General features: G+C 71.1%; 52 protein-coding genes, 1 tRNA gene and 1 pseudogene (1 of these 54 only partly in view). 24 read left to right on the top strand and 30 right to left on the bottom strand.

Annotated features, from left to right (window positions below; all coding sequences use genetic code 11):
- The 5 genes from F5972_RS32100 to galK form a co-directional block, all read left to right on the top strand.
- A protein-coding gene (locus F5972_RS32100) for a zinc-dependent dehydrogenase (RefSeq protein WP_150939064.1) crosses the window boundary here: on the top strand, positions 1-518 show its final stretch. The gene continues 523 nt to the left of window position 1, outside the view; only the last 518 of its 1,041 coding nucleotides appear in the window; its start codon lies off the left edge, out of view; the stop codon is at positions 516-518.
- Positions 519-581: 63 nt separating this feature from the next.
- Positions 582-1,499, top strand: coding sequence for a helix-turn-helix domain-containing protein (locus F5972_RS32095; RefSeq protein ID WP_150939062.1), 918 nt, complete (start codon positions 582-584; stop codon positions 1,497-1,499).
- A complete protein-coding gene (locus F5972_RS32090; protein ID WP_150939060.1) occupies positions 1,496-1,909 on the top strand; it encodes a VOC family protein in 414 nt (137 codons plus the stop codon). The genes F5972_RS32095 and F5972_RS32090 overlap by 4 nt, the downstream gene beginning before the upstream one ends.
- A gap of 138 nt (positions 1,910-2,047) precedes the next feature.
- Positions 2,048-3,709: a catalase gene (locus tag F5972_RS32085; RefSeq protein WP_150939058.1), complete on the top strand. Its 1,662-nt coding sequence runs from the start codon at positions 2,048-2,050 to the stop codon at positions 3,707-3,709.
- Positions 3,710-3,821: 112 nt separating this feature from the next.
- A complete protein-coding gene (galK, locus tag F5972_RS32080) occupies positions 3,822-4,943 on the top strand; it encodes a galactokinase (protein WP_150939056.1) in 1,122 nt (373 codons plus the stop codon).
- A gap of 237 nt (positions 4,944-5,180) precedes the next feature.
- Here the strand turns inward: galK and F5972_RS32075 are convergent, their stop codons facing one another.
- Positions 5,181-5,816 carry a DUF3800 domain-containing protein gene (locus F5972_RS32075; RefSeq protein WP_150939054.1) on the bottom strand — a complete coding sequence of 212 codons (636 nt, stop codon included), beginning with the start codon at positions 5,814-5,816 and terminating at the stop codon, positions 5,181-5,183.
- 260 nt (positions 5,817-6,076) lie between these two features.
- Between F5972_RS32075 and F5972_RS32070 the strand changes: the two genes are divergently transcribed.
- Complete coding sequence (locus tag F5972_RS32070; RefSeq protein WP_150939052.1) at positions 6,077-6,691, top strand: dihydrofolate reductase family protein; 615 nt, start codon at positions 6,077-6,079, stop codon at positions 6,689-6,691.
- Positions 6,692-6,733: 42 nt separating this feature from the next.
- Here the strand turns inward: F5972_RS32070 and F5972_RS37600 are convergent, their stop codons facing one another.
- Positions 6,734-6,892 (bottom strand): hypothetical protein, encoded by a 159-nt coding sequence (locus tag F5972_RS37600; RefSeq protein WP_191910416.1) that lies wholly within the window; start codon positions 6,890-6,892, stop codon positions 6,734-6,736.
- A 118-nt stretch (positions 6,893-7,010) separates the two neighbouring features.
- Entirely contained in the window at positions 7,011-7,736 is a 726-nt protein-coding gene (locus tag F5972_RS32065) for an SDR family oxidoreductase (protein WP_150939050.1), read from the bottom strand.
- A gap of 83 nt (positions 7,737-7,819) precedes the next feature.
- On the opposite strand from F5972_RS32065, the gene F5972_RS32060 reads away from it, so the two are divergent.
- Positions 7,820-8,698, top strand: coding sequence for a LysR family transcriptional regulator (locus tag F5972_RS32060; RefSeq protein WP_150939048.1), 879 nt, complete (start codon positions 7,820-7,822; stop codon positions 8,696-8,698).
- Positions 8,699-8,715: 17 nt separating this feature from the next.
- Here the strand turns inward: F5972_RS32060 and F5972_RS32055 are convergent, their stop codons facing one another.
- From F5972_RS32055 to F5972_RS32045, 3 genes are all read right to left on the bottom strand, one after another.
- Positions 8,716-9,189 (bottom strand): SRPBCC family protein, encoded by a 474-nt coding sequence (locus F5972_RS32055; protein WP_225312082.1) that lies wholly within the window; start codon positions 9,187-9,189, stop codon positions 8,716-8,718.
- Entirely contained in the window at positions 9,186-9,521 is a 336-nt protein-coding gene (locus tag F5972_RS32050; RefSeq protein ID WP_150939045.1) for an ArsR/SmtB family transcription factor, read from the bottom strand. Before F5972_RS32050 ends, F5972_RS32055 begins: the two co-directional genes overlap by 4 nt.
- Before the next feature lie 201 nt (positions 9,522-9,722).
- On the bottom strand, positions 9,723-10,355 hold the full coding sequence (locus F5972_RS32045; protein ID WP_150939043.1) for a TetR/AcrR family transcriptional regulator: 633 nt from the start codon (positions 10,353-10,355) through the stop codon (positions 9,723-9,725).
- 97 nt (positions 10,356-10,452) lie between these two features.
- On the opposite strand from F5972_RS32045, the gene F5972_RS32040 reads away from it, so the two are divergent.
- A complete protein-coding gene (locus tag F5972_RS32040) occupies positions 10,453-11,475 on the top strand; it encodes a dipeptidase (RefSeq protein ID WP_150939041.1) in 1,023 nt (340 codons plus the stop codon).
- Between the two features lie 384 nt (positions 11,476-11,859).
- On the opposite strand, the gene F5972_RS32030 is transcribed toward F5972_RS32040, so the two are convergent.
- A tRNA-Asn gene (locus F5972_RS32030) sits at positions 11,860-11,932 on the bottom strand.
- Positions 11,933-12,198: 266 nt separating this feature from the next.
- Here F5972_RS32030 and F5972_RS32025 point away from each other — a divergent pair.
- On the top strand, positions 12,199-12,501 hold the full coding sequence (locus tag F5972_RS32025; protein ID WP_150939040.1) for a YtxH domain-containing protein: 303 nt from the start codon (positions 12,199-12,201) through the stop codon (positions 12,499-12,501).
- Between the two features lie 145 nt (positions 12,502-12,646).
- Here F5972_RS32025 and F5972_RS32020 read toward each other — a convergent pair whose 3' ends face one another.
- The 3 genes from F5972_RS32020 to dnaG all read right to left on the bottom strand — a co-directional run bounded on the left by F5972_RS32020 (position 12,647) and on the right by dnaG (position 16,564).
- Positions 12,647-13,150 carry a hypothetical protein gene (locus tag F5972_RS32020; protein ID WP_225312081.1) on the bottom strand — a complete coding sequence of 168 codons (504 nt, stop codon included), beginning with the start codon at positions 13,148-13,150 and terminating at the stop codon, positions 12,647-12,649.
- Positions 13,151-13,310: 160 nt separating this feature from the next.
- Positions 13,311-14,450 carry an RNA polymerase sigma factor RpoD gene (gene rpoD, locus F5972_RS32015; RefSeq protein WP_204283337.1) on the bottom strand — a complete coding sequence of 380 codons (1,140 nt, stop codon included), beginning with the start codon at positions 14,448-14,450 and terminating at the stop codon, positions 13,311-13,313.
- A 146-nt stretch (positions 14,451-14,596) separates the two neighbouring features.
- Positions 14,597-16,564: a DNA primase gene (dnaG, locus tag F5972_RS32010; protein WP_225312080.1), complete on the bottom strand. Its 1,968-nt coding sequence runs from the start codon at positions 16,562-16,564 to the stop codon at positions 14,597-14,599.
- Between the two features lie 147 nt (positions 16,565-16,711).
- Between dnaG and F5972_RS32005 the strand changes: the two genes are divergently transcribed.
- Positions 16,712-17,548: a M23 family metallopeptidase gene (locus F5972_RS32005; protein ID WP_150939036.1), complete on the top strand. Its 837-nt coding sequence runs from the start codon at positions 16,712-16,714 to the stop codon at positions 17,546-17,548.
- Between the two features lie 33 nt (positions 17,549-17,581).
- On the opposite strand, the gene F5972_RS32000 is transcribed toward F5972_RS32005, so the two are convergent.
- Positions 17,582-18,880 carry a deoxyguanosinetriphosphate triphosphohydrolase gene (locus F5972_RS32000; RefSeq protein ID WP_150939034.1) on the bottom strand — a complete coding sequence of 433 codons (1,299 nt, stop codon included), beginning with the start codon at positions 18,878-18,880 and terminating at the stop codon, positions 17,582-17,584.
- A gap of 204 nt (positions 18,881-19,084) precedes the next feature.
- Here F5972_RS32000 and F5972_RS31995 point away from each other — a divergent pair, with 204 nt between their 5' ends.
- Positions 19,085-19,882, top strand: a complete 798-nt coding sequence (locus tag F5972_RS31995) for a hypothetical protein (RefSeq protein WP_150939032.1) — start codon at positions 19,085-19,087, stop codon at positions 19,880-19,882.
- Here F5972_RS31995 and F5972_RS31990 read toward each other — a convergent pair.
- Together F5972_RS31990 and ppdK are read right to left on the bottom strand one after the other, a co-directional pair.
- Positions 19,879-21,774: a M14 family zinc carboxypeptidase gene (locus F5972_RS31990; protein ID WP_225312079.1), complete on the bottom strand. Its 1,896-nt coding sequence runs from the start codon at positions 21,772-21,774 to the stop codon at positions 19,879-19,881. The genes F5972_RS31995 and F5972_RS31990 overlap by 4 nt on opposite strands.
- A gap of 150 nt (positions 21,775-21,924) precedes the next feature.
- Positions 21,925-24,564, bottom strand: coding sequence for a pyruvate, phosphate dikinase (gene ppdK, locus F5972_RS31985; RefSeq protein ID WP_150939029.1), 2,640 nt, complete (start codon positions 24,562-24,564; stop codon positions 21,925-21,927).
- Between the two features lie 337 nt (positions 24,565-24,901).
- Between ppdK and F5972_RS31980 the strand changes: the two genes are divergently transcribed.
- Positions 24,902-26,404, top strand: a complete 1,503-nt coding sequence (locus F5972_RS31980; protein ID WP_225312078.1) for an alpha/beta hydrolase — start codon at positions 24,902-24,904, stop codon at positions 26,402-26,404.
- An 81-nt stretch (positions 26,405-26,485) separates the two neighbouring features.
- On the opposite strand, the gene F5972_RS31975 is transcribed toward F5972_RS31980, so the two are convergent.
- Both F5972_RS31975 and F5972_RS31970 read right to left on the bottom strand, forming a co-directional pair.
- The gene (locus F5972_RS31975) at positions 26,486-27,871 is read right to left on the bottom strand and encodes a glycine--tRNA ligase (RefSeq protein ID WP_150939028.1); all 1,386 of its coding nucleotides are present in this window, start codon (positions 27,869-27,871) and stop codon (positions 26,486-26,488) included.
- A 183-nt stretch (positions 27,872-28,054) separates the two neighbouring features.
- Positions 28,055-28,414, bottom strand: a complete 360-nt coding sequence (locus F5972_RS31970; RefSeq protein WP_318527649.1) for an antibiotic biosynthesis monooxygenase family protein — start codon at positions 28,412-28,414, stop codon at positions 28,055-28,057.
- Positions 28,415-28,506: 92 nt separating this feature from the next.
- Between F5972_RS31970 and F5972_RS31965 the strand changes: the two genes are divergently transcribed.
- The 3 genes from F5972_RS31965 to F5972_RS31955 all read left to right on the top strand — a co-directional run bounded on the left by F5972_RS31965 (position 28,507) and on the right by F5972_RS31955 (position 30,155).
- Positions 28,507-28,962 carry a DUF6703 family protein gene (locus tag F5972_RS31965; RefSeq protein WP_225312077.1) on the top strand — a complete coding sequence of 152 codons (456 nt, stop codon included), beginning with the start codon at positions 28,507-28,509 and terminating at the stop codon, positions 28,960-28,962.
- Positions 28,963-29,087: 125 nt separating this feature from the next.
- The gene (locus F5972_RS31960; RefSeq protein WP_150939027.1) at positions 29,088-29,525 is read left to right on the top strand and encodes a Fur family transcriptional regulator; all 438 of its coding nucleotides are present in this window, start codon (positions 29,088-29,090) and stop codon (positions 29,523-29,525) included.
- Positions 29,526-29,600: 75 nt separating this feature from the next.
- Positions 29,601-30,155 (top strand): CGNR zinc finger domain-containing protein, encoded by a 555-nt coding sequence (locus F5972_RS31955; RefSeq protein WP_225312076.1) that lies wholly within the window; start codon positions 29,601-29,603, stop codon positions 30,153-30,155.
- Positions 30,156-30,211: 56 nt separating this feature from the next.
- Here the strand turns inward: F5972_RS31955 and F5972_RS31950 are convergent, their stop codons facing one another.
- Positions 30,212-31,006, bottom strand: a complete 795-nt coding sequence (locus F5972_RS31950; RefSeq protein ID WP_150939026.1) for an isoprenyl transferase — start codon at positions 31,004-31,006, stop codon at positions 30,212-30,214.
- Between the two features lie 172 nt (positions 31,007-31,178).
- A pseudogene (recO, locus tag F5972_RS31945) lies at positions 31,179-31,901 on the bottom strand (DNA repair protein RecO); the annotation flags it as partial.
- Between the two features lie 275 nt (positions 31,902-32,176).
- Here recO and F5972_RS39055 point away from each other — a divergent pair.
- Both F5972_RS39055 and F5972_RS39050 read left to right on the top strand, forming a co-directional pair.
- Positions 32,177-33,772 (top strand): CDP-alcohol phosphatidyltransferase family protein, encoded by a 1,596-nt coding sequence (locus F5972_RS39055; RefSeq protein WP_150939024.1) that lies wholly within the window; start codon positions 32,177-32,179, stop codon positions 33,770-33,772.
- Entirely contained in the window at positions 33,769-34,479 is a 711-nt protein-coding gene (locus tag F5972_RS39050; protein WP_150939023.1) for a DUF5941 domain-containing protein, read from the top strand. The genes F5972_RS39055 and F5972_RS39050 overlap by 4 nt, the downstream gene beginning before the upstream one ends.
- Positions 34,480-34,507: 28 nt before the next feature.
- Here F5972_RS39050 and F5972_RS31930 read toward each other — a convergent pair whose 3' ends face one another.
- Positions 34,508-35,002 carry an ATP-binding protein gene (locus tag F5972_RS31930; protein ID WP_191910415.1) on the bottom strand — a complete coding sequence of 165 codons (495 nt, stop codon included), beginning with the start codon at positions 35,000-35,002 and terminating at the stop codon, positions 34,508-34,510.
- 261 nt (positions 35,003-35,263) lie between these two features.
- On the opposite strand from F5972_RS31930, the gene F5972_RS31925 reads away from it, so the two are divergent.
- The gene (locus tag F5972_RS31925; RefSeq protein ID WP_150939020.1) at positions 35,264-36,163 is read left to right on the top strand and encodes a helix-turn-helix domain-containing protein; all 900 of its coding nucleotides are present in this window, start codon (positions 35,264-35,266) and stop codon (positions 36,161-36,163) included.
- 31 nt (positions 36,164-36,194) lie between these two features.
- On the opposite strand, the gene F5972_RS31920 is transcribed toward F5972_RS31925, so the two are convergent.
- The 4 genes from F5972_RS31920 to F5972_RS31905 all read right to left on the bottom strand — a co-directional run bounded on the left by F5972_RS31920 (position 36,195) and on the right by F5972_RS31905 (position 40,078).
- The gene (locus F5972_RS31920; protein WP_150939019.1) at positions 36,195-37,127 is read right to left on the bottom strand and encodes a LysR substrate-binding domain-containing protein; all 933 of its coding nucleotides are present in this window, start codon (positions 37,125-37,127) and stop codon (positions 36,195-36,197) included.
- Between the two features lie 156 nt (positions 37,128-37,283).
- The gene (locus F5972_RS31915) at positions 37,284-38,495 is read right to left on the bottom strand and encodes a cytochrome P450 (protein ID WP_150939016.1); all 1,212 of its coding nucleotides are present in this window, start codon (positions 38,493-38,495) and stop codon (positions 37,284-37,286) included.
- A 114-nt stretch (positions 38,496-38,609) separates the two neighbouring features.
- Positions 38,610-39,338 carry an ABC transporter permease gene (locus F5972_RS31910; RefSeq protein ID WP_150939014.1) on the bottom strand — a complete coding sequence of 243 codons (729 nt, stop codon included), beginning with the start codon at positions 39,336-39,338 and terminating at the stop codon, positions 38,610-38,612.
- Positions 39,335-40,078 carry an ABC transporter ATP-binding protein gene (locus F5972_RS31905; protein WP_150939011.1) on the bottom strand — a complete coding sequence of 248 codons (744 nt, stop codon included), beginning with the start codon at positions 40,076-40,078 and terminating at the stop codon, positions 39,335-39,337. Before F5972_RS31905 ends, F5972_RS31910 begins: the two co-directional genes overlap by 4 nt.
- A gap of 64 nt (positions 40,079-40,142) precedes the next feature.
- On the opposite strand from F5972_RS31905, the gene F5972_RS31900 reads away from it, so the two are divergent.
- On the top strand, positions 40,143-40,835 hold the full coding sequence (locus F5972_RS31900; protein ID WP_150939009.1) for a TetR/AcrR family transcriptional regulator: 693 nt from the start codon (positions 40,143-40,145) through the stop codon (positions 40,833-40,835).
- Here the strand turns inward: F5972_RS31900 and F5972_RS31895 are convergent.
- Positions 40,789-41,469: a TetR/AcrR family transcriptional regulator gene (locus F5972_RS31895; RefSeq protein ID WP_150939007.1), complete on the bottom strand. Its 681-nt coding sequence runs from the start codon at positions 41,467-41,469 to the stop codon at positions 40,789-40,791. The two genes, F5972_RS31900 and F5972_RS31895, sit on opposite strands and share 47 nt — an antisense overlap.
- A 116-nt stretch (positions 41,470-41,585) precedes the next feature.
- On the opposite strand from F5972_RS31895, the gene F5972_RS31890 reads away from it, so the two are divergent.
- The 4 genes from F5972_RS31890 (at position 41,586) to rocD (ending at position 45,384) form a co-directional block, all read left to right on the top strand.
- Entirely contained in the window at positions 41,586-42,623 is a 1,038-nt protein-coding gene (locus F5972_RS31890) for a DMT family transporter (RefSeq protein WP_150939005.1), read from the top strand.
- A gap of 133 nt (positions 42,624-42,756) precedes the next feature.
- Positions 42,757-43,206 carry an Lrp/AsnC family transcriptional regulator gene (locus F5972_RS31885; protein WP_150939003.1) on the top strand — a complete coding sequence of 150 codons (450 nt, stop codon included), beginning with the start codon at positions 42,757-42,759 and terminating at the stop codon, positions 43,204-43,206.
- 106 nt (positions 43,207-43,312) lie between these two features.
- Complete coding sequence (gene ddaH, locus F5972_RS31880; RefSeq protein ID WP_225312075.1) at positions 43,313-44,182, top strand: dimethylargininase; 870 nt, start codon at positions 43,313-43,315, stop codon at positions 44,180-44,182.
- Positions 44,179-45,384, top strand: a complete 1,206-nt coding sequence (gene rocD, locus F5972_RS31875; RefSeq protein WP_150939001.1) for an ornithine--oxo-acid transaminase — start codon at positions 44,179-44,181, stop codon at positions 45,382-45,384. Before ddaH ends, rocD begins: the two co-directional genes overlap by 4 nt.
- Here the strand turns inward: rocD and F5972_RS31870 are convergent.
- From F5972_RS31870 to F5972_RS31845, 6 genes are all read right to left on the bottom strand, one after another.
- Positions 45,353-46,939: an alkaline phosphatase D family protein gene (locus F5972_RS31870; RefSeq protein ID WP_225312074.1), complete on the bottom strand. Its 1,587-nt coding sequence runs from the start codon at positions 46,937-46,939 to the stop codon at positions 45,353-45,355. The two genes, rocD and F5972_RS31870, sit on opposite strands and share 32 nt — an antisense overlap.
- Before the next feature lie 10 nt (positions 46,940-46,949).
- Positions 46,950-47,870 (bottom strand): Gfo/Idh/MocA family protein, encoded by a 921-nt coding sequence (locus F5972_RS31865; protein ID WP_150938999.1) that lies wholly within the window; start codon positions 47,868-47,870, stop codon positions 46,950-46,952.
- 117 nt (positions 47,871-47,987) lie between these two features.
- Entirely contained in the window at positions 47,988-49,592 is a 1,605-nt protein-coding gene (locus F5972_RS31860) for an FG-GAP repeat domain-containing protein (protein ID WP_150938997.1), read from the bottom strand.
- A 117-nt stretch (positions 49,593-49,709) separates the two neighbouring features.
- Positions 49,710-52,715, bottom strand: coding sequence for an AfsR/SARP family transcriptional regulator (locus tag F5972_RS31855; RefSeq protein WP_225312073.1), 3,006 nt, complete (start codon positions 52,713-52,715; stop codon positions 49,710-49,712).
- A gap of 148 nt (positions 52,716-52,863) precedes the next feature.
- Positions 52,864-53,796 (bottom strand): NAD-dependent epimerase/dehydratase family protein, encoded by a 933-nt coding sequence (locus F5972_RS31850; RefSeq protein ID WP_150938993.1) that lies wholly within the window; start codon positions 53,794-53,796, stop codon positions 52,864-52,866.
- 10 nt (positions 53,797-53,806) lie between these two features.
- The gene (locus tag F5972_RS31845; protein ID WP_150938991.1) at positions 53,807-54,154 is read right to left on the bottom strand and encodes a YrdB family protein; all 348 of its coding nucleotides are present in this window, start codon (positions 54,152-54,154) and stop codon (positions 53,807-53,809) included.
- A gap of 107 nt (positions 54,155-54,261) precedes the next feature.
- Between F5972_RS31845 and F5972_RS31840 the strand changes: the two genes are divergently transcribed.
- Positions 54,262-54,960: a TetR/AcrR family transcriptional regulator gene (locus tag F5972_RS31840; protein WP_150938989.1), complete on the top strand. Its 699-nt coding sequence runs from the start codon at positions 54,262-54,264 to the stop codon at positions 54,958-54,960.
- 114 nt (positions 54,961-55,074) lie between these two features.
- Here the strand turns inward: F5972_RS31840 and F5972_RS31835 are convergent, their stop codons facing one another.
- Positions 55,075-55,797 (bottom strand): hypothetical protein, encoded by a 723-nt coding sequence (locus F5972_RS31835; protein WP_150938987.1) that lies wholly within the window; start codon positions 55,795-55,797, stop codon positions 55,075-55,077.
- Positions 55,798-56,181 lie beyond the last annotated feature (384 nt).

The following is a 56,181-nucleotide window of genomic DNA, read 5'->3' as shown; positions in this document are numbered from 1 at the left end:
GTCCGATCGGCTGCCTGCACGTGCGGCTCGCCCGCGCCCGCGGCGCGGCCCGGGTGTTCCTCGCCGACCTGAACGCCGAGCGCCTCGCCATGGCCGCCGGCCTCGTACGGCCGGACGCGGCGATCTGCTCGGGTGAGACCGACGTCGTGGACGAGGTGCTCAAGCTGACCGGAGGCCGGGGCGCCGATGTGGTGATCACCGCGGCGGCCTCCGGGGCGGCCCAGCAGCAGGCGCTGCAGATGGCCGCGCGGCAGGGCCGGATCAGCTTCTTCGGCGGGCTGCCGAAGGACGATCCGATCATCGCCTGTGACTCCAACCTCGTGCACTACCGGGAGCTGACCATCGTCGGCGCGAACGGGTCGAGCCCGGCGCACAACGCCCGCGCCCTGCGGCTCATCGCCGAGGGCGCGGTGCCGGTCGCCGACCTGATCACCCGTCGCCTCGGCCTCGACGAGGTCATGGACGCCATCGACGTCGTCGCCCGCGGCGCCGCCATCAAGGTCACGATCGAACCCTGATGCGCCGGTGACCGACGCGCTCCCCGTCGGGGAGACTGGGGACGCGGAGGGGAGGAACGGCGGATGGCGGCATCGAAAGGGCGGACAGCGGATCCCGGCGAGCACGGGGGTGAGCGGGAGGAGGCCCGGTACGTCCGGCGGCGGCCCGCTCCCCCGCTGCGTCCGCTGGTCGCGTGGTACAGCGGCTACCGCGACGCGGGCGTCCCGCCCGGGACGCATCGCGGCCTGCCCTCGCCGTACCTGACCATGATCGTAACGCTGGACGACCCGCTCGTCGTCGCGGCGCATCCCGATCCCCGCACCCCGGCGGGGTCGTACGACACGCTGGTGGGCGGGTTGCACACCGCTCCCGCGATCGTCACGCACGACGGGCGGCAGTCGGGGGTCCAGCTCGCGCTCACGCCGCTCGGCGCGCGGGCCCTGCTCGGGGTGCCGGCCGGGGAGCTGTCCGGGCTCGACCTGGACGGCGCCGACGTCCTCGGCGCCCTGGCGGGCGAACTGCGCGAGCGCCTGCTGGGGGCGACCGGGTGGGACGACCGCTTCGCGGCCCTCGACGCGGTCCTGTCCCGGCGCACCCGCCCCACCCGGGAGCGGCCGCCGGAGGTGACCCTGGCGTGGCGGCGGATGCTGGCCGCCGGTGGCCGGGTCACCGTGTCCGATCTCGCCCGCGAGGCGGGCTGGAGCGCCCGGCACCTCAACAGCCGGTTCCGGGAGGAAATCGGCCTGTCTCCCAAGGAGGCGGCGCGGGTCGTCCGGTTCGACCGGGTCCGCCGCCTGCTGCAGAACGCGTCGGCGTCCGGACGGCGGATCGCGCTGGCCGACGCCGCGGCCGAGTGCGGGTTCTACGACCAGGCGCACCTCGCCCGCGAGTTCCGGAGCCTCGCCGGATGCTCCCCGAGCCGGTGGCTGGCCGAAGAGGGGGCGCCGTTCCGATACGTCCAAGCCTGGGGCGAGGACGTACGGCCAGACTCGGCGGCATGAACGACACCACACCAGCACCTCAGGTATGGCCCACCCTGCGGGCCAGGGACGCCCGCGCGTTGATCGCCTTCCTCGTCGAGGCCTTCGGCTTCGAGGAGACCGCCGTGTACGGCGAGGGCGACCACGTCGGCCACGCCCAGCTCTCCTGGCCGCCCGGCGGCGGGATCATGCTGGGCAGCGTCCGCGAGACGCCGGACGACAAGTGGACCCTCACCCCCGGCTCGTTCGGCGCGTACGTCGTGACCGACGACGTCGACGGGCTGTACGCGCGGGCGACCGCCGCGGGGGCGCGCGTCGTCCAGGAGCCGTCCGGCACCGACTACGGGTCCCGCGAGTTCACGGTCCGCGACCCGGAGGACAACCTCTGGTCGTTCGGCACCTACCGCGGCGAGCCGCGCGTGAAGGGCTGATCACCCTCCGCCACCCCGCCGGGCAGCGCCCGGCGGGGCCGGACCGATCTCCATCCCCGTGAATACCCCGCCGAAAACCGGATAGGGAGGCATTGACAAGGACTAACAGTTCAAACGTGATCTGAGAGGAGCCGTCCCATGACGGACGTGTCGAGCAAGGGACCGGAGCCCGGAGACGAGCGCCCGGTGCTGACCAACCGTCAAGGGCACCCGGTCTACGACAACCAGAACCAGCGGACGGTCGGCGCACGCGGCCCGGCCACCCTCGAGAACTACCAGTTCCTGGAGAAGATCAGCCACTTCGACCGGGAGCGCATCCCGGAGCGGGTGGTCCACGCGCGCGGCGCCACGTCGTACGGCTTCTTCGAGGCGTACGGCACGTGGGGCGACGAGCCGATCGCCCGTTTCACGAGGGCGAAGCTGTTCCAGGAGGCCGGCAAGCGCACCGACGTGGCCGTGCGGTTCTCGACGGTGATCGGGGGGCGGGACTCGTCGGAGGCCGCCCGCGACCCGCGCGGGTTCGCGGTGAAGTTCTACACCGAGGACGGCAACTGGGACCTCGTCGGCAACAACCTCGCGGTGTTCTTCATCCGCGACGCCATCAAGTTCCCCGACGTGATCCACGCACTCAAGCCCGACCCGGTGACGTTCCGGCAGGAGCCGAACCGCATCTTCGACTTCATGTCGCAGACGCCCGAGGCCATGCACATGCTGGTCAACCTGTTCAGCCCGCGGGGCATCCCGTCGGACTACCGGCACATGCAGGGATTCGGGGTCAACACGTACAAGTGGGTGAACGCCGAGGGCGAGACCCACCTCGTGAAGTACCACTGGATGCCCAAGCAGGGGGTCCGCAGCATGACGGCCGAGGACGCCGCCCGCGTCCAGGCCCACGAGCTGGGACACGCGACCAAGGACCTCCGCGAGGCGATCGACCGCGGCGACCATCCGGAGTGGGAGCTGCTCGTCCAGATGATGAGCGACGAGGAGCACCCCGAGCTGGACTTCGACCCGCTGGACGACACCAAGGTCTGGCCCGAGGAGCTCTTCCCGGCCAAGCCGGTCGGCCGCATGGTCCTCGACCGCAACGTGAGCAACAACTTCGCGGAGAACGAGCAGATCTCCTTCGGCACCGGCGTCCTGGTCGACGGGCTGGACTTCTCCGACGACAAGATGCTCGTGGGCCGCACGTTCTCCTACAGCGACACCCAGCGCTACCGCGTCGGGCCGAACTACCTGCAACTGCCGGTCAACCAGGCCAAGAACGCCAACGTGCGGACGAACCAGCGCGACGGCCTCATGACCTACCAGCAGGACCAGGCGGGCGAGAACCCGCACGTCAACTACGAGCCCTCGATCACCGGCGGGCTGCGCGAGGCGCGGTTCCCGACGCACGACGAGCAGGGCCCGGAGATCGTCGGCAGGCTCACCCGCAAGCGCATCCCGCGGACCAACGACTACAAGCAGGCGGGCGAGCGCTATCTGCTCATGGAGCAGTGGGAGCGCGACGACCTGGTGGAGAACCTCGTCGGGCAGCTGTCGCAGTGCGTGCGCCCCATCCAGGAGCGCATGGTCTGGCACTTCCTGCTGGTCGAGGACGACCTCGGGCTGCGCGTCGGCGAGGGCCTCGGCATCACGCCGGACGACGTCAAGCACCTGGAGCCGCTGGCGAGCCAGGACCTGACCGACGAGGACAGGCAGCGCCTGTCCGCCCTCGGCAAGAACGGCCCGCGCGACGTCTCGGGCCTGAAGATGACGCACTGCGTCCCGGACGAGCGGGCCGAGGTGCCCGCGATGTGACACCCGTGAGGTGGGGGCCCGGCTCGGCATCCCGAGCCGGGCCCCGCCATGTCGGCGACCTCGAAGGTCGCTACCCTACGGGGAGGCCGAGAATGTCGAGGAGTGTGCGATCGTGGGCGTTGCTGGTGCTTTTTTCCAGGCGTACGGCGAGCAACCCGCCGGAATCTGGCACGCGCCCGGCAGGGTGAACCTGATCGGCGAGCACACCGACTACAACGACGGCTTCGTGCTGCCGTTCGCGGTGCCGTGGGGCGTCACCGCGGCCGTGCGTCCCCGCGAGGACCTCACGGTGCGGATCGCCTCCCTCCAGATGCCCGGCGAGGAGCAGGCGCTGGACGACCTCGACCGGGCCGAGGGCTGGGTGCGTTACCCGGCCGGGGTGCTCCAGGTGATGCGCGGCGCCGGCCTGCCGGTCCGCGGTGCGGACATCATGATCGACGGCGACGTGCCCACGGGCGCCGGGCTGTCGTCCAGCGCCGCGCTGGAGGTGTCGGTCGGGCTCGCCCTGAGCGATCTGTACGGCCTTGGCCTGGAGCCGATGGAGCTGGCCAAACTGTGCCAGAAGGCCGAGAACGACTTCGTCGGCATGCCCTGCGGGATCATGGACCAGGCGGCCTCCGCGCTCGGCCGGGAAGGGCACGCGCTGTTCCTCGACTGCCGCTCGCTGGCCAACCGTGCCGTTCCGTTCGACCTGTCGGCGTACGGCCTGCAGATCCTCATCATCGACACCGGCGTCCACCACGAACTGGCCGACGGGCAGTACGCGAAACGGCGCCAGGACTGCGAGAACGCGGCCAAGCACCTCGGCGTCGCGTCGCTGCGGGACGTGACCGACCTCGCCGGGGCGCTGTCCCGGCTGAGCGGCGACGAACGGGCCCGCACCCAGCACGTCGTCACCGAGAACCACCGGGTGGAGGCCGTCATCGGGCTGCTGCGCGCGGGAGCCGTACAGGAGATCGGCGCGCTGCTGAACGCCTCGCACCTGTCGCTGCGGGACCAGTACCAGGTCTCCTGCCCGGAGCTGGACGTGGCGGTCGAGAGCGCGGTCCGGGGCGGCGCACGGGGGGCGCGGATGACCGGCGGCGGCTTCGGCGGCTCGGCCATCGCGCTCGTCGCCGACGACCGGGTGGACCGGGTACGCACGACGGTCGAACGCGCCTACGCCGAACGCGGCTGGGCCCCGCCCACGTTCCTGCCCGCCACCCCCGCCCCCGGCGCCCACCGCATCCACTGAAAACGCCGACCGCTCATTTGATCGAGGTCACGAGCGTCGCGGATCTCGGCGTCGGACAACAGCCCAAGATGCGCCGCCCAAACTTCCCTTGGTCGTCGCGCCAGCCGTGCCTGTTGAATTCGCCGCCCATGATGCGGAAGCGCTTGACGGACGCAGCGCCGTGACGTGTACTTACAGTGGTCGGTGACAAGAGGTCCAGGGGACTTCTTCCCGGGAGACCGGGATAGCCGGCCTCACTCATACGGTGCCCCAGGGAGTCAACATCGAAGCCAGATGGGGCTGAATTCGACTCTCGTACCATTTGCAGGGTCGGCCTTCCAAAATCCTCTGCACCGCCCATAGGCCGTAATCCGCCACCTGGATCCCCCATGAGCTTTGTGCGTCCCGGACGCAGAGCACCACCTCCCGGTCCACGGCCAACTCACGGCATACATCTGAAAGCGCTTCACGCGCATCCATGAGCCTCCGGTTGGTGGTGAGCGTGGCCACGATCACACAGAGGGTATCCCCCGGCGCGCTGACCAGCGGAAGCACGTCCCTGAAGTGTGAGTACCAAGCCAGCTTGTACAGCCAGTGCGGTCGCTCTCGAATCGCCGGATGCGCCCTCGTCTTGCAGAGAAACGTGACGTCGATTCGCGGTCTTTGGCGACCTATCAGATCAAACATCTCGTCACGGGTAGCATGCGAGTCATTCTTCGCATGAAGGCCTCTGGGCAGATTGACGCCGCGCCTCTCCAGATCGCACCGCAGACGCAGGCCATCCCACACCTCCCGGCCATGTTCCCCGCCGAACACGGCCGTCCCGAAGCCGAAGTAGAGACTTGCTCCAGGCCACCCGCTCATATCCATATTGCCGGTTTCGTCGGCATGCATATAGATTTCGCTAGCCTTTAGCTCGGCAAACAATGGAAATCTTTCCTACCATGTGGCCGGGACTTTGCTCTCGAATACCAGCCCGATGACCGGCCCTGCCGGCCTTCGCGTTGCCGCCGTGAGGGTCTTGGGGATCGCCTCTCCCACCGAAGCACGTGTCCGGCCGGTCGAGCCAGACGTCTTGTCGGTCGCGGCCGATAGGTTCGGGATGCCGCGCCGGTCTGACTACCGGCGCCACCTGACCTGAAGGGATCGTCATCATGGCGAAGATCATTTCCACGCTGTTCATCTCGGCCGACGGGGTGGCCGAGATCGACCCCGCTTGGCACTTCCCGTACTTCGACGAGAACATGGGCCGCGCCGTCGGCGAGGACTACGACACCGCCGACGTGCTGCTCATCGGGCGTGAGACCTATGACAGCTTCGCCGGCGCCTGGCCCGGTCGCGAGGCCGCGGGCGGGGAGGACGCGACGTTCGCCAAGCAGCTCGGGGACATGCGCAAGGTGGTCGTCTCGCGCCAGCCGCTGGAGTTCTCCTGGCGCAACTCCGAGCTGGTCAAGGGCGACCTCCTCGACGCCGCCGCCGCGCTCAAGGCCGACGCCGGCATCAGGGGCATCCTCATCCCCGGGTCGATCTCCGTCGTGCAGCAACTGCTCGCGGCCGGCCTGGTCGACGAGGTGCGCCTGCTGGTGCATCCGGTGGCGGCGCGTAAGGGCCGCAGGCTGTTCGACGACGGCGACGCGCCGTACCACCTGAAGGTGACGGCGACGGAGGCGTTTCCGACGGGCGTGATCCGCGTGATCTACTCGCCGACCGCGGCACCTGCCAAGGTCGGCTACGACGAGGTCAAGGACCAGGTGCCCGAAGGGAAGTAGCCGCCTTCACAAGGAGGAACGAAGGTCGTCTACCGGCGCCACTCAGCGGATCGTGTTGTCTGGCCGGTCGAGCCAGACATGTTGGCTTTCGGGGGTGACGGTCAGCCCGAACCGGGTCCGGTCAGGGCTGCCCCACTGGATCCACCTGAAGAAGACGTCCTCCAGCTCGTCCCAGAGACTTCGATCACCGTACTGCGTCACCTCCTCACCGGAGACGTGCGCCGCCGACTCGCCGGACCACAGGGTGAGCTCATATGGCTCGCCCTGCTCGGCGGTCGCCGAAACGCCGCCCGGCGCGGTTTCCCCGTACGTCCGGGAATCACCAGGGCACGACGCCCTCGTCGTCGAAGAAGCCGCCGCGCGGTCCGTCGTCCGGGAGGGTGGCGAGCCGGATCGCGATCGCGGCGCCCTGCTCGGGCGTCCGCGGCGCGTTGAAGCCGGTGAAGTCGGTCGCCACGTAACCCGGGCAGCAGGCGTTCACGATGACCTTCGTGTCGGCGAGCCGGCGGGCGTACTGGGTCGTGATGCCGTTGAGCATCGTCTTCGACGGCGCGTACGCGGCCAGGATCGGGCCGGTCTGCAGCGTCAGCGAGCCCATGGTGCTCGACATGTTGACGATGCGCGGCGCGTCCGCGCGGTGGAGCAGCGGGAGCATCGCGTTCGTCACCCGGACGACCCCGAACACGTTCGTGTCGAGGACGGTGCGGACGACGTCGAGGTCGAGCGTCGTCGGGTCCTGCGCGCCGCCGTCCATCCGGCCGGAGATGCCCGCGTTGTTGACGAGAACGTCGAGCCGTCCCGCCGTCCGCTCGATCGTCTCCGCCGCCGCGGCGACGCTCTCGTCGGAGGTTACGTCGAGTGCGACCCCGAACGCGTCGACTCCTGCGGCACACAGCCGCTCGACGGCCTCCTTGCGCCTGACGTCGTCGCGCGCCCCCACCGCCACCGTGAAGCCGATCGCCCCGAGACCCTGGGCGATGGCGAAGCCGATTCCCTTGTTCGCGCCGGTCACCAGCGCGGTCTTCCTGTCGTTCACCCGATCCATGCTCGCGAGCCCGCACGCGTGTCGTCCAACACCGTCTGAGTGGGCTGTGATACTCGGCAGGTATCAGCCGGTAGGCTCCGCCCGTGGAGGACCTCGAGACCCGCGAACTCCGGTACTTCGTCGCCGTCGCCCAGGAACTGCACTTCGGACGCGCCGCCGACCGGCTCGGGATCGCACAGCCGCCGCTCTCACGCGCGATCAGCCAGCTGGAGCGGCGGCTCGGCGTCCGGCTTCTCGATCGGAACCGTCGCGGAGTGGCGCTCACCGACGCCGGCCGGGTGCTGCTCCGCGAGGCCGGCACGGCCCTCGACGCGGTGGCGGCCGCCGCGCGCCGTACGCGGCGCGCCGGAGACCCGAAGCGGCCGCTGGTGCTCGCGTCGAAGGCCGGGGCATCCCATGAGCTGCTGCAACGGCTCCTCGACGCGTTCGCCAGAGAGCCCGGCGCGGCACCGGTCGAGGTCCTCCTGTGCGAGGTCGGCGAGCAGGCGGGCCTGCTCCGCGACGGACGCGCCGACGTGGCACTCGTGCACCGGCCGTACGACGACCTCGCCGGGTTCGACACCGAGGACCTCCACGTCGAGGGCCAGGTCGCGATCCTTCCCGCGGCGCATCCCCTCGCGTCCCGCGATCGGCTCACGCTGGCGGACGTACGCGACGTGCCGGACCTGCCGATCGCCCGATGGCCCCGGCTCGACGGCTCCTACCCGGACGGGCCCGGACCGGAGGTGCACACCCAGTCGCAACTCGCCCAGCTCGTGGCGCTCGGCAGAACGCTGCTCGTCATCCCGGCCTCCAGCCGGGCCTGGCAGTGGCCCGAACACGTCGCGGTGCCCGTCGTCGACGCGCCGGACGTCACCACGGTGATCGCATGGCCGCCGAACAGCCGCTCACCGGCGGTCGCGGCGCTCGTCCGCTGCGCGGCCAGGCTCCGCGACACCGCACTGGCTGGTCAGTCCGCCTGAGTCCGGCTCCGGGGCGTTCACGTGGTCTGCTCCGCTTCGCGGCGCACGTACGTCTCGATCCGATCGAGCGCCCCGGCCCAGACCTCCTGCACGAAGAAGTCCCGCATTTCCGGCGCCGGGAACCCGCTCTGCACCACAGTCAGGAGCGTTCCGCCGTCGTGCTCCTCGAACGTGACCTCGATCGTGGTCGTCATGGTCATGCCGTCCGGGCTGGTCCCGGTGGATTCGGTGACCAGGCGGTGCGGGCGGTCGATGACCAGGAAGGTCTGCGTCTCCCGGAACAGGGTGTCGTGATCCGGCCCCCACACCGCGGTCTGCCGGCCGCCGACGCGCAGGTCGACCTCGATCTCGACGATGCCGGGCTCCTCGTCGAGGATGCTGAACCAGATCTTCTGCTTCTCGGCGTCGGTGTAGGCGTCGAAGACCTCCGCCGGGCTCGCCGGGATCACGCGGGTAACGCGCAGCTGAGCGGTATCGATGTCGTGGGTCACTGCTCGGTCTCCTTGTTGAGGGTGAAGTAGGCGTCGAGGCCGTCGAGCCGGCGCTCCCAGAGCCGCTGGTAGAACCGGATCCAGGACATCGCGTCCTCCAGGCGTTCGGTTCCCAGGCGGCACTGCCGTGATCGCCCGACCTTCTCCGTGACGACCAGCCCGGCGTTCTCCAGGACGTGTACGTGCTTCTTCATGCCGGTGAGCGACATGCCGAACGGTTCGGCCAGCTCGCCGATCGAGGCGGGGCCCTGCCCGAGTCGTACGAGGATCTGCCGTCGTGTCGCGTCCGCGATGGCCGCGAACGTACGATCGAGGACCTCATGCTGAACCATGTGGTTCACATTACTTTACTGAACCACCTGGTGCAATGAGAGATTGCACTGCCAGGCACGGACCCATCATGACCACTCCCGCGCCCTCGACCGCGAACCCCGGCGCCTGACCACGTGCGCCACAGGGCGCCGGCCCGCCCGAGCGGGACGCCGTCCAGCTCCAGGTGGCGACTCATGTCGAGCTCCAAGCGGCCATACAGGTCAGCAACCGCTTGGACGGTGAGCCCGGATGATCAATTCTGCGGTTTCGCGTGCGACCTGTTGGCGTTCGGCGTCGGCAAGGGGTTGGGTGCCGTGCAGCGTACGCACTCGTCCCTCGGTGGCCACAAGGAGCACGAACTGGCGCGCTGCCAGGAGGGGGTCGGGGACCTCCAGCGTTCCGGCTCTGTCGGCCGCCGCCAGGTAGTTCGCGACCTCCTCGAGGATCGCGTCGGAACTCGTCTCTCGCCAGGATTGCTGGAGTTCGGGCTGGTGGGTGAGTTCGGCGACCGTGAGCCGATGTAGCGCCGCGACGGCGGGTGAGAGGACGACGCGCAGGAGGCGCTCGCCCACGGCTTGGAGGTCGGTTCGCGGGTCACCTGTATGGCCGATTGATTCTGCCGATCCGTCTGGCGTGGCGCTCGCCGCGGTCCGGGCCTCGCCGACGACAGCGAGGAAGAGCCGTTCCTTGTTGCCGAAGTGGCTGTAGACGGTCTGCTTGCCCACCCCGGCGCGGGCGGCGATCGCGTCCATGCTGACCCTGGCGTATCCCTCGGCAAGGAACAGCTCCAAAGCCGCCTGCACGATGGCCTTGCGCTTGGCAGGTGAACGGCGGCTCCCCGCTTCTCGCTCCATGACCGGAGCCTACCAGTTGCCTAGACGGAACCGTTCGGTCTAGATTGCCTGACGAACGAGACTAGACCGGCTAGTCTCATCTTGACTGAGGGTTCAGATGACCGACCAACCATGGATCTTCGCCGGACACAGCGACTTCATCGCAGGCCTGGCCGACTACGACACGAAGGCGCCGCTCACCGGCGCGCCCCCCGCCCAGGTCCCGCCGTCGGACCTGGGCTCCACGCACGGCCTGGGCGGAGGCCTGTTCGAGGTGATGGTGCCGCCCGTCGACCGCCTCCAGATGACCAAGACCGACATCGGCCTCCAGATCGAGTACCCGCCGCAACTCGACCGCCACTACGCCCTGGACCAGAACATCGCCGGCATCGGCGCCCTACTCCGGCTCGTGCGAGAGTCGAAGGGCCGGGTACAGCTGGCTCGCACGGTGGACGACCTGACCCGAGCCCGACACGATGGCGCCTTCGCCGCAGTGCTGCACCTCGCGGACGCCGATGCCATCGACACCGATCTGGAGACCCTCTGCCTCTTCCACGCCGCTGGCGTGCGCTCGCTGGCGATCACATGGAGCCGCCAGAACAGCTTCGGGTACGGCGTGCCGTACCACTCCCCAGGAACCCCGGACATCGGCCCCGGCCTGACCGAGGCCGGCACCCGACTCGTAAGCGCCTGCAACGACCTCGGCATCCTGGTCGACCTCGCCCACCTCAACACCGCCGGATTCTGGGACGTCGCGGCCTGCTCCCAGGCACCGCTCGTGGTCACCCACGGCGCCGCCCACACCCTGTCACCCACCAGCCGGGCACTCACCAACGACCAGATCACCGCGATCGCGGACAGCGGCGGCGTGATCGGCGTCAGCCTCGAAGGCGTCGTTCCCTCACCGGCCGGGATCGTCAGCGACGTGATGGACCAGATCCGCTACCTCATCGACCGGGCCGGGCCCGACCACGTGGCCCTGGGCTCTGACCTGTACCGCTCGCCCAACGCCGACTACCCCAGCGGGGCCATGCTCCTTCCCCGGCTGCTGGCAGCGCTGCACGACGCAGGATACGACGACGAGGTGATGACAGGCATCGCGCACGCGAACTGGCTGCGCGTGCTGCACGCCACCTGGTGACCCACCCCTCGAGTAACCGGTCTTGATGGCACCCGGCGCCGGCGAGCGCGGGCCCGCCGTTCGGCCTGCAAGCCCAGCGCTGTCAGCACCGAGGAACCGCTCGGAGATCGTCGCACCGGCCTGGGAAATCATCGCCTGGATGCAGATGCTCGCCTTCGATGAACCGGCCCGACGTCGTGAACCGGAACGGCTGCGGTCTCGCCTGTTCGCCGTCGCCGCCCGCCCGGTCCGCGGCGGACGGCGTCTCCGCCTACGCGTGGCCGCATCCTGGCCTTGGGCCGGCCCATTGGTACCCACCGGATGGGCGCGCAAGATCGAGGTTGGAGCGCCACATGGAAAAACCCCGGGCCGGTGGTCGTTGACCACCGGCCCGGGGTTGAGATGCTCCCGCGATAGGACTCGAACCTATAACCTGCCGGTTAACAGCCGGCTGCTCTGCCGATTGAGCTACACGGGATCGAAACTCTGCTCCGCTCGTTCCGGCCTTTCGGCTTTCCTTGCGGCGCGGAACTAGATTAGCGCACTCTGGGGGGTGCGTGTCACATCGAATACGTCCACGGCTCCCCCGCTCCTGATCGCCGTACGGCAAAGAGTGCGGGGCCGAAGCTCAAGCGGGCCGCAGGGGGTCACCGGGTCCACCGGAGCGGGGCCGGGAGCTCTGCTGTTGGATAGAGACAGGCCCTCGGGGTAGAGGGGCGTGGAACACGAGCGCGGAGGTGGAAGATGCGATACAAGGCGATGTTCGCCACCGGGCTGGCCGTCGGCTACGTCCTCGGCACGCGGGCCGGGCGCGAACGCTACGAGCAGATCAAGCGTTTCACGCAGCGGTTCGCGGACAGCCCTACGGTGCAGGAGGCGGCGGGACTGGTCGGCGCGCAGGCCTCGAAGGTCGCGGGCAAGGCCAAGGATCTGGCGGGTGACAAGGTGCCGTTCCTGAAGAGGACGGACACCTGGGAGTCCGACAGGACCGACAGGGTGGGCGCGGCCACCGGCTGGCCGGGGCCCGGCACCGACCAACTCCACTGAGGATTCCTCCGGGCGATCCCCAACCGGTCTCCGGGCCGTCGGCCCGGCGGTATCGGACGCGAGCGGCGGCCTCCCGGCACCTGCCGGGAGGCCGCCGCTTTCTCGTCCCGCGAAGGGCCGCAAACAAGGGCCCCGAAGAAGGACCTCAGACGCCGAGGCTGCGCCGCATCTCTTCGAGCGCCTGCTCGGCGTGGGCGCGCAGGCCCGGGTCCGTCGCGTCGAGCCCCGGGTCGAAGATGAACTCCCAGCGCGGGGTGTCGTAGCCGGGGACGCGGCGGGCGACCAGGCGCACTCCCCCGCGCCCGTCGATGGTCACGTGGCGGCTCGCGACGACCGTCGAGGTGACCCGCTCGCGGATCGCCTCCGGCAGCCGCCCGGGCTCGGGCAGGACGACCCGGTGGACGGCTCCGTCGGTCATCGTGACGGTCACGCCCTCCTCGTCCCACACGGCCTTGTCCATCAGGTGCCAGGGCAGGCGCGGCCCGCCGGGCAGGTGCAGCGCCCGGGTGGTGGCGACCACGTGCCCGCCCTCCGCCGTACGCGCGTGGCTGATCGGGCGCTCGCCGCCTTCGAGCGCGAGTCCCGTACGGACCTCACGGGGCAGGCGGGAGCCGAACAGGCGGGACAGGGAGGGCCTGGATGCAGTCAAGGGAACACCGCCAGCGGACGACGACCGGTATCACCCGCAGGCTATCCGGCGGCCCGACCCGTCCCGGTCGCAGGGCCGGGAGCAATCGATACAAGGGTCATGACGCGGACGAGCGCCCTCCCGCTGGGACCGGAGGGCGCTCGTCCGCGTGACGACGGCGTCAGTCGAGGTAGTCCTTGAGCATCTGCGCCCGGGTGGGGTGACGCAGCTTGGCCAGCGTCTTCGACTCGATCTGGCGGATGCGCTCACGGGTCACGCCGAACTCGCGGCCGACCTCCTCCAGCGTGCGGGGGTGGCCGTCGGCGAGGCCGAACCGGAGCTGGATGATCCGCTGCTCGCGCTCCGACAGCGTGGCCAGGATGTCGTCGAGCTGGTCCTGCAGCATGATGAAGGCGGCCGCCTCCATCGGCACCACGGCGTCGGCGTCCTCGATGAAGTCGCCGAGGTCGGAGTCCTCCTCGCCGATGGGCGCCTGGAGCGAGACCGGCTCCTGCGCGATGCGCTGGATCTCCACCACCCGGTCGATGGGCAGGTCCATCTCGGCGGCGATCTCCTCGGGGGCCGGCTCCCGGCCGAGGTCCTGGTGAAGCTGACGCTGCACGCGGACCAGTTTGTTGATCGTCTCCACCATGTGGACGGGAATGCGGATCGTTCTCGCCTGGTCCGCGATCGCCCGGGTGATCGCCTGGCGAATCCACCATGTCGCGTACGTGGAGAACTTGTAACCCTTCGTGTAATCGAATTTCTCCACGGCGCGGATCAATCCGAGATTGCCTTCCTGGATGAGATCCAGGAACAGCATTCCGCGGCCGACGTATCGCTTGGCGATCGAGACCACAAGCCTGAGGTTGGCCTCGATGAGCCGCTGCTTGGCGCGCACGCCCTCCCAGACGAGGTCTTCGAGCTCCGGCCGGGCGAACCTCGCGGCGAGGCTCTCGCAGAGCTTGTCCTCGGCGAACAGCCCGGCCTCGATGGCCTTCGCCAGTTCCACCTCCTCCTCGGCGGTGAGCAGGGGGACCCTGCCGATCTCCCGCAGGTAGATCCTGACCAGGTCACTCGTCGGAGCCCGTTTGCCGACGTCCTCCTCGTCCGGCTTGCTGGGCTCCTCGTCCCCTTGCGGTTCGAGGACCTCAACCCCGTTCTCGGCGAGCATCCGCACGACGCGCTCCAGCGCGTCGGCCGGCAACTCGGATCGGTCGAGCGCGGCGGCCACGTCGTCAACCGTGACGCTCCCGCGTTCCCTTCCCTTCGCGACGAGGTCCGCCACCTGATCTACCGATGGCGGCCTGCTTGGCAGCACCGATGCACCCACGCAACACAGTGTGCAGGAAAGGCGCCACTAAACGGCAGGCCTATTTTTGTCACCCAAGGTAAGGCCAAAGTCAATACCGAATCGAGATCAAAGTATATGTTTGGCGACTGTGCGGTCTGGAAAGGGAGACTTATTCAGGCCCCACTCGCGCGTTCCCGCAACACGCGTCGCTGCTGTTCCAGCGCCACCAGTTCGCCGAACAGCCGGTTGTACTCCTGCTGCTCGTCGACCGGGTTGAGCCGCTGCAACCGCGACTTCAGCCGTGCGACCGCCCGGCCGACCGCGGTCTCCTGGATCTTGGCCAGGACGGCCGCGCCGTACCGCTCCTCGACGCTCACATCCGCGCGCACGGCCTCGACCGCGAACCGCGTGACGAGCGACCTCAGGTCGACGCCGGGCACCGCGCCCGCGGCTCCGGGTTCCGTCTGCTCCAGCAGCCGGTCCACCCACTCGCGCCCGCCAGGGCCACCGGCGGCGGTCCCGCCGGCCGCGGCGACGACGCCGAACAACGCGACGTGCTCGGGCAGCGTGAACGTCTCGGGCCCCAGCGCGTCGAACTCGGGCCCGAGCAGGGCGGGCCGCTGCACGGCGAGCTTGAGCGCCTCGGCCTCCAGCCGTACGGCGGGGTCCGCCGGGTCGGGGCCCGCCGGGTCCGGTCTCGTGGCCGGTCCGCGGCCCGCCTGCTGCCCGGCCGCGACACGCCCGCCCGGGCCGCTCTGTCCGCCCTGGGCACGTCCCCCTGGGCCGCGCCCGCTCTCCTGCGCCCGGCCGGCCGTCTGCTGCACGCGCCGGATGACGAAGCCCTCGTCCATGAAGCCGAGCCAGCGGTCGAGGTCCACCGTGTACGCCTTGCGCAGCCCGGGGTCCTTGATGGAGGCCACGATGGGCGCGGCGGCGTCGAGCGCGGCCAGGCGGCCCTCGTTGGTGTCGAGGTCGTAGCGGGACAGGACGCTGCGCACCGCGAAGGCGAACAGCGGCTCACGGCCGGCGACAAGGTCGCGCACGGCGGCGTCACCGTGCTTGACCCGCAGGTCGCAGGGGTCGAGGCCGTCGGGCTGCACCGCGACGAAGGTCTGCGTGACGAACTTCTGCTCGTCCTGGAAGGCGCGCAGGGCGGCCTTCTGCCCGGCGGAGTCGCCGTCGAAGGTGAAGACGACCTCGCCGCGGAACTCGGCCTGGTCGAGCAGCAGGCGGCGCAGGACCTTGATGTGCTCCTCGCCGAAGGAGGTGCCGCAGGTGGCCACCGCGGTCGGCACGCCGGCCAGGTGGCAGGCCATGACGTCGGTGTACCCCTCCACGATCACGGCCTGGGACCGCCGCGCGATCTCCCGCTTGGCCAGGTCGACGCCGTACAGCACCGAGCTCTTGTGGTAGATCGGGCTCTCGGGGGTGTTCAGGTATTTGGGGCCGTCGTCGGAGTCGAGCAGCTTGCGCGCCCCGAAGCCGATGACGTCGCCGGTGATGTCGCGGATCGGCCAGACGAGGCGGCCGCGGAACCGGTCGACCGGCCCGCGCCTGCCCTCGCGGGCGAGCCCGCCCTTGATCAGCTCCTGGGACGTGAACCCGCGGCCCATCAGGTGCCGCGACAACGCCTCCCACTCGTTCGGCGCGTAGCCGACCCCGAAGTGCTCGGCGTCGGCCCGTTCGAAGCCGCGCTCGGACAGGAAGCGCCGCCCGGGGCCCGCCTCCGGGCCGGACAGCCGCTCGGCGTAGAACTCGGCGGCGGCGCGGTGCGCCTCGATCAGCCGCACCCGCTCGCCCTGCTCGCGGCCCGGCACGTAGCCGCCCTGCTCGTAGCGCAGCTGGATGCCGGCGCGCTGCGCGAGCCGCTCGACCGCCTCGGAGAACGTGAGATTGTCGATCTTGCGGATGAACGTGATGACGTCGCCGCCCTCGGCGCAGCCGAAGCAGTAGTAGTAGCCCCGGGCCGGGGTCACGTTGAAGGAGGGCGACTTCTCGTCGTGGAACGGGCACAGCCCCTTCAGGTTGCCCCCGCCCGCGTTGCGGAGCTGGATGTGCTCGCCGACGACGTCGGCGATCGGTGAGCGCTCCCGTACGAGCGCGATGTCATCGTCACTGATCCGCCCGCTTCGCCCTGCCACGCTGGCGAGTCTAGTGCCGCCCTCCGACAGGCCGGGTCGCCCCTCGTCCGGGCGTGCGGACATGTCACGACTTTCCGGAACCGGTCGTGATATCCGGCTTGGTCCGTTAGAAAGGAAAGGTTCGGTAACGTCGACCAGGTGGAGATCATGCGATCGGGGAGACTGGCCGCCCTCACCGGCACCGCGTTCCTCGCGGCGTCCTGCGGCGCGCCCGGGGGTGTCGCCGGGGTGAGCACGCTGCCGCCGGCGACGCCGCCGGTGAACGGGATCACGGCCGCGACCGCTCCCGCCGACCCCGGCCAGGCCGTCCCCCCGCCGGGCGACGAACCCGTGCGGATGCCGCCGCCGAAGGTGTCCCCCTACACCTACGCCTTCCCGGTCAAGGGATGCAAGGTGTCGTACTCCCGCAAGCTGCTCGTGCTCCCCAAGACCATCGTCTGGGCGGAGAAGGGGTGCGCGTTTGTCTCGCCGGTCGACGGGGTGATCGAGGCGGTCAACGTCAAGAACCAGTGGACCCCCTCGACCGACCGCGGCGCCGACCGGGAGGGCCGCTACGTCACCGTCAAGGGCGAGGACGGCGTGCTCTACCTCGGCGGCCACCTCGACTCGGTCGTGGAGGACCTCGCGCCGGGCGCCAAGGTCAAGGCCGGGCAGCTCCTCGGCCGGGTGGGCAACTCCGGCAACGCCCGCGACACCGCGAGCAACCTCTACTTCGCCATCTCCTGGCCGACCGCGCCGCAGAACTGGTGGATTCGCCGGGGCATCGTGCCGCCGTGGCCCTTCCTCGACGCCTGGGACGACGGCAACCGCACGGTCTCCCCGCGCAAGGCCATGCTGACGCTGCGCAAGAGGCTGGGCGCGACGCCGCCCTGCACCCAGCTGTGCGCCGCGAAGCAGCAGCAGTCCTCGCCGCCTCCGGAGGAGTCCCGGCCGCCCAAGAAGAAGGACAGCGACGAGGACACCCGGGTGGTCGTCCCCCTCTGAGCCACTCGTCCGCCGGACGGACTCCGGCCGGGCTCAGCCGACGAGGGGGCGGGAGGCCGACAGGCGGCGGTGCCAGCCCATCGCCGACGCGTCGGTGAGCGAGGCGATCTGGTCGACCACCGCGCGCAGCCGCCCCGCGTCGTCGGCCGCCTGCTCGAACTGCGGGCGCAGGGCCGGCTCCAGCGTCGCGGGGGCGCCCCGCATGACGAGGTCGCCCAGCTCGGCGATCAGCTCGCGCTGCCGGGCCTGCACGGCGTGGTGCGCCTCCCGCGACATCACGTAGCGGGCCGTCACGCCCTTGAGCAGCGCGCACTCCAGCCGGGTGGTCCGCGGCACCTCCAGGTTCGCGTCGTAGCGCCGGCACGCCCCTCTCCCGCCGGGTTCGGGGCGGCAGCCGTACGCCTCGCGGGTGGCGTCCTGGGCCGAGCGGCACAGGCGGCCGATGAGCGTGCTGGTGAGCCGTTTGAGCGCGGCGAGGTCGGCGAGCCCGGCGTCGAAGTCGGCCGGCCACAGCGGCTCGGCGAGCAGCCGCGCGAAGGTCTCGGCCAGCTCGTCCACGCCCGCGTCGGGGGCGTACCACTCCCGGGTCAGGCGGCACACCTCCAGCCGCTCCTCGGGGTCGCGCAGCTCCGCCGTCGTGACGTGGCCGCAGGCCAGCGCGTCCTCCAGGTCGTGCACCGAGTAGGCCACGTCGTCGGCCCAGTCCATGACCTGCGCCTCGAAGCGGACCGCGTAGTCGGGCGCCCCCTCGCGCACCCACCGGAAGACCGCGAGGTCGTCGGGGTAGACGCAGTACGGCCCGCCCTCGCCGGCGAGCGGGACGCCGGGGACGCGGCAGGCCGACCCGGCCCAGGGATACTTGCAGACCGAGTCGAGCGCGGCCCGGGTGAGGTTGAGCCCGGCGCTGCGGCCGTCCTCGGTGATGACCTTGGCCTCCAGCCGCGTCAGCAGGCGCAGGTTCTGGGCGTTGCCCTGGAACCCCCCGCACGGCGCGGCCAGCTCGTCGAGCGCGGCCTCCCCGTTGTGGCCGAAGGGGGGATGCCCGAGGTCGTGGGCGAGGCAGGCGGTCTCCACCAGGTCGGGGTCGCAGCCGAGGACCCTGCCCATCTCCCGGCCGATCTGCGCGCACTCCAGCGAGTGGGTCAGGCGCGTACGGGGACTGTGCAGGCCGCTGTAGTCGGCGGGGCCCACCACCTGCGTCTTGGCGGCGAGCCTGCGCAGCGAGGCGCTGTGGAGCACGCGTGCCCGGTCACGCTCGAACGGGCTCCGCTCGGGGTTCCCCGGCGGCTCAGGCACCCATCGTGCCTGGTCGTGCTCGTCGTAGCGGGCCATGCGTCCTCCTTCCCTGTCGCCCTCGCCCGACCGTCGCGTCCGGTCGTGTCCCGGCCGCGTCCGGCCCCCACTCGGCGGGAGATGGAGCGTACCCCCGAAGGTCGGGTTTCACGACAGATCCGGTAGTACGAAGGAAGATTGCCGCTCTTGCCCTGCTTCGCGGCGCCGGGTGATACTCGGCTTCGCTGCCGAGGAGGAGCCCAGGTGGTGGACAACGAGCTCGCGGAGGTCCTCCGATCGGGACCTTTCGAGCGGGCCCTGCGGACGGCGATCCGCGCCCGGGGGCTGAGTCTCGACCGCCTGCACTCGCGGCTGCGCGAGCGCGGCGTCGCCATCAGCCTGTCCAGCCTCAGCTACTGGCAGCGCGGGCGGTCCCGGCCCGAGCGCGCCGCCTCCCTGGCGGCGGTGCGGGAGCTGGAGATCATCCTGTCACTGCCCGAGTACGCGCTGATCGGCCTGCTCGGGCCGCCCCGTCCCCGGGGCCGCCGGCCGGAGACGGTATCCGTGCTCAGCCACCACGAACAGGTCGTCGTGGGCGCCGACCGGCGCCGGCACCGGGCCAGCGCCCGGGTCGTGCTGCGGGCGGCGGCGCCGGGCGTGGACCGGTACCTGGTCGCCCATCCCCCCGGCGCCCGGCTGCTGCGGGCCGAGTCCTGCCGCCCCGGCCGCAGCGCCGACGCCGGGCCCGGCACGCTGACGGAGCTGATCTTCCCGCATCCCCTGACCACCGGCGAGACCCGCGTCGTCGAGTACGTCACCGCGTTCCCCGCGACGGCCGACCGCTACGACCTGCACCTGCGGGACCCGGTCGAGCAGTTCCTGACACAGGTGCGGTTCGCGGGCGGGCGGCTGCCGGTGCGGTGCTTCCACACCTGGTCCCCGGACGCGTCGGCGCCGCCCGGGGACGCCGGTGAGCTGCGCGTCGACGCGTTCGGGACCGCCCACGTCGTGGACACCGCCGCCCGGCCGGGCGTCCGCGGTCTCCGCTGGGAGTGGGTCTAACTCTTCGTGATCTTCACGTCGTCGACGGCGGCCTCCACCAGGCTGGCCGACGACAGGTCGGCCGCCTCGATCTGGATCCGTACGGTCTGGCCGGCGAAGGCGGTGAGCGACGCGGTGGCGACGCTCCACGAGCCGTTCCGGTTCGCCGCCGCCCCGAGCTGCTCGACGACCGTGCTCGTCGTGCCGCCGATCACCCGCACCCGGAAGTAGTCGGCCGACGAGGCGTTCGACCCGTGGGCGAGATACCAGGAGAGCGACAGCGTGAGCGTCCCCGACGACGGCAGCGTGATCGCGGGCGACCTGATCGTCGTCACTCCCCCGTCGACGTCGTAGTCGCCGGCGCTCGCGCCCGCCGCCGCGCCGGTGACCAGGTCGTAGCTCCCGCTGACCGGCGTGCCGAGCTGCTTGGCCCCGCTCGACGACGTCGCGGCGGGGCTGCCCCGCTCCCAGGCTCCGGAGGTCGCGGTGTCGGTGCCCGCCGCGTTCACCGTCCAGCCGGTCGCGGTCTCGAAGTCGTCGGAGTAGACGGTCGTGGACGGGGTGCCGGTGCCGCAGTACGCGGACTCCTTGCCGATGACGCGGTAGACGCAGTCGGCGTTCTGCGTCAGCAGCAGCGCCGCGGCCCGGTTGCGCGAGGTCTCCCGGTCGATGACCTCGTCGGGCGGGTAGAAGCCGGGGTTGCTCCCGGTCGGATACATCTCGAACGTGTACGTGAAGATCTTGTAGGTGCCCCACATCCAGTCGTCGATGGAGCCGTCGGTGATGTAGAGGTCGCTGGCCTGCTCGGGGGTGTAGCCGTTGGTGGCCGCCATGCTGCGGCCGAGCGCGGCGTGCGCGTCCCGGTCGTCCTGCGTCATGCCGGGGCCGGTGTCGGCCGTCGTGTACCCGTACGGCCACAGGACGAGCTCGCTGTAGGTGTGCCAGTCGATGGCCGCCCTGATCTGCTGGACGCCGCCGACGACCCGGCCGCGCACGAAGTCGGCGGCGGCCTTGACCTCCGGCGCCGACTCGGCCGCCGCGCCTCGGTAGGTCTCGCTGGACGCGGTGCCGGAGGACCCGCCGCAGCAGCCCCACCGGTAGGCCCAGTTGCGGTTGAGGTCGGTGCCGACGCTGGAGCTGCCGGAGTTGGGCTGGCGGTTCTTGCGCCACGACCGGTAGGAGCCGGTGGCGATGTCGTACTCCCCGCCGTCGGGGTTGAGGTCGGGCAGGATCAAGATCTCCCGGGTGTTCACCAGGTCGGTGATCTGGGCGTCGGTGCCGTACCCGTCGGTGAACATGCGCAGCAGGTAGATGGCCATCTCGACGGTGAGGTGCTCGCGCGCGTGCTGGTGGGCGGTGAACAGCACCTCCGGCTCGTTCTCGTCGGTGGCCACGTTGTCGCTGATCTTGACGCCGATCAGGTCGCGGCCCTCGTACGACCGGCCGTAGCTGAACCTGCGGGCGATCGCGGGATGGGCGGCGACGACCTGGTCCACCAGCGTGCTGAGCTCGGCGTAGTTGTGGTAGCCGGAGTCGCCCGTGGGGAAGTCGAAGGTCTGCGGCCCGCTCTCGTCGGCGGGCGGGGAGAGCTCGGTGACCCGGAACCCGAGCGCCCGGATGGCCGCCACCTCCCGGGGCGTCGCGGTGACGACCAGGCTCCGGCCGTGGACCTCGTCGATCGCGGCTCCCGTGCGGGCGACCGCGCTGCGCTGGGCGACGTCGGCGGGGCCGTCCACCTGATACTGCCTCGACGGCGCCGGATCGACGGCCCGCACCGCCGGGGCGACCCTCGCCGATCCGGCCGGACCGGCCGCCGAGGCGTCCGGCGGAGCGGCGGCGCCGAGCACGGCGGGGACCACGCCGAGCAGCACGGCCGCGATCCCCAGCGCCGGCGGGTACAGACGTCTTCTCACTCCACGCCCTCCCTTGCGGTAGGTACGTAGAGTGATCAGTCAGGCGGCCGGGATCAACGTTCACCGGGCCGTGTCACGCGGCCCGGTGAACCATCCGCATCATGAACTGGATGTTCCACAACCAGTCTGGATGTTCTGTGGAATTTCAAGTCACCGGCTGTCGGAGCCCGGGCGGGCCAGCGCGGCGCGGCCCGCCTCCAGCCGGGCCACCGGGACGCGGAACGGCGAGCAGGAGACGTAGTCGAGCCCGATCTCGTGACAGAAGTGGACCGAGTCGGGGTCGCCGCCGTGCTCGCCGCAGATGCCGAGCTTCAGGCCGGGCCGGGCCCGCCTGCCCTCCTCGGCCGCGATCCGCATCAGCCGGCCGACGCCGTCCCGGTCGATCGACTCGAACGGCGAGACGCCGAAGACGCCGAGGTCGAGGTATCTGCCGAAGAAGGCGCTCTCCACGTCGTCGCGGGAGAACCCCCAGGTCATCTGGGTGAGGTCGTTGGTGCCGAACGAGAAGAACTCGGCGGCCCCGGCGATCTGCCCGGCCGTCAGCGCCGCCCGGGGCACCTCGATCATCGTGCCGATCGCCGCCTCCACACCCGCCTCGGCGAGGATTCGTGCCGCCTCCTCCCGTACGATCTCCAGCTCCTGCACGGCGCCGACCAGCGGGATCATGATCTCGGCCCGCGCGCCCTCGACCTGCCGGGCCGCGGCGGCGATGGCCCGCACCTGCATGGCGAACAGGCCGGGGATCGCCAGGCCGAGCCGGACGCCGCGCAGGCCCAGCATCGGGTTCTGCTCGTGCAGGCGCCGGACCGCCTCCAGCAGCCTGCGGTCGCGGTCGCCGGCCCGCTCGCCCGCCACGGCGACCCGTACGGCGAGGTCGGTGAGGTCGGGCAGGAACTCGTGCAGCGGCGGGTCGATCAGCCGGATCGTCACCGGAAGGCCGCGCATGGCCTCGAAGATGCCGGCGAAGTCGGCCGTCTGGAGCGGTTCGAGCGCGTCCAGCGCGACCTGCCGCTCCTTGCCGCCGCCCGGCGCGAGGATCAGGTCCTCCACGAGCCGCCGCCGCTCCCCCAGGAACATGTGCTCCGTACGGCAGAGCCCGACGCCGAGCGCGCCGAAGCGGCGGGCGCGGGCGGCGTCCTCGGGGGTGTCGGCGTTGGCCCGCACCTCCAGGCGGCGTACGGCGTCGGCGTGGGTCATGACGCGGTCGACGGCCCGGACCAGTTCGTCCTCGACCGGCCCGCCCTCGAAGTAGCGCGCCACCGGCGAGGCGGTCACCGGCACCTCGCCCAGGTAGACGGCGCCGGTGCTCCCGTCGATCGAGATCAGGTCGCCCTCGTTCACGACGACTTCCCCGGGCGCGGTGAAACGGCGGGCGTGCGGATCGACCTCCAGCTCCTCGGCCCCGCACACGCAGGTCGTGCCCATGCCGCGGGCGACCACGGCGGCGTGCGAGGTCTTGCCGCCCCGGGAGGTGAGCACGCCGTGCGCCGCGATCATCCCGGCCAGGTCGTCGGGGTTGGTCTCGCGCCGCACGAGGATGACCGCCTCGCCCCGCCCGGCCAGCTCGACGGCCCGCTCGGAGCTGAAGACGGCCCGGCCCGCGGCGGCGCCGGGTGAGGCGTTCATGCCGGTGGTCAGCCGGTGGCTGCTTCCCGTGGCGGAGAACCGGGGGAACATCAGGTGGGCGAGCTGGTCTCCGGTGACCCGGGTGACCGCCTCGTCCATGTCGATCAGGCCCTCGTCGACGAGCTGGGTGGCGATGCGGAACGCCGCCTCGGCCGTGCGCTTGCCGACCCGGGTCTGCAGCATCCACAGCCTGCCGCGCTCGATCGTGAACTCGATGTCGCACAGGTCGCGGTAGTGCCGCTCCAGCGTCGCCATGATGCCGAGAAGCTCGTGGTACGCCTCCGGATTGATCGTCTCCAGCTCCTGCAGGGGAACGGTGTTGCGGATGCCGGCGACGACGTCCTCGCCCTGGGCGTCGCGCAGGTAGTCGCCGTAGACCCCGCGGCGCCCCGAACCCGGGTCGCGGGTGAAGGCGACCCCGGTGCCCGAGTCGGGGCCCATGTTGCCGAACACCATCGCGACGACGTTGACGGCCGTGCCGAGGCCGGCGGGAATGCGCTCCTGGCGGCGGTAGAGGATCGCGCGGGGCGCGTTCCACGATTCGAAGACCGCGCGTACGGCGAGGTCCATCTGCTCGCGGGGGTCGGCGGGGAAGTCCCGGCCGGCCTGGGCGCGAACGATGCCCTTGAAGGTCTCGACGAGCCGTTGCAGTTCGGCGGTCCCCAGGTCGGTGTCGTCCCGGTCGCCCTTGAGGTCGTCCAGCGCGTCCTCGAACAACTCGCCGTCGACGCCCAGCACTGTCCTGCCGAACATCTGGATCAGCCGGCGGTAGGAGTCCCAGGCGAAGCGGTCGTTGCCCGACTGCTTGGCCAGCCCGAGGACCGAGTCGTCGTTCAGGCCGATGTTGAGGACCGTCTCCATCATGCCGGGCATCGAGAACTTCGCCCCCGACCTGACGCTGACGAGCAGCGGGTCGTCCGCCTGGCCGAGACGCTTGCCCATGCGCGCCTCCAGGGCGGCGAGGTGCTCGCCGGCCTCCTCCTCCAGCCCGCCGGGCATGTCGCCGTGCCGCAGGTAGTGGCGGCACGCCTCGGTGGTGATCGTGAAGCCGGGAGGCACGGGCAGGCCGATGTTGGTCATTTCCGCCAGATTGGCGCCCTTGCCACCGAGCAGATCCTTGAGGTCCTTGTTGCCCTCGGTGAAGCCGTAAACATACTTCGGCATCCGACGCTCCCTTCTGGACTTCCACAAAAACCGCACCGCGGCCTGCGACCGGACTGTACCGGGGAAAATCACCTTCAAGCGTCACCCTCTGCCTCATCCGCTGTTTACCCAGTTAGACGATGCCGCAGAGGTCTATTCCAATTGATTTTTACGAGACGTCAGAAGTGGTTCATACCAATTCGCCGCCCTGGCGCCTGTGCCGAGCGTTCGAAACCGCGGAAATGGTTTAGACCATCCGGCCGGTAAGGCCGCGTACCGGTGAGTCGGCCGTCCGGAGCCGTCCATGTGCGATATAAACGAGCCACCCTCCGACCACAGCCGAAGGGGAGGGTTTCCTGTGTCGCGAGCGGTGTCGCGAATGGTGCCGGCGCGGAGGCTGGTGACGGCGGGGCTGGTCACCGGGCTGGCCGCGCTGGCGGCGGCCACCGGTTGCGAGGGCGCGCGGGTCACCCCGGATCAGACCGTCTCGGGCATGCCGGGCCTGGCCTGGAAGCCGTGCGCGGAGACCGCGTCGTCGTCCGGCTTCGAGTGCGCGACGCTGCGGGTGCCGCTCGACTACGCCGCGCCGGACGGCAGGAAGATCGGCCTCGCCCTGGTCCGGCTGCGCGCCACCGAGCCCGGCCGGCGGATCGGCTCACTCGTCTTCAACTTCGGCGGCCCCGGCGGGTCGGGCGTCACGACGCTCATGCAGGCGGCGCACGCGTTCTCCGCCCTGGGCGGCCGTTACGACCTCGTCAGCTTCGACCCGCGCGGGGTCGAGCGCAGCAGCGGCATCCGGTGCCTCAGCGGCCCGCAGATGGACTACTACCTCGCCCACGAGCCCAGCGACGACACCCGGATGGAGAAGAGCCTCGTCGCCGAGTTCACCCAGGGGTGCAAGCGCGAAGCGGGCTGGATCCTGCCGTACGTCGGCACGGTCAACGCGGCGCGCGACATGGAGGCGCTGCGGGCGGCGCTCGGCGACTCCCGTCTCAACTACCTCGGGTTCTCCTACGGCACCCACCTCGGCGCGGTCTACGCCACCCAGTTCCCCGGGAAGGTGGGCCGGATGGTGCTCGACTCGGCCGTCGACCCCTCGGTCACCCTGCTCGACATGGCCAAGACCCAGTCGCTGGGTTTCCAGAAGGCCTACGACGACTACGTGGCCGACTGCGCCAAGACGCGGACGAGCTGCCCGCTCGGCGCCGACCCCGCCGCCGTGAAGGCCGGGGTGCTGAAACTGCTCGACTCCCTGAACCGCAGGCCACAGAAGCAGGGCGGCCGCGAGGTCACCGAGAACGTCGCCAGGGCCGGCATCACGCAGGCCCTCTACAGCAAGCTCACCTGGCCGCTGCTCACCGAGGCGCTGAACGAGGGCAAAAAGGGCGACTACAGCGGCCTGCTCACGCTGGCCGACCAGTACGCCGGGCGGCGGCCCGACGGCAGCTACTCGACCCTGCAGTTCTCGCTGCCGGCGATCCTGTGCGCCGACACCACCGACCGGCCGTCGGTCGAGGAGGCCGAGAAGCTGGCCCGGCGGCTCAGGGCGCGGACGCCGGTCTTCGCGCCGACCGCGGCCAGCGCCGGGTCCTGCAGCGTGTGGCCGGTGCCGGGAGACGACGGCGCCAGACGGGTCGACGCGAGCGGCTCGGCGCCCATCCTGGTGGTCGGCGTGACCAACGACCCCGCCACGCCGTACCAGTGGGCGCCGCGGCTCGCCGGACAGCTCCGCACCGGGGTGCTGCTGACCCTCGCCGGCGAGGGCCACGGCGCGTACGGCCAGAGCCACTGCATCGACGACCGCGTCAACGCGTACCTGCTGGAGGGTCGGGTGCCCGCGAAGGACACGCGCTGCGCCTGATCCCCCACGTGGCTCTCTCGACCGTTTACGCGGGAAGGCCCCGCCCGGGAGATGTCCCGGGCGGGGCCTTCGGCGCGCCGATCAGTCGTTCAGGTGCTGGCGCAGGTAGGGCTCGACCTGGTCGAGCGCGACCCGCTGCTGGGCCATCGTGTCGCGCTCGCGGATCGTCACGGCCTGGTCCTCCAGGGTGTCGAAGTCGACCGTGATCGCGAACGGCGTGCCGATCTCGTCCTGACGCCGGTAGCGGCGGCCGATCGCGCCCGCGTCGTCGAAGTCCACGTTCCACCGGCGGCGCAGCTGCGCGGCCAGGTCGCGGGCCTTCGGCGACAGGTCGGCGTTGCGCGAGAGCGGCAGCACGGCGACCTTGACCGGGGCCAGACGGTGGTCGAGGCGCATCACGGTCCGCTCCTCCATCACGCCCTTGGCGTTGGGCGCCTCGTCGACCGTGTAGGCGTCGAGGAGGAAGGTCAGCGTCGCGCGGTCCACACCGGCCGCCGGCTCGATGACGTACGGCACGTAGCGCTCGCCCGACTCCTGCTCGAAGAACGACAGGTCGGTGCCCGACGCCTTCCCGTGCGCGGTGAGGTCGAAGTCGGTGCGGTTGGCGATGCCCTCCAGCTCACCCCACTCGCCGCCGGCGAAGTTGAAGCGGTACTCGATGTCCACCGTCCGCTTGGAGTAGTGGGACAGCTTCTCCTTCGGGTGCTCGTAGAGCCGCAGGTTGTCCTTGTTGATGCCGAGGTCGACGTACCAGCGCAGGCGCTCGTCGATCCAGTACTGGTGCCACTCCTCGTCGGTGCCGGGCTTGACGAAGAACTCCATCTCCATCTGCTCGAACTCGCGGGTGCGGAAGATGAAGTTGCCGGGGGTGATCTCGTTGCGGAACGACTTGCCGACCTGGCCGATGCCGAACGGGATCTTCCTGCGGGCCGACTGCTGCACGTTCAGGTAGTTGATGAAGATGCCCTGGGCGGTCTCCGGACGCAGGTACGCCAGGCCCGACTCGTCCTCGACCGGGCCGAGGAACGTCTTCAGCAGGCCGCTGAACTGCCGGGGCTGGGTGAAGGCGCCCTTGTTGCCGCAGTTGGGGCAGGTGACGTCGGCCAGGCCGCCCGCGGGCTCGCTACCGTGCTTGGCCTCGTACGCCTCGAGCAGATGGTCGGCGCGGTACCGCTTGTGGCACGACTGGCACTCGGTGAGCGGGTCGGTGAACGTCTCGACGTGACCGCTGGCCTGCCAGACCTCGCGGGCGAGGATGACGCAGGAGTCGAGGCCGACGACGTCGTCGCGGCCCTGCACCATGGCCTTCCACCACTCGCGCTTGACGTTGTTCTTGAGCTCGACACCCAGGGGTCCGTAGTCCCAGGACGCCCGCAGGCCTCCGTAGATCTCGCTCGACGGGAAGACGAGCCCGCGGCGCTTGGCGAGGCTGACGATCGTTTCCAAGACGTCGGTGCGACGTGCCATCAGTGGAACTCCATCCGGCTGGGTGTCGGCGTTGAGATCGGGTCGGTTCAGATCGAGGTCAGCGGTGCGCCGGCCGTGCCCGAAGCGGGCGGGCCGGGCCGATCGCCTGCCTGCGGCGGCGGTGATGTCTGGCCACCTGCCCGGATCTGTGCCCAAGCTTAGGGGAATCCGGCGCCCCCGCGCTCACGCCTTGCCCGTGGTGCCCCTGCCCGTGGTCCCGCTGCCCGTGGTGCCCGCGTTCACGCCGGCGCCCGGAGGCGTGTAGACCTCCTCGAAGGCCCCCGGCTCGTTGATCATGAGGGTCATCAGCGGATACATCTCCATCCGCGCCGCCGACAGGGCGCGCCGGTAGTGGCCCGCCCCCTCCCACTCGCTGACCAGCGCCCACAGGGCGGGCTCGTCCACCGCCCTGCCGAGCCGTCCGCGCAGGTAGCCCGGCTGGGCGGCCAGCAGGTCCAGGATGGCGCGGGCCTGGGTGGCGAACTCCTCGGTGCGGGCGCCCGGCACCGAGTAGCGGATCACGGCGAGCATGCCGCCCAGCATGCCACCCTCCCCGGAACGGCCGCCGCGAGGGGCGGGCGAAGGGGCACGGGGGGCGGGGCGCAGGAGGCGGGGACGGCATTAGGCTCTCAGGCGTGGGAAGCGAAACGGAACCGCCGCGCCGCCAGGTCCCCGCGCATCCCCTGGCGCGCAGCAAACCCGCCGGGGAGACGCAGGCGCGGGGAGCACGGGCGGGAGGAGCGCAGGGGCGGTCGCCGCGCCCGGTGCGTCCGCTGCCCACCGGCGAGCACTTCTTCACGCCGGGCGCCACCGGGGCGCGCCGGACAGTCGAGACGAAGAGCGCCCCGCTGCTGGTCTTCCTGTTCCAGATGCCCCGCTGGCTGGCCCCGGTGGTCCTGGTGGCGCTGCTCATCGCCGGGCTGGTCGTGCCGGACTGGCGCGGCGGCGTGGCCGTGCTCCCGGTGCTGGCGTTCATCGCCTGGCTGGCCTACCTGTCGTGGCCGTCGCTGCGGCCGCTCGGCCGGTTGCTCCGCGTGGCGGTCGGGACGTTCCTGGTTCTCCTCGTCGCGACCCGCTTCGGGCTCTTCTGACGCGGGCCGTCCGGAGGTCTCCGCACCCGCCGGTTGGACGGCACCGCTCGACCCGCCGGACACGACTTAACCTGTACTTCGTAGGGCGCAAGTGCGTAGCGCGCCGCCGTACCCGGGAGTCCCTCATGACCAAGAGCCGCGACGCCGTTCACGAGATCCTCCGCCAGAGCGGCGGGTTCCGCAGCGCGCAGGACGTGTTCGCCGAGATGCGCGCGGACGGCTCGAAGATCGGCCTCACGACCGTCTACCGGGCGCTCCAGTCGCTGTCGGACGCGGGCCGCGTCGACGTGCTGCGCACCGACGAGGGCGAGTCGGTCTACCGGGCCTGCCAGAGCGACACGCACCACCACCACCTCGTGTGCCGGGTGTGCGGGCGCACGGTCGAGGTGGCCGGGCCGGACGTGGAGCGGTGGGCCGAGGTCGTCGGGGCCGAGCACGGCTTCATCGACGTCACCCACACCGTCGAGGTCTTCGGCACCTGCTCCTCGTGCGCCGCGTCACGCGGTGAGACCCCGTCGGCGACGCCCTCCGGCGCGGCGGGAAAGGCCGCCGGAAAGGGCTGACCCCGCCCCGCACGCGCTTCGCGGGGAGTACGCTTCCTGCGCCTCGCCAAGCCCGCCGCGACAAAAGGAGATGGCGTGCCGTTCAGCCATGACATGGTGTACTCGCTGGCGACGGTGGTGGACCTCGTCAACACCGGCGCCGGCGAGCGCGACGGGCTGGCCGAGGTCGCCGACCTGGCGGAGTTCGTCGGCAGGCGGGAGGTCAGCGGGGTGCGGACGCTGACCCGGCGGGACCTCGCCGAGGTGCGCGCCCTGCGCGAGGCGTTCCACGCCGTGTTCACCGCGCCCGACCAGACGACGGCCGTCAGGGTGCTCAACACGCTGCTGGGCCGCACCCGCATCACGCCGAGCCTCACCGAGCACGACGGCCATCCGCTCCACGTCCACTACTTCGCGCCCGACGCGTCGGTCGCCGAGCACCTGGCCGCCGACTGCGGCGTCGCGCTCGCCCACGTGCTCGTGGAGAACGAACGGGAACGTCTGCGCACGTGCGCCGCGCCCGACTGCTCGCACGTCTTCGTGGACGAGTCGCGGAACCGTTCCCGGGTCTACTGCGACAGCCGCACCTGCGGCAACCGCATGCACGTGGCCGCCTACCGGGCCCGCGCCCGCCGCCGCGACGCCTCCTGACGCCTCCTGACGCCTCGGCGTCACCCGTACGGCACCGGCCCGTGCCGCGGGTCCCGCTACCGCGGCGCGTGGGAGGCGGGGGCGACCTCGTTCGGGAGCGCGCCGCCGTACCTGCGGTCGCGCTTGGCGTAGATCTCGCACGCCTGCCACAGGTCGCGGCGGTCGAAGTCGGGCCACAGTTGGTTGAGGAACACCATCTCGGCGTACGCGGACTGCCAGAGCAGGAAGTTGGAGGTGCGCTGCTCGCCCGAGGACCGCAGGAACAGGTCGACGTCCGGGATCTCCGGCTCGTCGAGGTAGCGCGCGAAGACCTTCTCCGAGACCTTGCCGGGCTTGACCCGGCCGTCGGCGATGTCGCGCGCGAGCCGCACGGCCGCGTCCACGATCTCCGCGCGGCCGCCGTAGTTCACGCAGAACTGCAGGGTCAGCGTGCTGTTGCCGACCGTCCTGCGCTCGGCCTCCTCCAGCTCCTTGATCACGCTTCGCCAGAGCCGGCCGGGACGCCCGGCCCAGCGGACCCGCACGCCCATCGCGTCGAGCTCGTCGCGCCTGCGCCGGATGACGTCGCGGTTGAAGCCCATGAGGAAGCGCACCTCGTCGGGTGAGCGCTTCCAGTTCTCGGTCGAGAAGGCGTACGCGGACAGGTAGGGGATGCCGATCTCGATGGCGCCCTCGATGACGTCGAACAGCGACGCCTCGCCCATCTTGTGTCCTTCGGTCCTCGGCAGCCCGCGGGCCTTGGCCCAGCGGCCGTTGCCGTCCATGACGATCGCCACGTGACGCGGCAGCAGGTCGCGCGGAATGTCGGGCGGGGTGGCCCCGGACGGGTGCGGAGTGGGAGGACGAACCATGCACCCGAGCGTATTGCGTCCGGACCGGTCCTCAGGTGCGGAAGACGTGCGGATCCGGTGCAGGTTCGGCATCCCCGGGACGGCCGCCGGCCGCCCCCGGCCCGGCCTCACGGGGACGACCGCTCCAGGGGAACGACCCCGGCGCCCGGGCCTCCCCGGCGCCGGGCCACTCCCGCTCGACATGGCGCAGCGAGCGGATGCCGTGCTCCAGGTGCCACTGCAGGTAGGCCGCCACCAGGCCGCTGCACTCGGTGCGGTGCCGCGGCTCGGAGGCGTCCGCGGTGGCCCAGTCGCCGCGCAGCAGCGCGATCATCAGCGCGATCGTCTCGGCCGCCGGGACGGCCGCGCCGGGCGGGCGGCACGCGCCGCAGACCACCCCGCCCGCCACGATCGCGAACGCGCGGGCCGCCTCGGCGCCGCACCGCGCGCACTCCGCCAGCGCGGGGGCGTAGCCCGCGACCGCCAGTGAGCGCAGGAAGAAGGCGTCGAGCACCAGGCGGGCCTCGTGGCCGCCCTCGGCGAGCGTGCGCAGACCACCGACCAGCAGCAGGAACTGGCGCAGCGCCGGCTCCTTCTCCCCGACGGTCAGCCGGTCGGCCGTCTCCAGCATCGCCGTGCCCGCCGTGTATCTCGGGTAGTCGGCGACGATCGCCCCGCCGTACGGGTGCAGGGTCTCGACCTGGGTGATCACGTCGAGCGACCTGCCGCCGTGCAGCTGCAGGTCCACGTGTGAGAACGGCTCCAGCCGGGCGCCGAACCGCGACTTGGTCCTGCGTACGCCCTTGGCCACTCCCCGGACCTTGCCGGTGCGCCGGGTGAGGAGGGTGATGATGCGGTCGGCCTCGCCCAGCTTCTGGGTGCGCAGCACGACGCCCTCGTCGCGGTAGAGGCTCACTCCGTCATCGTAGGGTCCGCCCGGCGGCCGGCGCCCCCTCGGGCCCCGTACGAGGGCTTTCCTCCCACTCCAGCGCATGAATGGTGAAAATTCGGTAATGATCCGGCGACGAAGCCGACTGGCAAACCCGGGCGAAGCTGTACATACAGCGGCCGTACGGTAAACCTGGGGTGCCACGTCCGAGCGGAAAGGTCACTAAGCTTTGGCCTCCGGCGGACTTCCCCGCGCCGGTCAAGCCCCGAGGGCCTGACTCCCCCGTTGCGTGAAAGGTTGCCATGACCCGCGTGGTCCTGCTGGGCGCGCCGCCCGGCCCGATCGCTTTCCCGCCGCCCGGCGGCCGGCCCGCCCTGCCCGCGGCCGTCACGCTGACCTCGCTTCCCGGGGCGCCCACCGCGTACGACCGGCTGCTCGCGCAGGCCGCCGCGCTGGACCCCGAGCCGACGACGATCGCCCGGCCCGGCGACGCGGCGGCCTACCACCGGCCGTACGGCCGGGTGGTGGAGAGCCGGGACGTCGCCGGTGACCTGCGCGCGCTCGCCGACGTGGCGGAGGCCACCGAGGCCGCCGGGGACAACCTGCTGATCCTGCCGGCCGACTCGCTGGTGCACGACGAGCTGATCTACCAGATCACCAAGGCCAAGCGGGCCGCCCTCGCGCTGATCGCCCGGCCGGAGCGGGACGAGAACGCGCCGGTCGAGGAGGTGCCGATCGAGGAGGCGGTGCCCGAGATCGGCTCGGAGTTCCTCGAGGGGCTGCCCGTGCGCACCCGCGCGGGCCGTGGCCGGATCATCTCGGTCGGCACCGCCTACCACGCGGTGACCCGGCCGAACGCGGCGCTGCTCGGACCGCTCCACCTGCACCAGCGGCACCTGGCGACCCTCGCCGAGGCCGCCCGCGACCTGGCGGAGATGGCCCACCTGTTCGGCCCCGAGGACGACGTGACCGAGCTTCTCGTGCTCGGCCTGGTCCGGCGTGGCGTGTCGGTCGGCCGGCGGGGCCGCCGCGACCTGTTCTTCCGCCGCGTCCGCAGCCAGGCGGAGGCCGACGAGGCGCTGGCGGAGATGGCCGGCTACGACGAGGACCGGGCCCGGCTCGACAACGCGGTGAAGGGCGCCGACGGCTTCTTCACCACGTTCTTCGTCAGCACCTACTCGCGCTTCATCGCCCGCTGGGCGGCCCGCCGGGGCCTCACCCCCAACCAGGTGACGCTGATCTCGATCGCCCTCGGCCTGCTGGCGGCCGGCGCGTTCGCCACCGGCACCCGCTGGGGGGGCGTCGCCGGCGGCGTGCTCATCTACTTCGCGTTCGTCTTCGACTGCGTCGACGGCCAGGTCGCGCGGTACGCCCGCAAGTTCGGCGTGCTCGGCGCGTGGCTCGACGCCACGTTCGACCGGTTCAAGGAGTACGCCGTCTTCGTCGGCCTGGCGGTCGGCGCGACGGTGTCCGGGCAGTTCGGCGACGGCGAGGGCGTCTGGACGCTGGCGCTGGTCGCGCTGGCCCTCCAGTCGGTCAAGCACCTGCTCGACTTCTCGTTCGGCGCGGCCAACCGGCGCAGGGCGCCGGTGCCGCTGCCCACGCTCGACCTCACGGTCGCCGACGACCGCCCGCTGCGGGAGGCGCTGGAGGAGCGCAGGGCGAGCCGGAGCACCGGCGTGCGCGGGCTGCTGCGGCTCTGGACGAAGGCCGGCAAGTTCCGCCCGGTCCACTGGGCCCGCAAGATGATCGTGTTCCCCATCGGCGAGCGCTTCGCCGCCATCGCGATCACCGCCGCGTTCTTCGACCCCCGGGTCACGTTCCTCACGCTGATCATCTGGGGCGGCGTCGCGGCCACCTACACCCTCACCGGACGTCTCCTGAGGTCACTCGCATGATCACCCAGCCGCAGGCCATCACCCCGCTCCCCGACCCGGACGAGGAGCGCCGCCGCGTCCAGACCGCGCGCCTGCTCGCCTACCGCGACGACGGCCCGCTCGCCACCGCGCTGAAGGGCACCCTCGGCCGGCTGCTGCCGCCGGTGCCCGCGACGGTGGTGGCACTGCTCGCCATCGTGGCGGCGGCCGTCGCCGGGATCCTCACCGACGGCCCGGTCCTGCTCCTCCCGGTGGCCGTGCTGCTCGTGCTGGTGCTGCCGACCGCCGGCCGCGACCACCTGGGCCGCTTCGACTGGCTCACTCCCCCGCTGCTGCGGGCTGCCGAGTTCCTGACGATCATCCTGCTCGGGCTGGCGGAGAGCACGCCCAAGTGGCTGCTGTTCGTGCTCATCTACGTGATCGGCTACCACACGTACGACACGGTCTACCGCACCCGGCAGGGCATCTGGCCCCCGGCGTGGCTGTACCGGGCGGGGCTCGGCTGGGAGGTCCGCCTGCTGATCCTGGGGGCGGGCGCCGCGGCCGGGTGGCTGACCCCCGTCGCCGCCGTCCTCACGGCGTACCTGCTCGTGCTGTTCGCGATCGAGAGCATCACCAGCTGGGTGCGGCTGGACAAGGCGTCCGCGCTGGCCCAGGCCGACCAGGACCTGGAGCAGTCGCCCGAGGACGCCGCCGAGCAGGCGACCGGCGACGCCGACCAGGGCTGAAGCACGCGGCGCGGCGGGCGGCGGGCGGTCAGTAGGAGGAACGCGCGTCGAACAGCGCCCAGACCACCTTCCCGCCGCCCCGGGTGAGGATCCATCCCCAGGCCGCGCACAACGCGTCGACCAGGTGCAGCCCGCGGCCGGACTCCGATAGATCGCTCCAGGGTGACAGCGCGGGCACCCGCGCGCTGGCGTCGCTCACGCCACAGCCGATATGAAAACGGTGCCTCACCAGCCTCAGCCGGATCGGCGGGGCACCGGCAGGCTCGGCGGGCGCATGGCGGAGCGCGTTGGTCACCAGTTCCGACACAACAATCTGCGCGTCAGGCACCAAATCGTCGGCATCCCAGCCGCACAGGGTCCGGGCGGTGAAATCCCTGGCGACGGCGGGCGAGGTGGTTCGCCCGTGAATGTCACACGTCGCCGACGCGGGCAGGGACAGCCCGGCGACGTCGTCCTCGTCGAACATCGCGGTCAGCCACGAAGGCGCGGTCGCGGCTCCCGGGCCTGCCAGGTCTGCTGTCATCGCGGGTCCCTCAGGTCTCACCATTACATGATGTGAATTTCCCTGCCGTCGTGTATCTTGCCCTGTGCCTTGCGGGTGCAAGCGCGCGTGCACGTGCAAATGTCGGATGCCCGCGACTTTTCGTGGAAGTCCCCAGAAAACCCCGCCTCTGAACCCATCCGGTAGGATGATCAACCGAATAGTCCTCCGTCCGACCTGTTTCACCCCCTCGGACTCCCGGTTCACGAGGCAATCACCCGGAGCGTCGCCAATGGAGACCACGTGAACGCGCAGGCGGACAACGCCGCCTCGTTACCGTTAGGGCTCGCCAGGAGCGGCCCGACGGCCCTGCGGCTGGTGCTCGGCGCTCAGCTCAGGCGGCTGCGCCGGGAGAGCGGCATCACTCCGGAGACGGCCGCGCACACCATCCGCGCGTCGCACGCGAAGATCAGCCGGCTGGAGCTCGGCCGGGTCGGCTTCAAGGAGCGGGACGTCGCCGACCTGCTCACGTTGTACGGCCTCACCGACCCGGACGAACGGACGGTGCTGCTGGACCTGGCCCGGCAGGCCAACGTGCCCGGCTGGTGGCACAAGTACAGCGACGTGCTGCCGGGCTGGTTCGAGTTCTACGTGGGGCTGGAAGAGGCGGCGTGCATCATCCGCTGCTACGAGCTTCAGTTCGTCCCCAGCCTGCTGCAGACCCCCGAGTACGCGCGGGCCACCGTGCAGGTGGCCAACGCGGCACGGCCCGCCGACGAGATCGACCGGCACGTGGACCTGCGGCTGCGCCGGCAGAAGCGGCTGACCGGGCCGGACTCGGCGACGCTGTGGGCCGTGGTGGACGAGGGGGTGCTACGCCGCCCGGTCGGCGGCCCGGCGGTGATGCGGGCCCAGCTGGAGCATCTGCTCGAGGTGACCGGGCGGTCGAAGGTGACGTTGCAGGTCGTGCCGTTCGACCGCGGCGGGAAGTTCACCGTGGGCGGGCCGTTCACGATCCTGCGCTTCGACGCGCCCGAACTGCCCGACGTCGTCTACACGGAGCAGCTCACCAGCGCCATCTACCTGGACAAGGCGGAGGACACCGAGGCGTACACGCAGGTGCTGAACGCGATCTGTGTGGAGGCGTACTCGGCCGAGCGGACGACCGCGTTCCTGAAGGAACTGCTGGCCGACTACCGGTGACCCGCCGGACGGCGCCCGGAAGGGCCGGGGCTCACCCGCCGGAGGCCTGACCGGGCCGCCGGCCGGAGAAGAACGCCTGACACGTCTCGGCGAAGGCGACCGCCCGGGCGGTGGGCCGCACGCCGCGCACCGAGGCGAGCACGACGTCGAGCGCCGGGACGTCGTCGCTGATCGGCACGCAGGCCACCCGCCCGCCGTCGTAGGTCTGGTCGCTGTCGGCCCGCTGGTTCAGTATCGAGTAGCCGTGCCCGCCGGCCACGAGCGAGCGGGCGGTCTCGTAGCTCGACGTCCGGAAGCGCACGCGCGGCTCCGTCGGATAGATCGCCCGGAAGTAGTCGCGGCTGCGCGGCAGGTCGAGGAGGATCATCGGCTCGGTGGCCAGGTCCGCGAGCGACACCGCCTCCGCCTCCGCCAGCCGATGCCCCAGGGGAAGCAGCGCGTACGGCCGGGCCTGGGTGAGCGGCCGTATGTCGAGATCGAGGGCGAGGTCGATGGCGTAGACCAGGGCGACCTCGCATCTGCCGTCGAGCAGCGCCGCCTCCATCGCGGACAGCTCGCCCTCGGCGACGCTGACCCGCACCCCCGGGTAACGCCCCGCGAAATCACGCAGCAGGCGCGAGAGGTAGAACGGCGCGAGGGTGGTCAGGCAACCCACCGCGAGCTCGCCGGTGAGCGAGCCCGCGAGGCCGCGCGCCGACTGGGCGAGTGCCGCCGCGTGGGCGAGGAACTCCCGCGCCTCGACGAGGAAGCGCTCGCCCGCGCGGGTCAGCGACAGGCCGCGGGCGTGGTGGCGGATCAGGAGCTGGACCCCGAGCTCCCGCTCGACCTGCGCGATCGCGGCCGAGATCGCCGACTGCGCGACCATGAGCTCTCTGCTGGCCGCGGTCATACTGCCGAGCTCGGCCGCGGTTACGAAGTAACGCAGCTGGACGAGGGTGAAGTTGGCGTCCGCCACGCCACCCATTGTGACCGTCTCCGGCCCCGCTGGCGCCCGCGATCCGGTATCAACTTCGAATGCCTTTTCCGGCCCCTGATCAGGCCTTTTCCCACCGGAAACGATTCGCGCCCAGGGCGAGCCCCCCGATCGCGAGGGCAGCCACGCGGCGGCGGCGACCCTGGATCAGTGCGGTGCCAGAGGTAACCGGATAGGACGGTGATTACCATCCGCCGTCCACTTCACCTCGCTCAACGGAATCGCCGGCCGCAGGTTCGGCAGGCGTTCCACCAGGGCGCGCAGGCTCTCCTGGAGCTCCATCCTGGCGAGATTCGCGCCCAGGCAGTAGTGCGGCCCGTGCCCGAACGCGAGGTGCGGAGTCGTCTCCGCGGAGGTGAAGCGGCGGACGTCGAACCGGCCCGGATCCGGGAAGACGCTCGGATCGTGATCGGCCGCGTACGGGTTGGGCAGCACCACATGCCCTCCGGGGATGACACCGGACTCGACCGTGATGTCGCCGGTCGCCAGGCGCAGCAGGCCGTAGCTGCCGGGACCGTCGAAGCGGAGCAGCTCTTCCACGGCCGGTTCGACCAGGCCCGGGTCAGTGACGAGGTCGTCATATCGTTCGCGGACCAGCAGCAGCCGGTACACCCCCCGCGAGATCATGGTGGTGAGTGTCTCGTGCCCTGCGGCCAGGAGCATGAAGACGGTGTTGACGAGCTCGTCCTCGGTGAGGCGGTCCTCCTGATCACGCGCCTGGATCAGCAGGTCGATCAGGTCGTCCCCGGGCTCGGCTCGATGGGCGCCGACCAGTTCGGCGATGTAACCGAGAAACGCCCCGTAGCCGGCCTGCCGCGCCTCGGCGGACGCCTGGGACGTCGACAGGAAGGCACCGGTCCACTCGTGGAACTGGTCCCGGCGCTCGCCGGGGACGCCGATGATGTGGCAGATGACGCGTGAGGACAGCCGCAACGCGTAATCGGCGACCACGTCGAACTCGCCGGTGAAGCCGTCGATCAGTTCATGGGCGATGCGCGCGGTGCTCGTGCGCCAGCGTTCGACACGGGATCGGGAGAAGACGCCGCTCATGATCAGGCGGTAGCGGGTGTGCTCCGGGGGGTCAAGGTTGATCAGGACGCCGGGTACGTCGTCGATGCCCGGGCCTCGCACCATGCGCGGGAGGCCCGGCCCGGCCAACCGGCGGCTGCTCTCCGGAGAGGTGAGCGCGGCGACGACGTCCTCGTACCGGACGAGCATCACCACTTCGTCGCCGCTGGGCAGGGTCACCTTCTCCAAGGGCGCGCTCGCGTGCCGGCGGCGCAGGTCCGGTGGAGGGGTGCCGTGCTCTCCGGGAGAGAAGTCGGGCCACGGGCATGGGGTGCCGGATGCGCCGGTCACGATGTCTCCCTTCCCTGCGCTCTGGCTGGTGGGCACACGCCACCCCACAAACCTCTCCTCGGCTCACGGTGATTTCAAGAGGCAGGAACGCCGAATCCCTTTTCCTGCCGCTGATCAGGCCTTTTCCCACCGGAAACGATTCGCGCCCAGGGCGAGCCCCCCGATCGCGAGGGCCAGGGACACGACCGTCCCCCACAAAACGGCCGACGAGCCGTAGGAACCGGAGAACAACGCCCGCAGCCCCTCGACCGCGTACCGGAACGGCGTGAGCCGCGAGACCACGTCGAGCCAGGCGGGGGCGAGCGACATCGGCAGCAGCGCGCCCGACAGCAGCATCAGCGGGACCACCACGGTGGACATCACGGGCGCGAACAGCTCCTGCCGCATCGTGAGCGCCGCCGCGTACGACAGCGACGCCATGCCGACCGACAGCACGGTCATCAGGAGCAGGGCCGCCAGCACCCCCGCGAGCGGCGCCCGCAGCCCGAGCGCGTAGCCCGCCACGATGATCGTGGCCGCCTGGACCAGCAGCACCAGGCTGTCTCTCAGCACCCGGCCGAGCAGCAGCGTGACCGGGCTCACCGGGGCGACCCGGAGCCGTTCGAGCACGCCGAACCGCTGGTCGAAGACGATGCCGAAGCCGGCCATCCCGGCGCTGGTCAGCGCGAGCTGCACCAGCAGGCCGGGCACGAGGACGGCCCACGACCCGACACCGCTGCGTGCGAACAGCGGGCCGAACAACACGAGGAAGAGGAACGGCTGCACGGCGCCGAAGGCGAGGCTGACCTTGCTGCCGAAGGAGGCGCGCAGATAGTGGCCGGTCAGGACGGCGAGGGCGGTCACGCGGCGGCTCCCTCGCGCAGTTCGCGGCCGGTGACCGCGAGGAAGACCTCGTCGAGCGTGCGCGCGCCGTGCTCGGCCTTCAGCCGGTCCGGGGCGCCCTCGGCGACGATCCGGCCGTGGTCGATGATCAGGACCCGGTCGCAGAGCGCGTCGGCCTCCTCCAGGTAGTGGGTGGTGAGGAAGACCGTCACGCCGTCCCGCTCACGCAGCCGCCGGATGTGGTCCCACAGGTTGGCGCGGCTCTGCGGGTCGAGCCCGGTGGTGGGCTCGTCGAGGAAGAGCAGCGTGGGCCGGTGGAGCAGGCCCATCGCGATGTCGAGCCTGCGCTTCTGGCCGCCCGACAGCGTGGCCGTCGTCCGCTCCTCGACCCCGGCGAGGTCCAGGGCGGTGAGCAGGGAGGTCACCCGGGCACGGGCCTCGGCCCGGCTCAGGCCGTACAGGCGGGCCTGGAGCACGAGTTCGTTCCCGACCGGGGTGAACGGCCCGAACGCGCCGCCCTGGGCGACGTAGCCGATGCGCCGGCGTACGGCCACCGGGTCGGCGAACAGGTCGGCGCCCGCGACCGTGGCGGCGCCGGACGTCGGGCGCAGCAGCGTGGTCAGCATGCGCAGCGTGGTGGTCTTGCCCGCGCCGTTCGGCCCGAGGAAGCCGACGATCTCTCCCGCGGAGACGTCGACGTCGATCCCCCGGACGGCCTCGACCGTCCCGAACGTCTTGGTGAGCCCTCTGACGTGAATCATGGTCGGTAGAGTAACACCAAAATTGGAGTCACTTAAAGTTTGTGGCCGCCCTTAGAATCGACAGATGGAAGAGGGCCTGCGGGAGCGGAAGAAGCGGGAGACCCGGCAGCGGATCTCCGACATCGCGACGGGGCTGTTCCTGGTGAGGGGGTTCGACAACGTCACGGTGGCCGAGGTCGCGCGGGCGGCCGACGTGTCGGTCAACACCGTGTTCAACTACTTCCGCACGAAGGAGGACCTGTTCCTCGACCGCGACGAGGAGAGCATGGACGTGCTGGCCCGCGTGGTCCGTGAGCGCCGTCCTGGCGAGACGGCGGTCGAGGCGGTGCGGCGCGACTTCCTCACGGCCCTCGACTCCGGCGACTGGCGTTACGGAGTCAACGAGGGCACGGACGTCTTCGTCAAGCGGATCCGGGAGAGCCCGGCGTTGCAGGCCCGGGCGGAGATGATGAACCGGCAGCGCGAGGGGCGGCTCGCCGACGCGCTCGCCGACGAGACCGGGGCCGATCCCGACGACATGACCCCGTCCCTGGTGGCGGCCCAGATCTGCGCGGCGGTCAACGCGCTCACCCGGCACTTCGCGATGCGGCGGCTCGCCGGCGAGGAGGGCGCGGCCATCGTCGCGGACCTCCGCACGCACGCCGCGCGCGCCTTCGACCTGCTGGAGCGCGGGATCGGCGACTACTGCACGCGGTCCGAACCCCGGGCCGTCAGCCTCCCGCCAGCCGGTGAGCGGACCACACCAGCGCCTCGGTGACGCGGTGCTGCGCGAGGCCCAGGGTGCGCCGCTGGAACAGGTACACCTCGGGCGCGAACGGCGCCAGCACGCCGTCCGCCATGCCGTCCGGATCCGGCGCCCCCGACTCGGTCAGCAGCATCCGGACGTGCGCGCGCCAGAAGCCGTACGCGCCGGTGGCGAACCTGGCGCTGCCGGTCTCGGCGCCCAGGACGAGGTGCAGATGACGTTCCAGCAGGTCGACCATGGCGACACAGAACGCGGCGAGCCGCTCGGCCGGTGAGGCCCCCGGGCCGAGAGGCGGCGGCCCGCTCAGGATGTGCTCCTGCAACCGCCGCTCGTGCTCGTCCAGCAGCGCCGTGGCGATCGCCGCGATGTCCGGGTAGCGGCGGTACAGCGTCGCCCGCCCCACTCCCGCCTCCTTGGCGATCTCGTCCATGGTGACGTTCCGGGCGTCCCCGGTGGCGAAGAGCCGCTCGGCCGCCGTGAGCACGCGCACGCGGTTGCGCGCGGCGTCCGCCCGTTCCCGCACCGGAGCAGGCCGGTTCGGCTGGAGAGCGAGCACGGGAAGTTCGCGGCCGGTATCCGCCGCGTCTCGCGGGGGTACGCGGCCGTTCGTCCGGTTCGCTCCGGACTCACTCACCCCGTCGGTCATGAGGACATCGTAGACCGGGGCCCGAACTATGTGGACATAGCGTCCGGTTTTCTCCTAGACTCATGTGGACATCATGTCCACTTATTTCGCGTGCGCTTCCACCGGAGAGGATGGCGATGCACCCCCTGCTCCTCGCCTCGGCACTGTTGGCCGGCTGTCTGCTGGCGGTGCAGGCGTCGGTGAACCTCCAGCTCAACAAGGCCGTAGGCACCCCTTACGGCGCCTCCACGCTGCAACTGAGCGTGGCCACGGCCGTGCTGGCGCTGCTCGCGATCACCGTTGGCGCGATCGGCGCGGTCCACCTGGCGCCCGGCGTCCCGTTCTGGCACCTGCTGGGCGGCCTGGCCAGCCCGCTCTACATCACCAGCGGGATCCTGCTCTTCCCTCGTCTGGGCGCCCTGGCGGCGGCGGGGCTGTTCGTGACCGGGCAGATGCTCGCGTCGCTGGGACTGGACCTGTTCGGCCTGCTCGGCATCGCGCCCAAGCCGCTCAACGCCGGCATCGCGCTGGGCGCGCTCGCCGTCCTGGCCGGCATCACCGTCGTCATCCGCGGCCAGAGCCCGATCCGGGCGCCGGCCCATACACCGGTGCGGGCAGCCTCCGGCACCCTCGCCGGCGGCATCACCGGGCGTGGCGGGAGCGCCGGCGTCAGCGCCCCGGCGGCGACCGCGGAGGCGGCCCCTCGGCCGGGTGTCCGCGGCCGGAGCGGCTGGGTCCTGCTCGGCGTCGTCGCCGGCGCGGTCCTGCCCGTGCAGGGGGCGGTCAACGCCATTCTGCGCGGGGAGATCCACCAGCCGCTGGCCACCGCAATGATCAGCTTCGTGGTGGCCACGGTCACCATCGCCGTCGTCCTGGTCGCACTGCTCGCGCTCGGCCGCACGCCCCGGCCGCGGCTCGGCGGGCTGCGCACGATGCCCTGGTGGGGATGGCTGGGCGGCGGCTGCGCCGCGGTGTACGTCACCGCGACCTTCACGCTCATCCCCGCGATCGGCGCCGCGGCCACCGTCGCGCTCACGGTGACCGGCCAGCAACTCGCCTCCGCCGTGATCGACCACCACGGCCTGCTGCGGTTGCCCCGGCGCCCGCTCACCGCGCCGCGCCTGACCGGCCTCGCCCTGCTCATCGCCGGTTCGGTGCTCGTCCAGCTCGCCTGAGCGGACAGGCCGCGGGAGAGGGACAGGCGCGGCGCCACCTGATCCGCGGAAGGCGAGGAGGGGCGCGGGCCCTGCGGGGGCGCCCGCGCCCAGGAAGCCTCAGGTGTGAGGCGGCGGCTGTATACAGGTCCACGTGAGGTTGGACGAGCTCGATCGCGCCATCATCCGGGCCCTCGTCGAGGATGCCCGGGCGACATACGCCGAAATAGGCGCTCAAGTGGGGTTGTCGGCCCCGGCCGTGAAGCGGCGGGTCGACCGACTGGTCGCCACCGGCGCGATCACCGGTTTCAGCGCCCGGGTCGAGCCGTCGGCCCTGGGCTGGACGACCGAGGCGTACGTCGAGCTCTACTGCCGGGGCAAGACCTCCCCCACCGAGATCGGGCTCGCCGTCTCCCGGCACCCGGAGGTCGTCTCGGCCTGCACGGTCACCGGCGAGGCCGACGCCCTGCTGCACATCCGCGCGACCGACGTGCGGCACGTCGAGCGGGTCATCGAGCGCCTGGCGGCCGAGCCGTTCGTGGTGCGGACCAAGAGCTCCATCGTGCTCTCCCGGCTGATTAACGGATCGCCGCAAAAGGGCTGAAGGACGCAACCGATCCCCGTGTGATCGCAACGTGGGCGCATTGGATTACCGACCGCCGATTCCTACGCTGAAGTCCCGTTCACCGGTTTCCCGCTTGGAGTCGTCGATGACAATCGCGCCAGAGTTCGCGGCCACGGAAAGTGGCCGCACGGGCACGGCCAGGCACTTCCTGATGTGCCGGCCCGAGTTCTTCACGGTCTCGTATTCCATCAACCCCTGGATGCGGCCCGAGAAGGGCGCCGACACGGCCACGGCGCTGCGGCAGTGGGAGGGCCTGCGGCAGGCGTACGAGAGCCTGGGCCACCGTGTCAGCCTGATCGACCCGGTGGAGGGCCTGCCGGACATGGTGTTCGCCGCCAACGGCGCCCTCGTCGTGGACGGGCGGGTCTACGGCGCGAGGTTCGCCCATCCGGAGCGGGCCGCCGAGGGCCCCGCCTACCTGCGGTGGTTCGTCGAACAGGGATACGAGACACTGGAGGCGTCCTTCACCAACGAGGGTGAGGGCGACTACCTGACGCTCGACGAGATGATCCTGGCCGGAACGGGCTTCCGCACCGACGTGGCGGCGCACATGGAGGCCCAGGAGTTCCTCGGCCGCCCGGTCGTCACGCTGCGCCTGGTCGACCCGAGGTACTACCACCTCGACACCGCCCTGTTCCCGCTGGACGACCACAACGTCGCGTACTATCCGGAGGCGTTCAGCGAGGGCAGCAGGAGGGTGCTGCGGCGGCTGTTCCCCGACGCCGTGGTCGCGACGTCCGCGGACGCGGAGGTGCTGGGCCTCAACGCGGTGAGCGACGGCCACAACGTCGTCGTCAACGCCGAGGCGACCGGGCTGGTCCTGGAGCTCAAGCGCCGCGGCTTCGAGGTCGTCCCGGTCGACCTGAGCGAGCTGCGCAAGGCCGGCGGCGGTCCCAAGTGCTGCACACTGGAAATCAGGACGAGCGAGATCAGGACGGACGGGCAGACTCGATGAGAAGCGAGGACCACATCAGGCTCGGCGAGAGCCACAGCGCGCACAACTACCACCCGCTGCCCGTGGTGATCCGGTCGGCGGAGGGCGCGTGGGTCGTCGACGTCGAGGGCAGGCGCTATCTCGACTGCCTGGCGGGCTACTCCTCGCTGAACTTCGGCCACGGCAACCCGGTCGTCCTCGCGGCCGCCCGCGAGCAGCTCGACCGGCTGACGCTGACCAGCCGCGCGTTCTTCCACGACCGGTTCGCCGGTTTCGTCACCGGCCTGGCCGAGCTGTGCGGCAAGGACATGGTCCTGCCGATGAACACCGGCGCCGAGGCCGTCGAGACCGCGATCAAGGTGGCCCGCAAGTGGGGCTACGAGGTCAAGGGCGTCGCCCCCGACCAGGCCAACATCGTCGTGATGGAGGACAACTTCCACGGCCGCACCACGACCATCGTGGGCTTCTCCACCGACCCCGACGCCCGCGGCGGCTTCGGCCCGTTCGCGCCCGGCTTCCGGATCGTGAAGTACGGCTCGGCGGAGGCGGTCAGGGAGGCGATCGACGAGAACACGGTGGCGGTGCTGCTGGAGCCGATCCAGGGCGAGGCCGGTGTGCTGGTCCCGCCGGACGGCTATCTGGCCGCCGTCAGGGAGATCTGCGACGAGGCGAACGTGCTGTTCGTCGCCGACGAGATCCAGTCGGGTCTCGGACGCACCGGCGAGACGTTCGCCTGCGACCACGAGGGCGTCGTGCCCGACCTGTACGTCCTCGGCAAGGCGCTCGGCGGCGGCGTGGTCCCGGTGAGCGCGGTCGTCGGCAACGAGGACGTGCTGGGCGTGATCCGGCCGGGCCAGCACGGCTCCACGTTCGGCGGCAACCCGCTGGCCTGCGCCGTCGGCGACGCGGTCGTCGGGCTGCTGCGCACCGGCGAGTACCAGGCCAGGGCGCGCGACCTCGGCGCGTTCCTGCACGAGCGCCTCGCGAACCTCGGCCCGGGGGTGGCCGCCGTACGCGGGCGCGGGCTGTGGGCGGGCGTCGACATCGACCCGTCGCTCGGCACCGGACGGGAGATCAGCGAGGCGCTCATGCGCCGCGGCGTGCTCGCCAAGGACACCCACGGCTCGACGATCCGCCTCGCGCCGCCGCTCGTCGTCTCGCGGGACGAGCTGGCCTGGGCGGCCGACCAGCTCAGCGCGGTGCTGCGGGAGGCTCGGGCCTGACCGTCACCGTGTCGAGGTCGCCGGTGTCGGTGAACCACGTGACCACGGCCTCCCCGGGCGCGAAGTCGACGGCGGTCATCATGTTGGGGAACCAGGGTCCCTTGCTGATGCGCCAGCGCAGCGACGGCCGGGGCAGTCCGCCGGCCCGGGCCAGCAGCCCGCCGAGCAGGCCCGCCAGCCCGAACGACGCCACGATGTTGGCGAAGCGCAGCGAGCGGCTCAGCGGGTTGCGGATCGGCGAGCAGACGATCTGGTGGATGCGTCCCCCGCCCTTCCGCCGTACGGAGGCCATGTAGGAGTAGTGGACGTCGCCCGACAGCAGCAGGACGGTCGCGGGGGGCCGTCCCCGCTCGCCCGAGGCGACCTCGACCAGCACCCGCGCGAGGTCCTCGAACGAGCGGCGGAAGGCTCCCCAGTGCTCCAGGTCGAGGAACTGCCGGACCCGTTCGCCCCACCGCGCCGCCCGGCGGCCCCAGATGCCGTCGCAGACCGCCTCGTTCCAGCCCTCCACGTGGTGGATTCCGGACGGCAGCAGGACCGGCAGCGAGGAGCCGATGAGGAGGTGGCCGAAGTCGCCGGTCGCCTGCTTCTCGAACCAGCCCCACTCCTCCGCGTCGATCATCCGCCGGCGTCCCGGTTCGAGCGTCCGGGCGCTGCGGCTGTCCAGTATGACGAGACGGGTGTCGCCGAGGTCCCGGTGGTAGCTCCAGCGGACCGAGTCGGGCTCCTCGTCGGCCCGCCGGGCGAACTCGTCGAGCGTCTCCTCGCCGGCGCCCGCCCGCAGCGCGGCGAGCACGGGATCGGCCTCCCGCTCGGCCGGCGGGATGTTGCCCAGGTGCTGGTAGACGTAGTACGACCCCAAGGCGGAGACGATGCGCCGGTGCCACCACGGCACCTGCGCCATCTGCTCGCGCCAGGCCGACGAGGTGTTCCAGTCGTCCCTGACGTCGTGGTCATCGAAGATCATCAAGGTCGGGACCGTGGACAGCAGCCAGCGGACCGCCGGATCGGACCACGCCTGGCGGTACAGCTCGGCGTACTCCTCGAAGTCGACGACCTCCTGCGGGCCCTCACTCCTGCGCCCGGCGATGAAGTCCTTCATGTCCGGGGTGAGCTCGTCGGCGTACACCTGGTCGCCGAGGAGCAGGATGAGGTCGGGCCGGTCGTCCGGCGACTCCATCAGGCGCAGGCCGTACGCCCGCAGGACGTCCGGGCCGTGGGTGCGCACGTACGGCTCCTCGTGCGGCACGCTCGTCCGGCAGGAGCCGAAGATCAGCCGGTTGAGGCCGGTGACGGGGTGGATCACGCTCGGCGGCATGCCGTCGTCCCCGGGCCACACCCGTCGGTCGTCGAGGTCCACCTCGTAGGCCACCGGCCCGTCGATGGCGACGTCCACCAGGGCGTAGTGATGGCCGTGCACGGTGAAAGTGGGCTCCTCCGAGGAGGCGTCTCCGGCCCGCACGCGGACCGTGCAGGGCTCGGAGGTCTCCACCCACACGGTCGCGGCGGACCCGTCCACGTGGCGCAGCAGCGGGCCCAGCACAAGTTCTGACACGAGTACCTTCCTACTGCAAAAGGGTGGTAAAGCGCGACTCGTGCTCGTTCGTCCGCCGTACGATCTCCTCGCACAACTCGTGCGTGACCTGGGCGTCGTCGGCCGTGAGGACCCGTCCGCCGCGGACCGCGTCGATGAACTCTCCGACGGCCTGCTCGATCCCCCGCTGCCGGGCCACCGGGACCCAGTCCGCCCGCCGCGCGAGGGTCTCGCCGCCGTCGAGGTCCACCACGTCGCCGAGGTTCACGACCCGCCGTTTCCCGCCGCCGCCCATCACCTCGCAGGTCTCCTCGGCAGCGCCGCTGGTGCGGCTCATCACGCCGATCGCGGTGAAGCCGTCGCCGCCGAGGGTCAGCACCACGTGTTCCAGGAGGCCGTCCCGCACGCGGGTCCTGACCGCGGTGTCGGTGATCTCTCCCGGCGCGAGGAAGCGCAGCGTGTCGGCCACGTGGACGAAGTCGTCGAAGATCACCGTACGGGGGTCGCCGGCCAGGTCGCGGCGGTTCTTCTGCATCACGATCACGTCGCGCGGCAGCTCACGGAGGGCGGCGTAGCCGGGGGCGAACCTGCGGTTGAACCCCACCATCAGCGACCTGCCCCGCCGGCGTGCCAGCCGTACGAGCCCGGCGCTCGCCTCGGCGTCGTACGCGAGCGGCTTGTCCACGTAGACGTGCACGCCCGCCTCCAGCAGGGCCGTCACGACGGGGACGTGCGCCTCGGTCGCCGCGTGCACGAACGCCGCGTCGATCCCCGCCCCGATCAGCCCGTCCAGCGCGTCGAACCTCGCGCCGATCCGGTACGCGTCGCCGAGCCGGTCGAGGACCGCCCGGTCGCGGGTGCACAGCAGCGGCTCGATCCCCGGTGTGGCCGCCAGCACCGGCAGGTAGGCCTTCCGCGCGATGTCTCCCAGGCCAACGATCCCGACTCTCATGCCGGGGAGACTATCGGCGCGCCGTCTCCGCTCTCCGCCGGATGGGGCCCCGGCCGGGGCGAGGTCGGAGGCCGGCCGGGGCCACGGGTCCGCAGGTGCGACGTCCCGGGGTGATGGTCAGTCGGTGGGGGCGGAGGTGAGGAGCTTGTTGCCGAAGATGCCCCAGCCGGTGCCCAGGCTCTTGTAGGGAGCGAAACCGAAAGCCGTCGAAGTGCTCGTACTCCGCCAGATCAGCAGCTCGTCACCACCGTTGAACCCGATGATGTCGCCCTTGCCGTCCTTGTCGAAATCGGCGCCGAGGAACTTGCTGACCGTGCGCCACCCGGTCGAGACGAACACACCGGCCGTGGAGAAGTCACCCGGCGAACTCGTGTTGCGGTGAATCCACAGATCACTGCCCGCGACCCCCGCGATGTCCTTCTTCCCGTCACCGTCGTAATCCGCCAACGGAAGAAGCTGCGTGAAGATACCCCAGCCGGTGCCCAGGCTCTTGTACGGCGCGAAACCGAAAGCCGTCGCCGTACTCGTACTCCGCCAGATCAACAGCTCGTCACCACCGTTGAACCCGATGATGTCGTCCTTACCGTCACCGTCGAAGTCCCCCGCCATGAACTTCGACACCGTACGCCACCCGCTGGAGACGAACACACCCGCAGTGGAGAAGTCACCCGGCGTGCTCGTGTTGCGGTGAATCCACAGATCACCGCCCGCGACCCCCGCGATGTCCTTCTTCCCGTCACCGTCGTAATCCGCCAGCGGAAGAAGCTGCGTGAAGATACCCCAGCCGGTGCCCAGGCTCTTGTACGGCGCGAAACCGAAAGCCGTCGCCGTACTCGTACTCCGCCAGATCAACAGCTCGTCACCACCGTTGAACCCGATGATGTCGTCCTTACCGTCACCGTCGAAGTCCCCCGTCATGAACTTCGACACCGAACGCCACCCGGACGACACGAACACACCCGCAGTGGAGAAGTCACCCGGCGTGCTCGTGTTCCGGTGAATCCACAGATCACCACCCGCGACCCCCGCGATGTCCTTCTTCCCGTCACCGTCGAAGTCCCCGAGCGTCTGGTACTGGGGTGCCGGAGACGGCGACTGCGTGTCGTCGACGATGTTCTTGTACCGGATCGGGCGGAAGTTCTGCATGCTCGACCACGACTCGTCGCCCACCTGGCCGTGGGAGTTCGCTGTCGGCCCCTTGGCCCAGTCCTGCTCCCAGCCGTTGCCGTCGGGACTGCCCGTGCCGTTGAGGGAGTAGGTCCACGCGCCCTTGGTGTGGTCGGCGGAATCCTTCCACCGGGCGAACAGTTCCATGTGGCCCGATTTGAGAATCGCGTCTCCGGGCTTCAGATCGTGCAGGCTGCCCAGATAGTCCTTTCCGGTCCAGCCCTCGAAGTCGACGGTGCTGTTGCCGCCCTTGCCGGAGTTCGCGGTGATGTGCCACGCCATGGAGACCAGGCCGGAACAGTCGGGGCCGTACTTGTGCCCTCCGTCCACGTCGGTGTAGAGGCTGCTCGCGCTGCGGCTCTGGTTGTACTTGACCCCGCGGTCGACCCAGTTCTGGGCGCGGGCCAGCACCTCCGAGCGGGTGATCTGACCGCCGGCCGTGGAGGCCGCGGCCGGCGTGGCGATGGTGAGGCTGGTCACCGCGGCTCCCGCGAAGCCGAGGGAAGCCGCCGCCACCATGCTGAGCGTGCCTGCGATAAGGCGGTTGAGTTTCATGGGGCCTTCCGGTGGAGAGGTGGTGTTCGTCCTCTTGCACCGGAAGACTCGAGCGAGGCGCTGAAAATGCGGTGAAATTCCGCGGAGGATGTTTTTCAGCGATTCGCGGCGGGTGTTTCAGGGAGCGGGGGCGTCGCCGGTGATCTCGCCGTACTCGCGGGCGCCGTGGTCGCGGAAGACCGTCAGCACCCGCGCCCGGATCGTCGCCGCCGTCTCGACGTCACCCCTCGCCTCGTGCAGCAGGGCCAGCGTGTGCTCCGTACGAGCCTGCCAGAGCGGGGCATCCATGCCGTCCCACACCCCGATGGCGGCGGTCAGGCACGCGGCCGAGTCCGTCAGGTTGCCGTCGGCGAGGTGCAGCTCGCCCAGGGTCCGCAAAGCGATGCCGAGCCCCCACCGGTCTCCCATCGCCTGGCAGGTGGACAGCGCGCCTTCCAACGGGGCCAGGACCTGCCGCGTCTGGCCCAGGCGCAGCCGGGCCTTGGCGCACGTACGGACCGAATACGCCTCCAGCAACCGATCGCCGAGCTCGACGAAGATCTCCGTCGCGGCCTCGGCGGTCTGGATGGCCGCGTCGTAGTCGCCGGCCGCCCGGTGGAACAGGCTCATGGTGCGCAGGGTCACCGCCTCGCCGCGGCGGCTGCCGAGGCGGCGGTAGCCGGCCATGGACTCCTCCAGACCGCGCCAGGCGGCCGGATAGTCCCCACGCTCCAGCCGCACCGAGGCGGCCAGCCGCCGCAGGTACGTGACGCCGAGATCGTCGCCGAGGCCGGTGAGCAGGACGTCGGCCTGGTCCAGGAAATGCAGCGCCTCGGCCAGGCGGCTCGCCTCCCGGCAGGTCACGCCGAGCCCGGCCAGCGCCACGGCCTGGCCGCGCGCGTCACCCATCTCCCGGAAGGCGGCGAGCGCGTGGCCCAGATGCCGGCGCGCCTCCGGGAACCGGTCCTGGAGATAGCGCAGGTGGCCCAGTTCGGCCAGCACGGTCGCCTCGCCGTGCCGGTCGCCCGCCCGGCGGGCCGCGGCCAGCGCCGCACGGTTGATCCGCTCCCGTGACTCGAACCTGTTGACGCCGAGGAACGACGGACCGAGTCGCGCGGAGGCGAATTTGCAGACCATGTCGTGCAGGCCCAGCACGGCGGCGCGCTCCAGGCCGACGACCAGCGCGGGCTGTTCGATCTCGAACCAGTCGTGCGGGGCCGCCAGCACCCGCGCGGTCAGCTCGTCCGGGATCGCCGGGGCGGCCGCGGCGGGGTGCTTCCAGTCGATCTCATCGGGCGGGGCGTCGGCCGCCACCTGGTCGGCCAGGGCGAGCCAGCCCCCGAGCACCCGGCCCGCGGCCGCCGTGAGCAGTTCGTACGGCTCCTCCGCCTCGGCGCGCTCGCGTCCGTAGATGCGCACCAGGTCGTGGATCCGGTAGCGGAGCGTGCCCAGGTCGTCGACCCGGCTGAAGTCCACCATCTGGGCGTCGACCAGGCGTTCCACGATGTCTTCCGCCAGCTTGCCGTCGATGTCGCACAGCCAGGCGGCGATCCACGGGGAGAACTCCGGAACCCCCAGGTGCCCGAGCCGCCGCAGCACCCGGCGTTCGTCGTCGTCCAGCCCCCGGTAGCTCAGCTCGAAGCCGGCCCGCACCTCCAGGTCGGCGATCGCCAGCTCGTCCAGCCTGCGCCGCTCGTCGGTCAGCCGGTCGGCGAGCACCCGCAGCGGCCATCGCTGCCTGGTGGCCAGCCGGGCCCCGGCGATGCGGATCGCCAGCGGCAGCCGGCCGCACAGGTCGGCGATGTCGTGGGCCACCGCCTCCTCGGCGGCCACCCGCTCGGTTCCCGCGATCCGGGCGAGCAGCTCGACGGCCTCGGCCGGTTCGAGGACGTCCAAGTCCGTGCGGCGCGCACCGCTGAGTCCTCCGAGCCGGTCGCGTGAGGTGATCAGTACGCCGCCGGCGCCACCCGGCAGCAGCGGGCGTACCTGCGGCTCCCCGGCGGCGTCGTCGAGCAGCACCAGCACCCGGCGTCCGGCCAGCAGGCTCCGATAGAGCTCGGCCCGCTCGGCGGTCGCGGAGGGAAGAGCGTCCTGACGCACCCCGAGCGCCTTGAGGAACCTCCCCAGCACCTCGCCCGGATCGGCGGGAGCCTCGCTCATCCCGCGGAGCTCGGCGTACAGCCGGCCGTCGGGGAAGGCGTCCGCGACCTGGTGGGCGACGTGGATCGCCAGGGCCGACTTGCCGCTGCCGGCACGACCCGCGACGACCTGGATCATCGGGGCTTCTCCCGAGGTCAGCGCCGTCACCAGGGCCGCGCTCTGCGCGGAACGGCCGGTGAAGTCCGCCGGCGCCAACGGCAGCTGGGCGGGTACGGCGAGGCGGACCATCTCTCCGGACGGCGGCGCCAGCAGTGCGGGGTCGCCGCGCAGGACGGCGTGGTGGAGGGCGGTCAGCTCAGGCCCCGGGTCCACCCCGTGGTCCTCGGCCAGGATCCGGCGGCCCTCCCGGAATGTGGCCAGCGCCTCGGACTGCCGGCCGAGCCGGTACAGAACGGTCATGTACTGGCCGCGCAGCCGCTCGTTGAGCGGATGCCGCCCGACCAGCGCGGCCAGTTCCGCCACCAGCCGGCCGTGCCGGCCCAGCGCCAGGCCGGCGGCGATGCGTTCCTCGGTGGCGGTCAGCCGCAGCTGTTCCAGCCGTGCGGCCTCCCCAGACAGCGGCGAGTCGCCCAGTCCGGCCAGGGCGGGCCCGCGCCACAACGCCAGCGCGGAGTCGAGCAGCCCGGAGGCCTCCTCGGGCGTGGCCGCGCCGCGCGCGTCGGTGAGGAGCCGTTCGAACAGGTCGGCGTCCAGCGACTCGGCGGGGATCCGCGCCAGGTAGCCGGGTGCGCGGGTGACGATCACGTCCGGAGCCCCGGCCCGGGTCAGCGCCTGGCGCAACGTCTTGACATAGGTCTGAATCGCCGCCCTGGCGCTCTCCGGCGGCTCGTCCGGCCAGAGGATGTCGATGAGACGGTGTGTCGGCAGGACGCGCCCCCGTTCCAGGAGCAGCGCTGCGAGCAGCGTCTTCGGTTTGACTCCCCCCAGCGGGACCGGGATCCCGCCGACCGACACCTCGACCGGCCCCAGCAGCCGAAACTCCACCGCCACTCCCCTGTCACGTCGTCCCCCCGGACGTAGCCCCAGCGGCTCCCGTGCTGCCGGGGCGTGAAACGCGGTCCCGACGATCTTCAAGCCAGCATGGCCAGTCGGAATCCCCAATGCAAGGGGTTGGATATCAGGACCTGTGCGCTTATCGGCGCGTCCGCCACCAGGCGACCGTCTCCTTCACGCCGTCCTCGACCGGCGTCGGCGCGAAGCCGAGGACCTCCTGCGAGGCCGACGAGTCGAGCACGTACGGCCGGTCGAACTGGTAACGGGTCTCCCCCAGCTCGCGCAGGAACGGCACGGCGAGGCCGCCCGCCTTCAGCATCCACCCCGGCAGCCGCCGCAGCCGCGGTGCCGGGACGCCCCCGGCCTCGCACACCATCTCGGCGTACTCCCGCATCGTCACGGGCGGCGCGGTCGGGACGTGCCACGGCCTGCCCCACGCGCGCTCCTCCTCGGCCGCGGCGGCCAGCGCCCGCACGACGTCGGGCAGGTACGTCCAGCTGTGCGGGATGTCGGGGTCGCTCACGACGGTGGCGGGCTTGCCGCCGAGCAGCGGCTCCAGGAGCCGCGGCCCCAGGTAGGACTGGTCGGACGAGCCCGGGCCGTAGTAGTCCGAGCCGCGCACCTCGGTCACCCGGACCCTGCCCGCCTCGTGGGCCGCCCGCATCTCCTCCCACATCCGCGCCCGGACCCTGCCCTTGACGCCCGTCGCGGCGAGCGGCAGGTCCTCGGTCATCGGGCCGTCCACCGGGCCGTACCCGTAGAGGTTGCCCAGCGTGACCAGCACGGCCCCGGACGACTCGGCGGCGGCCAGGAGCGAGGCCGCGACCGGCGGCCAGTCCTCCTGCCAGCGGTGGTAGGGCGGGTTGACGCAGTTGTAGATCGCGTCGGCCCCTTCCGCGAGCCGCCGCATCACGGCGGCGTCGCCCGCGTCCGCCGCGACCGGCGACACCCCGGCCCGCCTCGGGCCGGAGCCCGAGCGGGTGACGACGGTCACCTCGTGCCCCCGCTCGGCCAGCGCCACGGCGAGCGCTCCGCCGACCTGTCCCGCTCCCACCACGACATGCCTGCCCATGATCTCTCCTTCATACCTGATTCGTCAGCAGCCGCAGCGCGGCGTCGGCCACGTACACCACCGCGAACACCACACCCGCGGTCACCAGCCCGGAGGCCGCCAGCGCGGCCGCTCCCGCGCCGAACCACACGACCTCGAAGGCTCCCCGGGCGATCCCGTGCAGCTGGTACGGCGCCTTGCCGCCGGCCATGAACAGTCCCCAGAGCGTCGCGAACGCGGCCGGTGTGCCGAGCCCCAGCAGGATTCTGACCACGATGTTCGCCTCCCGGGTGAAACCCCAGCGCGCCAGCGCGATCAGCACGCCGAGCTCCAGGAAGAACATGAGGGCGGCGGCCGCCCCCTTGGTCATGGTGAGCATCGGCACTCCTTGCGTTTGTCGCTCCGTTATGAGAACAATGCTCTCTCATGTGAGCGTCAGTCGTCAAGAGCAGTGCTCTCGAATCGGTGCTCTGATAACATCAGGCCATGAACGCGAGTCGTACCGCGCGGGAGCGGGTCAGGGCGGAACTCATCCGGGAGATCACCGACATCGCGCGGCGTCATCTCGCCACCGACGGCGCCCCGGGCCTGTCCCTGCGTGCGGTGGCCCGGGAGATGGGGATGGTCTCCTCCGCCATCTACCGCTATTTCCCCAGCCGCGACGACCTGCTCACCGTGCTGATCGTCGACGCGTACAACGCGATCGGCGAGGCCGTCGAACGCGCCGACGCCACCCGCCCGCGCGACGACTTCACCGGGCGGTGGCTCGCCGCCTGCCGCGCCGTCCGCGAATGGGCCCTGGCCCATCCGCACGAGTACGCCCTGCTGTACGGCTCGCCGGTGCCGGGTTACCGCGCCCCGGAGGACACGATCGGGCCGGCGTCACGGGGCACGATCGTGTACGGCCGCATCCTGGCGGACGCCCAGCGGGCCGGCCGCCTCTCCCCTCCGCCGATGTGCCCGCCGCCGCCCGCGATCCTGTCCCAGGACGCGGAGGCCGTGCGCTCGGTGATGCCGGGCGTGTCCGACGACGTGGTCGCGCGGGCGCTGGTCGCCTGGACCGGGCTGTTCGGAATGGTCAGCTTCGAACTGTTCGGCCAGTTCAACAGCGTGATCGAGCACCGGGCCGAGTTGTTCGACCACAACATGACCTGCCTGGCCCATCTGCTCGGCTTCTCGTCTTGACGCGCTCCCCGGCCTGAACTGAAGGCCGGAGCACTGCGGACGAATCCGGTAGCGCTTCTCTGTGCGGTAAGGCGGCCGAGAGGAGTCCCGGCCGCCTTCGCTCTGTCTCGGCTGTTACAGCCCGGCCTGCCTGACCGCGGTGCGCCAGTCCTTCGCGATGGCCTTCTGCGCGCGGGCCAGCGGCACGTCACCGGCGCAGACGGCCTTCCACAGCCGACGCTCCACGGCGTTCTTGTCCGCCGCGCTCCTGCCCTTGACCTTCCATCTCGGCTCCGGCCAGAGGTTCTTCACGCTCTTGGGCGACCCGCCGAGAAGCAGCGGAATGAGATGGTCCTCCTGGTAGCGGGCCGACCTGCGGTCGGTGTAGCCGTACTCCGCGATCTGCCTGACCTTCAGCGCGCTCAGGTAGCTCGACGTGGGCGCCGTCCTCGCGTCGAAGCCCGGGCTGCAGATCGTCGTACGGATGGTCGCCTGGGTGACGGCGGGGTTGCGCGTCCCGGGCGTGCAGCGGGGATCGGGCAGAGGCAGGTAGGCCCGCGAGCACTTCGCCTTCGCCGGCTTTCCGCCGGGTGTGGTCGTCGGCTTCGGGCTCGGCTTGGGAGTCGGTGTCGCCTTGGGAGTCGGCTTGGGGCTCGGTTCGGGATTCGAGCCAGACGAGGAACCGGCGGGCTTCCATCTCCAGTACGAGCCGTCCTGGACGCACTGGTATTTGGCGCCGCTCTCGGAATATCCGTACAGGCCGTGGGCTGCGGCAGGGCAGAATGCGCCGGGGGTGACGCATTCCCAGTGGTCCCCGACCTGGCGGTAACAACTTGCGACGGACGCGGACGAAGCCACGGCCGATTGGGTCTGAATCGGTACAAACAGGCCGATAGCCACAGCTACGGCGAACAACAGAGAACGAACGCGCAAAACCACTCCTCGACTCGGGTGGGACAACCGAAGAGAGGACGCTCGGATGAGACACAGGTTTACTTCTGATACTTATATGACGCGTAAGCAAATTGCCCGTTTCATCCTGCCCCTACTTCAGCCTCACCTAGCGAGGAACCCCGGGCGTTTACGCCCGGGAGGAATCGCTTCCCTGACTTGAATTTTCTGTCCGGACGTCAGGGTTCGGTTCCCATCGAGGTGGCAGGGGCCAAACGGTATGTGTTCGATGTGAGGCTGGTGGTGCAGGTGAAACTCCTGCCGACGCCCGAGCAGGCGGCGGCGCTGGAG

This window comes from Microbispora cellulosiformans, from assembly GCF_008728085.1.
GTDB lineage: Bacteria > Actinomycetota > Actinomycetes > Streptosporangiales > Streptosporangiaceae > Microbispora > Microbispora amethystogenes.
This window is presented reverse-complemented; position numbering and strand designations above follow the sequence as displayed.

Coding starts and splice junctions, on each gene's coding strand:
- F5972_RS32095 (WP_150939062.1), top strand. CDS start 582: ATGGCGGCATCGAAAGGGCGGACAGCGGATCCCGGCGAGCACGGGGGT.
- F5972_RS32090 (WP_150939060.1), top strand. CDS start 1,496: ATGAACGACACCACACCAGCACCTCAGGTATGGCCCACCCTGCGGGCC.
- F5972_RS32085 (WP_150939058.1), top strand. CDS start 2,048: ATGACGGACGTGTCGAGCAAGGGACCGGAGCCCGGAGACGAGCGCCCG.
- F5972_RS32075 (WP_150939054.1), bottom strand. CDS start 5,816: ATGCATGCCGACGAAACCGGCAATATGGATATGAGCGGGTGGCCTGGA.
- F5972_RS32070 (WP_150939052.1), top strand. CDS start 6,077: ATGGCGAAGATCATTTCCACGCTGTTCATCTCGGCCGACGGGGTGGCC.
- F5972_RS32065 (WP_150939050.1), bottom strand. CDS start 7,736: ATGGATCGGGTGAACGACAGGAAGACCGCGCTGGTGACCGGCGCGAAC.
- F5972_RS32050 (WP_150939045.1), bottom strand. CDS start 9,521: ATGGTTCAGCATGAGGTCCTCGATCGTACGTTCGCGGCCATCGCGGAC.
- F5972_RS32045 (WP_150939043.1), bottom strand. CDS start 10,355: ATGGAGCGAGAAGCGGGGAGCCGCCGTTCACCTGCCAAGCGCAAGGCC.
- F5972_RS32040 (WP_150939041.1), top strand. CDS start 10,453: ATGACCGACCAACCATGGATCTTCGCCGGACACAGCGACTTCATCGCA.
- F5972_RS32025 (WP_150939040.1), top strand. CDS start 12,199: ATGCGATACAAGGCGATGTTCGCCACCGGGCTGGCCGTCGGCTACGTC.
- F5972_RS32005 (WP_150939036.1), top strand. CDS start 16,712: ATGCGATCGGGGAGACTGGCCGCCCTCACCGGCACCGCGTTCCTCGCG.
- F5972_RS32000 (WP_150939034.1), bottom strand. CDS start 18,880: ATGGCCCGCTACGACGAGCACGACCAGGCACGATGGGTGCCTGAGCCG.
- ppdK (WP_150939029.1), bottom strand. CDS start 24,564: ATGCCGAAGTATGTTTACGGCTTCACCGAGGGCAACAAGGACCTCAAG.
- F5972_RS31975 (WP_150939028.1), bottom strand. CDS start 27,871: ATGGCACGTCGCACCGACGTCTTGGAAACGATCGTCAGCCTCGCCAAG.
- F5972_RS31970 (WP_318527649.1), bottom strand. CDS start 28,414: ATGCTGGGCGGCATGCTCGCCGTGATCCGCTACTCGGTGCCGGGCGCC.
- F5972_RS31960 (WP_150939027.1), top strand. CDS start 29,088: ATGACCAAGAGCCGCGACGCCGTTCACGAGATCCTCCGCCAGAGCGGC.
- F5972_RS31950 (WP_150939026.1), bottom strand. CDS start 31,006: ATGGTTCGTCCTCCCACTCCGCACCCGTCCGGGGCCACCCCGCCCGAC.
- F5972_RS39055 (WP_150939024.1), top strand. CDS start 32,177: ATGACCCGCGTGGTCCTGCTGGGCGCGCCGCCCGGCCCGATCGCTTTC.
- F5972_RS39050 (WP_150939023.1), top strand. CDS start 33,769: ATGATCACCCAGCCGCAGGCCATCACCCCGCTCCCCGACCCGGACGAG.
- F5972_RS31930 (WP_191910415.1), bottom strand. CDS start 35,002: ATGACAGCAGACCTGGCAGGCCCGGGAGCCGCGACCGCGCCTTCGTGG.
- F5972_RS31920 (WP_150939019.1), bottom strand. CDS start 37,127: ATGGGTGGCGTGGCGGACGCCAACTTCACCCTCGTCCAGCTGCGTTAC.
- F5972_RS31905 (WP_150939011.1), bottom strand. CDS start 40,078: ATGATTCACGTCAGAGGGCTCACCAAGACGTTCGGGACGGTCGAGGCC.
- F5972_RS31900 (WP_150939009.1), top strand. CDS start 40,143: ATGGAAGAGGGCCTGCGGGAGCGGAAGAAGCGGGAGACCCGGCAGCGG.
- F5972_RS31895 (WP_150939007.1), bottom strand. CDS start 41,469: ATGACCGACGGGGTGAGTGAGTCCGGAGCGAACCGGACGAACGGCCGC.
- F5972_RS31890 (WP_150939005.1), top strand. CDS start 41,586: ATGCACCCCCTGCTCCTCGCCTCGGCACTGTTGGCCGGCTGTCTGCTG.
- ddaH (WP_225312075.1), top strand. CDS start 43,313: ATGACAATCGCGCCAGAGTTCGCGGCCACGGAAAGTGGCCGCACGGGC.
- rocD (WP_150939001.1), top strand. CDS start 44,179: ATGAGAAGCGAGGACCACATCAGGCTCGGCGAGAGCCACAGCGCGCAC.
- F5972_RS31865 (WP_150938999.1), bottom strand. CDS start 47,870: ATGAGAGTCGGGATCGTTGGCCTGGGAGACATCGCGCGGAAGGCCTAC.
- F5972_RS31860 (WP_150938997.1), bottom strand. CDS start 49,592: ATGAAACTCAACCGCCTTATCGCAGGCACGCTCAGCATGGTGGCGGCG.
- F5972_RS31850 (WP_150938993.1), bottom strand. CDS start 53,796: ATGGGCAGGCATGTCGTGGTGGGAGCGGGACAGGTCGGCGGAGCGCTC.
- F5972_RS31845 (WP_150938991.1), bottom strand. CDS start 54,154: ATGCTCACCATGACCAAGGGGGCGGCCGCCGCCCTCATGTTCTTCCTG.
- F5972_RS31840 (WP_150938989.1), top strand. CDS start 54,262: ATGAACGCGAGTCGTACCGCGCGGGAGCGGGTCAGGGCGGAACTCATC.